Genomic DNA, 57,671 nt, shown 5'->3' with positions numbered 1-57,671 from the left:
TGCCGGCGCGTGCCGCCGAACACATCCGGGGCGTAGGACACGCTCAGCGACGCCGAACTCACCGTGAGAATCGGCGACTCCGGCAGGCCCGAGGTGACGCCCGATACTTTCTCGCGGGCCTTCTGCACGTTGCCGCTCACCGAGGGAAACAGCGACGCCTGGTCGGCATAGACCAGCTCGTTGGCCTGGCGCAATGCCGCCTGCGCGGCGGTGACATCCGGGTTGGCGCGCAAGGCTTCCTCCACCAGCGCGTTCAGTTCCGGTGAGCGGAACAGCGTCCACCATTGCCCGGGAATATCCATCCCGGCGATCAACCGCTGCGCCGCACCGCCGGTGTCGATATCGGCCTTGGCGGTGGAGGTGAGTTTTTCTCGTGAATAATCGGCGTTCGCCGGCACCTCAGGGCGCGCGAAATCGGGCCCGACGGTGCAGCCGGCGAGGGCGATGCACAGCAGGCTCAAGGGAGCCAGAAGGTGTGGTGGTCGAAAAAGGGCGCGGCTGTGCGCCACTGGTTGCGGTGCCGATGCAAGCTGCCGAGGCTGCTCTTTCATATTTACTCTGATTAATCAGTTGGTTAACTGCTTTATTTGTTGAGCAATGAGTGCGCGGGCATCGGGCCATACGGCTGAAAAAATGGCGCGAGAGTCGCCGAATTCAAATCAGTGTAGGTGGTGCAGGCGGGTACGCAATGTCCGTGCGCGCCGACCACCCCCAAAAATGCATTTAACGCATTAATATCGAATTAGGTTATGCGTTATAAGTATTTTACATGCAGCCGTCAGCCCCTCATCGTAGCCCTCCCTACGAACACTGCCGAGACCGCACGCGCGGATCGACTTTCAATGCTTGAGAAGGCATCTGGAGACGAACGTGCGTTACCTGACAAAACTGGCGGCCGGGTTGGCCGCCACGCTGCTGTGCCTGACCGCGAACGCGCAAACGCTGGTGGTCGGAGACCAAAGCTACAACGCCCAGGCCGTGATGGAAGCGGCGGGGGTGCTGGATGATCTGCCCTACACCCTTGAATGGAAGCAATTCACCGCCGGGTCTCCGGTGGCGGAAGCCCTCAATACCAACAGCCTCGACATCGGCCTGCTCGGCGATGCGCCCGTGCTGTTCCTCGGTGCACTCGGCGCACCGATCAAGGTGATTGCCATCAGCCGGCAAAACCTCGAGGGCGTGGCCATTCTGGTGAAAAAGGATTCCTCGATCCACAGCCTTGCGGACCTCAAAGGCAAGCGCGCCGCCATCTGGAAAGGCTCCTGGAGCCAGCAACTGCTGCTGACCGCACTGGATAAGGCCGGCGTGCCGAAAGACGCCCTGGAGTTGCGCTACCTCAGTGCACTGGATGCTTCCCACGCACTGGAAGGCGGTTCGGTCGACGTCATCGCCACCTGGGAACCCTACGTCACCCAACAGGAACGCCAGGGTGCACGGGTATTGGCGACCGCAGACGGGCTGATCCCGGCCCAGAGTTTCGTCGCCGCCAGCACCAGGGCCATCGATAACAAGCGTGCGCAAATCAGCGATTTTCTCCAACGCCTGAAGAACGCCCGTGACTGGACGCGCCAAAGCCCGGCCAACGCCGACGCGTATGCAGATGCGTGGGCCAAACGCACCCGCGCAGATGCCGACATTGCCCGCGCCTGGTTTGCCCGGGCACGCACGACGGTCGAACCGGTGACAGCCCAGTCGCCTGTAGAAGCACAAAAGACCGTGGACTTTTTCGCAAGCCAGGGACTGGTCAAGTCTTACCCGGCAGCCAAGCTGTTCGACGACTCCTTCGCGGCGTCCTTGCAACCAGCCGTCGCCAGAACCCAGCCCTGAACGTTTCCAGGAATACGTTGGACATGACTAAAAGACAGCTCAAACTCGGCGCCCTGACCATGGGCTGCGGCGGGCCCGGCCGCCACAATCTGTGGCTCGACCCGCAATTGCCGGCCGATGCCAGCGTCAACGTCGACTGGTACATCGACATTGCACGCCAGGCCGAGGCGGCATTGTTCGACTTGATGTTCATCGTCGACAGCCAATTCATCACACCGGGTTCGCCATCCCACTACCTGAACCGGCTGGAGCCGCTGACGCTGTTATCGGCACTTGCCGTAAGCACCCGACACCTGGGCCTGGTCGGTACGCTGACGACCTCTTACAACTCGCCCTATAACGTCGCGCGGCGCCTGGCCTCACTCGACCTGATCAGCAAAGGCCGCGCCGGCTGGAACGTGGTCACCAGCGGCGACGCCGGTACCGCCGGCAACTACAGCCGCGACGAACATTATGACTACGACACCCGCTATGGCCGGGCGGCCGAACACGTCCAGGTCGTGCAGGGCCTGTGGAACTCCTATGAGGAAGATGCCTTCGTGCGTGACCGCGCCACCGGCCGGTTTCTCGACCCCGCCAAACTCCACAGCCTGAATCACAAGGGCGAGCACTTTTCCGTGGTCGGGCCGCTGAATATCCAGCGCTCACTCCAGGGCCAACCGGTGATCTTCCAGGCTGGCGATTCGGAACAAGGCCGCGACCTCGGCGCGGCCACGGCCGATGTGATCTTTACCCATGCGGCCAGCATCGAGCAGGGCCAGGCTTTTTATCGGGATATCAAGGGCAGGGCGCTGCAACATGGCCGTGACCCGGAGCAATTGCTGGTGATGCCCGGCGCCGAGATTTATGTGGGCGATACCGATGAACAGGCGCGTGAAATCGAGCGGCACTACCATCAGGCCGACCACAGTTTCGAGCTGGCGCTGAAGGAGTTCGGACGCAATTTCGGCTGGCATGATTTCAGCCAGTACGACCTTGATGCGCCGTTCCCGCAGGAAAGCCTGGAGGCGGCACGCAGCAGCTTTTTTACCGCGGCCAAACGCATTGCCGATCAGGCACGGGAGAAAGGTTTTACATTGCGCCAGGCGGTGGAGTTCGGCCGGCAACTGCGCCCGGGGGCGTTTGTCGGATCGGCGGATACCGTCGCTCGGAAAATGGCTGACTGGCTTGAAGCCCGCGCGGTGGATGGTTTCAATATCTACATCGGCCATCCGGAGCAGTTCAAGCGCTTCACGCACGAGGTCATCCCGTTGTTGCAGGAGCGCGGCGTGTATCGCACGGCTTATGAAGGTACGACCTTGCGGGAAAGCCTGGGATTGAAGATTCCACGGTTTGCGCGCAACGGCGGCGGTTGACTCAAAACAACTGTCCAGATGAATAAATTGGTGAGCCGGGGATTTTTTTAGACATACTGAGGGTTCAAGCCACTCATTTGTCCCGAGACTTTCCTGATGCCATCCCATCCTGCGCAAGGGCCTTTCAATCAGGACGACCGGTATCGACTGCTCGTCGACGCAGTGGTCGACTATGCCATCTATATGCTTGATACGAACGGCTTGATTCGCAGTTGGAACTCCGGGGCGAGAAAGATCAAGCAGTACGAACAGAGTGAAGTGCTGGGCAGGCATTTTTCGCTGTTCTACACCCCGGAAGACCTGGCCTCGGACTTGCCGGGCCGGGCACTCAAGAGCGCCGAGCAGTCAGGGCGCTTCGAGGGCGAAGGTTGGCGCATCCGCAAGGATGGGACTCGTCTCTGGGCACTGGTGATCATCGACCCGATACGCGCCGACGACGGCACGTTGATTGGCTTCGCCAAGGTCATACGGGACCTGACCGAGCGTAAGGCCGCGGAGCAGGCGCTGCGCCAGAGCGAGCAGCAATTCAGCCTGCTGGTGCAAGGCGTCACCGACTACGCGCTGTATATGCTGGACCCCAACGGCGTGATCACCACCTGGAACGCCGGCGCCCAGCGCATCAAGGGTTATCAGCCGGCAGAAGTCATCGGCAGGCATTACTCCATGTTCTTCCAGCGTGAGGACGTAGACCACAACGTCCCGCAGCGCGCCCTTGAAACGGTGGTCAGGGAAGGTCGTTACGAAGGGCAGGGCTGGCGCCTGCGCAAGGACGGCACGGGATTCCTCGCCCATGTGGTTATCGACCCGATCAAGAATGAACTGGGTGAGCTGGTGGGGTTTGCGAAGATCACCCGGGACGTTACCGAAAGCGTGCAGGCTCAACAGGAGATCAAGGAAACCCGAGAGGCGTTATTCCAATCCCAGAAAATGGAGTCCCTGGGCCAGCTCACCGGCGGCATCGCCCATGACTTCAACAACCTCCTGATGGTGATTCTGGGGAGTCTTGAACTCGCCAAGAAGCGTGTCCCGCAGGACTCGAGAACCTGCGCCTTACTGAATAATGCCATCGCGGGCGCCCAGCGGGGCGCAACGCTGACTCAGCGGATGCTGGCCTTTGCCCGTCGCCAGGAGCTTGACCCTCAGCCTGTGGATGTGGGCGATCTGATCCGCAACATGTCAGACCTGCTGTCCCGCATGTTGGGCGCAGGCATCAACGTCGACACACAGTTCCCATTGATCCTGCGGCCGGTATTGGTCGACATGAGCCAACTGGAAATGGCTGTGATGAACCTGGTGATCAACGCCCGGGACGCAATGGAAGGTCGGGGCAGGATCCTGATTTCAGCGCGGGAGGATTCGTTTCCCGGCGGGGCGAATGACTCGCAAAGGCTGATTTGCATCTCTGTCACCGACACCGGCCCCGGGATGAATGACGCGACCTTGCAACGGGCCATGGAGCCGTTCTTCACCACCAAGGGCGCGGGAAAAGGCACCGGGCTTGGGCTTTCGATGGTGCATGGCCTGGCGGCACAGTCACAGGGCCACTTTGTGCTGAAGAGTCGGGTAGGAGAGGGCACAGCCGCAGAGCTCTGGTTACCGGTGGCGGTGACCGACACCACACAGTCTGCGGCGCTGGCATCAACTGCAGATACACCCGATGCAGCCCATCAGCAATGCCTCGAGATTCTGCTGGTAGATGACGACCCGCTGGTGCTGATCAGCACCGGGGCGATGCTTGAAGACCTGGGCCATCATGTTGTGTCGGCAGGAGACGGCCATGCTGCGTTGGCGTTCCTGGCGCAAGGCGCGTGCTTTGACCTGGTCGTGACAGACATGGCAATGCCGGACATGACCGGGATCGAGCTTGCCGGCAACATCGAGTCGTTGTATCCCAACCTTCCCATCATTCTTTCCTCGGGCTTTGCGGAAATCTCCCTGGACCTCAAGACCACATTGACGCGCTTACCCAAGCCATTCGATCAATCTGCACTGGCCAAGGTGATCGCCGAAACCATGCGCAGCCGGACCGACAAGCCGTGTTGAGCCAGGCGGCTGGCCGTCCGTTGTTTGTTTCCATGGATGGCCCCAAGGGTACTGGCAAAACCACATTGCTGGAGTCCGTAACAAAAGCGCTTAGGGCTGACAACAGAATGGTGATCCGGCTTTGCGAGAGAAAAAGCGATCCCTTCAGAAGTGAAACAATGACCCTCGTTAACAGACTCGCCAGGCATCCCGGCCTGGATCTGGAGTGGGAGGTTTGTGAACGCTTCGCTGATAGCCGCGCGTGGATTTCCCGGCACGTGCTGGCTAGACAGCCTCCAGGCAGCATCGTCCTGATCGACCGCTGGTACCCGTCTGATGCCGCGTTTCGCCGGGAAGTCCCGCTGGCAGAAATCCTGCAGTTGAACATTGATCGAAACGTGCAAGTGCCGGACCTGCATATCGGGGTCGTCACCGACCCTGATATTTCATGGGCACGGGCCGCGGCACGCCGGCGCGGACTGAGCAGTACCGTGATCCACACGCTGGCAGAACATGTCGCCTGTACCCGGGCGTTCGAGCGAGCGGTTGCGGATCACGGCTGGGTGTTATGCCGGAATGAAGGAACCATTGAGGGCGCAACACGGCAGGTGGTTGCCGAAATTTATAACGTCCTTGAGTCCTTCCAGTGTGATTGACCCCGCCGATACGGTCGGCTATCGAGCCCTGTTCAGGCACTTGCCCCGTTGAACATGCTGACCAGGCTATAGGGTGCATCGTCACCAAACAGCAACTCATGCAGTTCATTCCCCTCGGCAGCCATTTGCGCGCTGCGCGGGAACATGGCCTGTTCGTATTCGCCCAGGGCGGCTTCGACGTCATCAGGGTATGAGGCGATGGCCTTGCCGAGTTCGGCACCATCGTACATGGCCAGGTTCGCGCCTTCGCCATTCGGGGCCGCAAGGTGTGCGGCATCACCGATCAGCGTTACGCCCGGCACCCGGTCCCAGCGGTGCTCAACCGGCAGCATAAAGAGCGGGCGCCATACCAGTTCGGTGTCGCTGTCGGTGATCAATGCCGTGAGGGCAGGGGACCAGCCAGCGAATTCCTGCGCGATCCGTGCCGCCGCCGTTGCCGTGTCGGTGAAATCGATGGCGGCAAACCAGCTTTGGGATTCGGTGAGCACTACGTAGGTGTGCAGCGTGGCGCCCGTCTCACGGTGCGCCTGGATCCCTTTTCCCGGTTGAAGTGCGAACATCGCACCGCCACCTACCGCCCTGGAGGTGGCCGGGTGCCGGGCGTCGCTGTCATACAGGTAGGTTTCGATCAACGAGCGGCCCATGTACTCGGGGGCAGCGTCGCTGAGCAGCGGCCGGACCTTTGACCAGGCTCCGTCCGCGCCAACCAGCAGGTGGGTGGCAACGCAAGTACCGTCGGCGAAGGTCACTTCGTGGCGACCCTCGCCGAGGGCGCGCACGCCCTTGACCTTGTGGCCCCAACGCACAGTACCGGCGGGCAGTGAATCGAGGAGCATCTTGCGCAGTTCGCCACGCATGACCTCGGGACGGCCGCCTGTGCCGTCGTCGGGTTGATCCAACAGAGTGGCACCCTGCCAATCAAGCACCCGAGTCGCCTCGCGACCTTTCAGGATAAGCGCGCGGAACTCGTCCGTCAGGCCCGCTGCCTGCAAGGCCAGTTGGCCGTTGTAGTCGTGGATATCGAGCATCCCGCCTTGGGCGCGTGCGGTTGCCGACGGCTCTGCTTCATAGACGGTGGCGGCAATACCGTGGACGTACAGCACGCGGGCCAGGATGAGACCGCCCAGGCCAGCACCGATGATTGTGACGGGGGTGTGCATAGGGTACCTGTTGAATGTGAGAAATCTTCCGGACTGTTTTTACGCTATTTTGTGGAAAAAATGGCCTGGTTCAAGGGGTTTACTTTCCGCAGGCGATTGAATATAAAGTTTGCTTCGGCGCACAACCGTTGTTGCGCCCCATGATGTTGACAGGAGGAAGCTATGTCACCGTTAAACGTGATGAAGTTCTAAACGATCAAACCGTCACCCCCTCGCTTGAAAACCTCGAAACACGCTGGTCTCAGCATTGGCAGCTCGAAGGCACGTATGCCTTTGACCACAGCGCCCAACGCGACGCTGTATTCTCCATCGACACGCCGCCACCGACAGCCTCAGGTTCGTTGCACGTTGGCCATGTCTTCAGCTACACCCACACCGATATCATCGCCCGGTTCCAGCGGATGCGCGGCAAGGCTGTGTTCTACCCCATGGGTTGGGACGACAATGGCTTGCCGACGGAACGCAGGGTCGAAAATTTCTACGGCGTACGTTGCGACTCGTTGGCCGCTTACCAGCCTGGCTTCAAACCCTCCGAGTCAATTCCATTAAAACGGGCTGACTTTGCCGTCATCAGTCGGCGCAACTTTATCGAGTTGTGCCATGAGCTGACGGCCATCGATGAGCAAGCGTTCCGTGCACTGTTCGTGCAACTGGGCTTGTCCGTTGATTGGAGTCTTTCATACGCCACCATTGATGAACGCTCCCAACGAGCCAGTCAGCGCGCGTTACTGCGTAACTACCAGCGTGGCGAACTGTATAGCCAGGAGGCTCCGTGTCTCTGGGATGTGACGTTCCAGACGGCCGTAGCCCAGGCAGAGCTTGAGGAGCGCGAGGTTGCGGGTGCGTATCACGAGCTCGGCTTCGACGCGGCTGATGGTGCCGAACTGAAGATTGCTACGACTCGACCTGAGTTGCTGATGGCATGCGTGGCGCTGGTGGCTCACCCGGACGACGCTCGTTATCAGGCGAGGTTCGGGCAGACCGTGCGTGCGCCGATTTTTGACCTGGACGTTCCGCTGCTGGCCCACCCTTTGGGTGACCCCGGCAAGGGCACCGGGTTGGCGATGGTCTGCACCTTTGGCGATCTAACCGATGTGATTTGGTGGCGGGAGTTGCAGCTGCCCACACGGTCAGTCCTGGGAAAGGACGGGCGCCTGTTACTTGAGACGCCCTCCTGGTTGACGACTCCGCGCAGCCAACAGGCCTACGCAGGCCTGGCCGGCCGTACCCTGTCCCAGGTTCGTACGCAGCTCGTTTCGATGTTGCGTGACTGCGGCGCCATGCGAGATGAACCACGACCGATTAAACACGCGGTAAAGTTCTTCGAGAAAGGCGACCGGCCTTTGGAAATTCTCGCGACGCGGCAATGGTACTTGCGCAATGGCGGACGCGACGCGAACCTGAGGGACGTGTTGCTCGACGCTGGCCAGGCGTTGGACTGGCATCCGCCGCACATGCTCAGGCGTTACGAGCATTGGGTAGGGGGGTTGAATGGAGACTGGCTAATCAGTCGCCAACGTACGTTCGGCGTGCCGATTCCGTTCTGGTATCGCCTGGACGCGCAAGGCGAAGCCGAGCATGGCGCTCCGATTATCGCCAGTGAGGCAAGCCTGCCTGTCGATCCAGGCCTGGATACACCGCCTGGGTATCGACCCGAACAACGTGGTCAACCCAACGGGTTTATCGGTGAACAAGACATCATGGACACCTGGGCCACCAGTTCCCTGACGCCTCAGATTGCCGGCGGCTGGGGAGAGGACGATGGGTTGTTTGCCAAAATATACCCGATGGACCTCAGGCCCCAAGGTCACGACATAATCCGAACCTGGCTGTTCTCGACACTGGTACGCAGCCATTTTGAACACGGTTGCGCGCCATGGCGCAACGTCGCGCTTTCCGGGTGGATCCTTGATCCTGATCGCAAGAAAATGTCCAAGTCCAAGGGGAATGTGGTCACCCCTCAAGCCTTGCTCGACCAGTATGGAAGTGACGGCGTGCGCTATTGGGCGGCCTCGGCGCGGCTCGGCAGTGACACAGCCTTTGAAGAGCAGCAGATGAAAATCGGCCGCCGCCTGGCCGTCAAGCTGTTCAATCTTTCGAGGTTGGTTCAAGGCTTTGCGAAGGATGACACCGGGGATATCGACCAACCGCTGGATCAAGCCATGCTTGAACGCTTGGGTGGCGTAGTCCAGGACGCTACCGCCGCGCTGGAGGCCTATGACTACAGCGGGGCGTTGTCGCGTATCGAAGGATTCTTCTGGTGGTTTTGCGATGACTACGTCGAATTGGTCAAACGTCGTGCCTATCGACCCGACGGCTACTCGGCGCGTAATGCATTGGCACATGCGCTGAGCGTGCAGCAGCGACTGTTTGCGCCATTTCTGCCCTTTGTGTGTGAGGAGGTCTGGCAATCCTGGAATTGCAGCTCAGTGCACAAGGCGCCCTGGCCGCAAGGGGGCGCTTGCCCTGACGCGGCTGTTGAACAGTTATTGATGAGCCTGAGCAGCGTGCTGTCTGCGATTCGCAAAGCAAAGTCTGACGCCAGCCAATCCATGAAGGCTCCGGTAGCACGTGTTGAGCTGGTCGACAGCGCCGCGCAGCTTGAACTGATAAAAGGCGTCAGCCAAGACCTGATAGAGGCGGGGCAGGTCGAGGCCTTGGTGTTTATAGAGGGCGCGGAGCGGCAGGTCGATGTCTGGCTGACGTAACGTGGAGTGGTGCCGACCGCCTCAGTGACACCCACTGGGGCGGGCCGGACCACGCATCAGCCTGCGTCAATCGAGCCACATCGGGACAATTGAGCGTATGAGCAGAAGCGAATAGGAATAGGCAAGCCTCATAGATGATCCGGCATAGGTCGCCAGCGGTGGCTTGGCTACCATTAGCACTCAGTAACCGAGAGGAATTTCCATGAGCACTCGCAAAACCCTGTTCATCACCGGCATCAGCAGCGGCTTTGGCAAGGCCCTCGCGACCGAGGCACTGGCTGCAGGCCACCGTGTCATTGGTACCGTTCGAAACGAAGCCGCGCTGCAAACGTTCGAGGCATTATCAGCGGAGCGTGCTCATGGCGTGATCCTGGATGTCACCGACTTTGAGCGGATCGACAGCGTCGTTGCCGAGATCGAGACCCGCTACGGCCCGGTGGATGTCCTGGTGAACAACGCAGGTTACGGCCATGAGGGCATTTTCGAAGAGTCGCCGCTGGAAGAAATGCGTCGTCAGTTCGACGTCAACGTGTTCGGCGCCGTTGCCGTGACCAAGGCGTTCGTGCCGTACTTCCGCCAGCGCCGCAGCGGGCACATCATCAACATCACGTCCATGGGCGGCACCATCACGATGCCGGGTATCGCCTACTACTGCGCCAGCAAGTTCGCGCTGGAAGGCATCTCCGACACCCTGAGCAAAGAACTCAAGCCATTCAACATTTTTGTCACCGCTGTGGCGCCAGGCTCATTTCGCACCGATTGGGCCGGCCGCTCGATGCAGCGTACGCCCCGCAGCATCGCCGACTACGATGCCAGCTTTGATCCGGTACGCCAGGCGCGCGAAGCGAAAAGCGGCCACCAACTGGGGGACCCGCAAAAAGCTGCGCAAGCCATGCTGCAGTTGATCGCCAGCGACAACCCACCGGCCCACCTGCTGCTCGGCAGCGATGCCATAGGCTTTGTGCGCGAAAAGCTGACGCAATCCCTGCGTGACATCGACCAATGGGAAGCACTGACACGCTCTACGGATGGTCACGCTTCGTGAAACCGCAAGAGGGGCCTATGAATCATTTTGCAGCGCGAACCCGGCGCATGGTCCAACTGATGGAGCAGTTGGCCCCCCTGGAGGGCTACAACCTGAGCGCACTGGAAGACATACGCTTCCTGCGCTCCAATCGCCCGCTGACCCGCACGCCAGTGCTCTACGAGCCTGGCATCGTCATCCTGTGCCAGGGGCGCAAGCTCGGCTATCTGGGCGATGAGGTCTACCTTTACGACGCCCAGCACTACCTGGTGGTGTCTGTGCCAGTGCCTTTCACCATGGAAACCGACGCCAGCGAAGAGGAACCGATGCTGGCGGTATACATGCGCCTGGATTTCAAACTCGCTGGCGAACTGATCCTGGAAATTGACGAAAAATCCGGTCCGACCCACGAACGTCCCAAAGGCATGTATTCCTCGCCGATGGACGAGATGTTGCGCGAGTCCACACTGCGCTTTCTCGAAGCGATGAGCCATCCGGTCGACGGCCCGATCCTCGGCCCCTCGCTGGTGCGCGAGATTTACTACCGGATCATCGCAGGTGAACAAGGAGGGTCCATGCGGGCGGCCCTTGGCAAGCAAGGCCATTTCGCAAAGGTGACCCGCGCCATTCGCAAGATACACAGCTGTTACCAGGAGCGGCTGGACGTCGAGTGCCTGGCCCAGGAGGCGAGTATGAGTGTACCCAGCTTTCATCTGCACTTTCGAACAGTCACCGACTCCTCACCCATGCAGTACCTGAAATCGACTCGTCTGCACCAGGCAAGGTTGTTGATGCTCCGCGACGACATGTCGGCCTCATCTGCGGCTTTTAACGTGGGCTATGAAAGCGCATCGCAGTTCAGCCGAGAGTTCAAGCGCTACTTCGGCCGCACACCCCATGCTGAAGTCGAATGGATGAAAGCAACCTATTCGCTGCCAGCGCCGGCGCAGCCTTCTGTCTATGTGTCTTCGCACTGACCTGACAGCCAGAGCGCTGGCCCGTATCTGATTTTTCTGCATATGCCAATTTGACAGGCTATTGTTATTTTTTATTCTTTCCTAACCTATGCTCCCCTCATGCAAAGTCCGCCTCCAGCGATGGCTTTCCATTGCTCATCAACCGCCAGGCTGAATGGCCTTTATTCGCATGGAGCATGCAATGGGTGTGAATCAGAACCCACATTTCGGTCTGATTGGGCAGATGTTCAAAAGTGACTACAGTTGGCTTTGCACGCGGGTAAGCCGGGCGATGGGTTGCGCCCATGGGGCTCAGGACATTGCATCGGAGACCTTCCTGCGGGTACTGGCATTGCCCGACCCTTCGCAAATCCGCGAGCCGCGGGCGTTGCTGACCACCATCGCGCGGCGCCTGATGTATGAGGGCTGGCGTCGCCAGGACCTGGAACGTGCCTACCTGGAAGCATTGGCCCAGGCGCCGATGATGGTGCACCCGTCGCCCGAGGAGCGTTTGCTGTTGATCGAGACGCTGCTGGAAGTCGACCGCTTGCTCGACGGTTTGTCGGCCAAGGCCAAGGCGGCGTTTTTGTATCACCAGCTGGACGGTTTGACCTATGCGCAGATCGCCGAGCGCCTGCAGGTCTCGGTCAGCCGGGTTCAGCAGTACATGGCCGATGCGTTCAAGCGCTGCTACCTGGCGATGACACAGCCATGAGCCACAGCGCGCCGGATGAGGCGATCATCGACGAGGCAGCACAGTGGATGGCGTTGCTGCAATCCGGGCACGCCAGCGCTCAGGAGCACCAGGCGTTCCGTCGCTGGAGTGAGGGCGACCCACGGCGTGCCGAAATCTTCAACATGATGGGCGGCGTTCCGGCCGTGCTGAACAATGACGAACTGCGCCGCATGCCCCGCGACAGCCTGTTGCACACCCTCAACGCACCGTCGGGCCGCCGGCGCTTCTTGCGCAATACCCTGGCGCTGGTTGGCGTTGTGTCGTTTGGAAGTCTGATCACGCGGCTGTCCGACACCTGGTTGCCGTTGGGCGCTTTGCGCACCGGTACGGGCGAGCGCCTGAACCTCACGCTGGAGGATGGCAGTGCATTGACCCTGGATGCGCGCAGCAAGGTGCTGACGCATTTCGATGCTCGGCAACGGCTGTTGCAGTTGCTCGACGGCAAGCTGCTGGTGGACGTTTTCAAGGACAGTCTCAGACCGTTTATCGTCGAGACCGAACACGGCCGCATGCGCGCCTTGGGCACGCGGTTTCTGGTACAGCAGGGCGAGGATCGAACCCAAATCACGATGCTGCATTCCCAGGTGGAAATCACCACGCGCGACGGCGCTGTGCAGGTGATCAGTGCCGGCCAGAAAGCCACGTTCAATGCCCATGGCATCCTCGACCTGGAAACCGCCAGCGGCGGCGAGGCCTCGTGGACCCACGGCTTGCTGGAAGTGCGTGACCGCTCATTGGGTGAAGTGGTGCAAGCCCTGCGTGACTACCGGCGCGGCATCATCCGCGTCAGCCCCGAGGCGGCGAGCCTGAGGCTGAGCGGGATTTTCCCGCTGGACGACAGCCAGGGCGCCCTGCAATTGCTGGCCAAATCCCTGCCGGTGCAGATCGATTATCACAGCCCTTATTGGGTCAGTATCGAGCGCCGATAAAAATAATTTTCCCAGCCCTATAAAACCCCCGCCACTGTTGCACAACCCAATACAGGCCAGGGTGTATCTGCCTGGGAGTGTTGTTTCGAGGCGTTATAAACCCATGCTTTTTTAGCCTAACGGCCGCCTATAAAAAACCCCGATCTGTTGTTCAACCCATCAACGGCATATCAATGATGGGAACCTCAACCATGCAACTCAAACCTCTCAGTCGCGCATCTCTGGCGGCACTGTCTCTGACGATTGGCCTGACTTTGGCGGGACATGGCACGGCGGTGCTGGCACAGCCGCTGTCTGCGATATCGACCACCCAGACTTTTGATTTTGATATCGCCAGCGGCCCCCTCGACCAAGCGCTGTTGACCCTGTCACGCAGCAGCGGGCAGATCATTTCCTTCCAGCAAGACCTTGTGCAAGGCCTGACCAGCGCGCCGGTGCGGGGCACCTTCACCACCGAGCAAGCGCTGCGACAGGCACTGCGCGGTGCAGCCCTTGACGCCGTGCCCAGTGGCGACGGCGGTTGGACCCTGCGCCGGGCGGCCAAGCCACCTGCAGCGGCGGTCAAGGCTGCGCCCACGGCGGCGAAAGTCCCGGGTGATGTGGCGTTGGAAAAGGTCGTGGTCACGGGGTCACGCATTGCCCGTGCCCAGGTTGAAGGGCCGTCGCCGGTCACGGTCATCACCGCTGACGAAGTCACCCGCAGGGGCTACAAAAACGTCTACGACGCCATCGCCTCGCAAACCCAGAACACCGGCATGACCCAGGGCGAAGACTACGGCAACACCTTCCAACCGGCCGCCAGTGCCCTCAACCTGCGAGGGCTGGGGCCGAACCACACACTGGTGCTGATCAACGGCAGGCGCGTGGCCGACTACCCCACGGCGTACGACGGCGCGGTCAACTTCACCAACCTGGCGAACATCCCGGCGGTGATGATCGAGCGTATCGAGATCCTCAGCAGCGGCGCCTCGGCGGTGTATGGCTCCGACGCGATTGCCGGGGTGGTGAACATCATCCTCAAAGACAAAATCAGCGGCGTGGACGTCAATCTGCGTGGTGGCGCCGCCGAGCGTGGTGGCGGCGGCAACCAGCGCCTGCAGATCAGCGGCGGCGACACCTGGGGCGATTTTGACGGGGTATTCGGCCTGGAGCTGACCCAGCGCCAACCGATCTGGGCCAACCAGCGCGGCTTTATGAGCGACGGCCCGGCCAAGGATGTGGGCTACCGCCGTAACCTCGACAGCGGCGCCTACCTCGGCCCCGGCTGCGGCGCCTATGGCGGTATCTACAACGGCAAGCTCGGTGGCAGCAGCACCCGCTGCACCACCAACCAGTACTACAACGACTACTGGACCTTGCAGGCGCAAAAGGAAAACTATGACGGCTACACGCGCGGCACCTGGCACTTCAGCGACACCGGCAAAGTGTTCGCCGACTTGATGTTTGGCTTTGATCACACGCAGAACAACACGCGCGGCCCAAGCTTCACCTCGCCGGACTTTATCAACCGCAACACCGGTAACCTGGAGCGCTGGTCACGCAACTTTTCCAGCGAGGAAATCGGTGGCAAGACCAGCAACAACAGCAAATGGCGCGAAGTGTCCTGGACCGGCACCCTGGGCCTGGAAGACAAGTTCACCAACAGTGATTGGGGTTATCAGATTGCGGCGAACCGCTCCGAGTACACCAGCGACCGCACCACCCGCTACACGCCTTTGAGCGGCATCCGCGATTACTACCTCGGGCCGCAACTGGGCACGCAGGACGGGCACCCGGTCTTCGCGCCAGACCCTTCGCGGCTGGACCAGCCGCTGACTCCGGAGCAGTGGGATCAGTTTCGCGGCAACCTGGTGCAGAAGAGTAAATCGGTTTCCCAAACCTTCAGCGCCAACATCAACGGCGACCTGTTCGAGCTGCCCGCCGGGCCGGTGGGCTTTGCCGGTGTGACCGAAGTGGGGCGGCAATCCTACAGCGTCGATGTCGACGACCAACTCAATGACGGCACGTTTTACAACACCACGCCGGCCTCCAATTCAGGCGGTTCGCGTGACCGCTACGCCGCGGGTGGCGAGCTGAGCATTCCCGTTACCGACACCTTGCTCGCCTCGGCGGCCGGGCGCTGGGACCAATACAAATTCAGTGGCCGCACCGAGCAACAAAAAACCTACAACCTGGGCCTGGAATGGCGCCCGGTGACCAGCCTGCTGTTTCGTGGTAGCTACGGCACCAGCTTTCGCGCACCCGACCTCAACTACCTCTACCAGGCCGCGACCAATGGCTACACGCCTGACCAGATCGACTATTACGGTTGCAGCAAGGGCGTAGAAGGGGCGTGTGACCGAGGCCGCGTGGATTACACCCAGACCGGTAATTCGGACCTCGCCTCCGAGCGTGGCAAGTCCTGGACGTATGGCTTTGTCTGGTCGCCCTCGCATCAGTTTGATTTCTCCGCCGACTTCTGGCGCGTCGAAATCAAGGACCTGTTGACCACCGTCGACATCAACCGCTTGCTGCAACAGGAAAACCAGTGCCGCAACGGCCAGCTTGATGCGACCACTTGCGCCGACGTCCTGGCACGCATCCAGCGCAATGCCAGCACGGCGGCAGTGGACCCGAACGTGCTGCAACGGGTGCAGGTCAATGCGATCAACGCCGCCAGCGAGCGGGTCAGCGGCCTGGACCTCAAGAGTAATATTCGCTGGGGCGCAGGCCAGTACGGCGCGTTCAGTTCGGCGATTGGCTACAGCCTGGTGCTGTCCCACTACCTCAAGGAATCGGACGATGCGCAAACCCAGAACCTGCGCTCCAGCACCGACAACCACGACTGGCGCAGCAAGGTCAACGCGAGCCTGACCTGGGACTACCAGCACCTCACCACCACGCTGACCGGCATTCGCTACGGCAGCGTGACTAATGGCGCCGGAGATGGGCGCCTGTCGCCCTGGACCACCTTCAACGCCAGCGCCCGTTACCAGGTGAACGAGCAGGCGAGTGTCGGCCTGACCGTCAACAACCTGCTCAATCAGGTCAAGCACGATGACTCCGCCGGCTGGCCGTATTACCCCAGCGGCAACTACGACCCCTATGGCCGCCAGGTCTGGCTGGACGTGAGTTACCACTTCGGCAAGTAGTGCATAAGCACATGCGCTAACGGTCTAACCGGTGCTCTATAAAAACCCTGGCGTCGACGCACAACCCTGCATAAGTGAGCCTTCAGTGTTTTTGGAAAAGGAGTTGAGTTTGTGAGCCTGTTTCGCTTCATGGTGTGGGCACTGCTGACGGGCCTTTGGGCGCCGTCACTGCTCGCTCAACCGACGCACGCTTTGACGGTATACGGCGAAGCGCCCAAGTACCCGGCCAACTTCAAACACCTGGATTACGTCAACCCGAACGCGCCCAAGGGCGGCAGTTTTCGTCGCTCGTCCATGGAAGGCGGGGCGTTTGATCACCTGATCCCGTATGTCGACAAAGGCACCGGCATCACCCAGATCCAGGGTTGGCTCTACAGCCCGTTGGCGTACCGTTCGCAGGATGAGCCGTACACCGTGTACGGGTTGGTCGCGCAAGGCATGGAGCTGGCAGATGACCATTCATGGCTGCGTTTCTACCTCAATCCCAAGGCGCGGTTTGCCGATGGCACGCCCATCACCGCGCAGGACGTGGCCTACACCTTCAAGCTGTTCACCACCGAAGGCAGCCTGGCGTATCGCCAAAGCTTTGCCGATGTGGACCAGGTGCTGGTGGAATCGCCGACCCAAGTGCGGTTCACCTTCAAAAGCGCCGACAATCGCACCTTGCCCCTGGACCTCGCTTCACTGCCGGTGCTGCCGGAACATTGGTGGCAGGGGCGCAATTTCGCCAACGGCGGCGGCTTTGAACCGCCGGTGGGCAGCGGCCCGTACCGTATCAGCAGCGTGGACAACGGCCGCAGTGTCACCTTCGAACGGGTCAAGGACTGGTGGGGGCGAGACCTGCCGGTGACGCAGGGGCAGTACAACTTCGACACCCTGCGGCTTGAGTTTTTTGCCGACGGCGACGTGTCGCGCCAGATCCTGCAAGCCCAGGGTTACGACTTCAATCGCGAATTTTCCGCCACCAGTTATTCGGTGGGCTACGACGGCGAGGCCTTGCGCGACGGTCGTCTGCAACGTGAACAACTGGCACCGAATGCCGTGCAGGGCACCCAGGGTTTTGTGTTCAACCTGCAAAAACCGCAGTTCCAGGACCGCCGCGTGCGTGAGGCGCTGAGCCTGTTGTGGGATTTCGACTGGAGCAACCGGCAGATGATGCACAGCCTGTACCTGCGTCAGCGCAGCTTCTTTTCCCGCAGCGCATTGGCGGCCACCCAGCTGCCGGATGCCCAGGAGCTGGCCATTCTGGAACCCTGGCGCGGGCAAGTGCCGGAGGAGGTGTTCACCCAGGTCTACCAGCCGCCGCGCACCGATGGCAGCGGGCGCATTCGGCCGCAGCAGGCGCGAGCGCTGAAGTTACTGGCCGAGGCGGGCTGGACGCCGCGCGGCGACCAGTTGGTTAACGCCGAGGGCACGCCGTTGCAGTTCACCTTCCTGAATGCCCAGAAAGGCTTCGAGCGTTTGCTGCTGCCCTACAAACGCAACCTGGCGCAGATCGGCATCGGCTTCACGATCCGCATGATCGACTCGGCCCAATACGCCAACCGCGTGCGCGCACGGGACTACGACATGATCGTCAACGGCTACCCGGTCAGCCCATCGCCGGGCCGCGAGCTGACCAACTACTTCGGTTCCGAGAGTGCCGATGACCCTGGCTCCAACAATTACATGGCACTGCGCAACCCGGCGGTGGACGCCTTGATCGATGGCCTTGTCCGCGCCAACGACCGCCCGACCATGGTGCGCTACGCCCATGCCCTCGACCGCGTGTTGCAGTGGGGCTTCTACTGGATTCCCAACTATTACCCGCCGGGCTCGTCCTCGCTGTGGTGGAACCGTTTTGGTCGGCCCCGCACAGCGCCGCTCAATGACGTGGGCATCGACACCTGGTGGGAAGTGAGCCCGACACCGCTGACCACCGCACAGATGCGTCAACTGACTGAGGTCTCCCAACATGCTGGCCTATAGCGCGCGCCGTTTATTGCTGATCGTGCCGACGTTGGTGTGCATCCTGCTGGTCAACTTTTTTATCGTGCAAGCCGCCCCGGGTGGCCCGGTTGAGCAAGCCATCGCGCGCTTGCAAGGCATCGGCAGCCAAGCGTCGGTGGCCGGCACACGGGTGGAAACCGGCAGCAATGAATCGCGCACAACTCGTGGCCTGGACCCCGCGCTGGTGGCCGATATCGAGCGCCAATACGGCTTCGACAAGCCCCTTGGCGCGCGCCTGTGGTTAATGCTCAGCAGCTACGCGCGGCTGGATTTTGGCGATAGCTTCTTTCGCGGCGCCAAGGTCACCGACCTGATCCTGCAAAAACTGCCGGTGACTTTGTCCCTGGGCTTCTGGGCCACGCTGATCAGCTACCTGGTGTCAATCCCGCTGGGCATCCGCAAGGCCGTGCGCCATGGCAGCCGCTTCGATGTGTGGAGCAGTGCGGCGGTCATTATCGGCCACGCCATGCCGGCGTTCCTGTTCGCCTTGCTGCTGATCGTGGTATTCGGCGGCGGTAGCCTGTTGAACTGGTTTCCGGTGCGCGGCCTGGTCTCGGAGAACTTTGCCAGCCTGTCATGGGCGGGCAAGGTCGTGGACTACTTCTGGCACCTTGTCTTGCCGGTATCGGCGCTGGTGATTGGCGGCTTTGCCACACTGACCATCCTCACCAAAAACAGCTTCCTCGACGAGATCAGCCGCCAGTACGTAGTGACCGCGCGGGCCAAGGGTTTCAGCGAAAAACAGGTGCTGTACAAACACGTGTTTCGCAACGCCATGCTGCTGATCGTGGTTGGCCTGCCCCAGGCGCTCACCGCGATGTTGTTCGGCGGCTCGTTGCTGATTGAAGTGATTTTCTCCCTCGACGGCCTCGGTCGCCTGAGCTACGAAGCGGCAGTGGCACGGGACTATCCCGTGGTCTTCGGCACGCTGTTTATCTTTACCCTGGTCGGGTTGGTCATCAAGTTGCTGGGCGACCTGTGCTACCGCCTGCTGGACCCCCGGCTGGATTTTTCCGCGAGGTCGCATTGATGCCGGTTTTTACTCCGATTACTCGTCGCCGCTGGCTGCACTTCAAGCGCAATCGCCGCGGCTGGTGGTCGCTGTGGATGTTCCTGGCGCTGTTCGCCGTTTGCCTGGGTGCCGAACTGCTGGCCAACGACAAGCCACTGGTGATGGCGTACCAGGGCTCACTGTATTTCCCGGCCTTCGAGCGCTACACCGAGCAGGATTTCGGCGGCACGTTGCCGTTTCAGCCGGATTACCGTGACCCTTACGTGCATGAACTGATTGAAGGGCAGGGCGGCTGGATGCTGTTTGCGCCTATTCCGTTCAGCTACGACACGGTCAACTACGACCTCACGACCCCTTCGCCGGCGCCGCCCAGCGCGAGCAACTGGCTGGGCACCGATGATCAAGCCCGGGATGTATTGGCGCGGGTGATTTTCGGCACCCGGGTATCGCTGTTATTTGCCTTGGCGCTGACCGTGGTGAGCACTTTGATCGGGGTCGCCGCCGGCGCGCTGCAAGGCTATTACGCCGGTTGGGTCGACCTGTTGGGGCAGCGCCTGATCGAGATCTGGTCGGGGCTACCGGTCCTGTACTTGCTGATCATCTTGTCCGGATTTGTCGAACCGGGTTTCTGGTGGCTGCTGGGGATCATGGCGCTGTTTTCCTGGCTGACCCTGGTGGATGTGGTGCGCGCCGAGTTCCTGCGCGGGCGCAACCTGGAGTACGTGAAGGCCGCGCGGGCCCTGGGTGTGGGCGATGTTCAGGTGATGTTGCGGCACATTCTGCCCAACGCGCTGACTGCCACCTTGACCTACTTGCCGTTCATTTTGACCGGGGCCATTTCGACCCTCACCGCCCTGGATTTTCTTGGCTTCGGCATGCCCACGGGCAGTGCGTCCCTGGGTGAGTTGATCGGCCAGGGAAAAAACAACCTGCAAGCCCCGTGGCTGGCGCTGACCGCGTTTTTTACGTTGGCGTTGATCCTGTCCCTGTTGGTGTTTATCGGCGAAGCCTGCCGCGACGCCTTCGACCCCCGATCCTGATAAGCGAGCTGTGCCGTGACTGACACGTTGATTGAAATTCGTAACCTGAAAGTGGCGTTCGACGGGCACAAAGCGGTGCGTGGCATCGACCTGGATATTCACCCGGGCGAGTGCCTGGCGCTGGTGGGCGAGTCGGGCTCCGGCAAATCGGTGACCGCCCACTCGATCCTGCAATTGCTGCCGCCCCACACCACGCGTACCCAGGGCAGTATTCGCTACCAGGGCGAAGAGCTGCTCGGCGCGCGGCCGGAGCGTTTAAGGCAGATTCGCGGCGATCGCATCGCGATGATCTTTCAGGAGCCGATGACCTCGCTCAACCCGCTGTACAGCGTCGAACGGCAGTTGTCCGAAACCCTGCTGCTGCACAAAGGCCTGGGCGGTGCGGCGGCGCGTGAGCGCGTGTTGGAGTTGCTCGAACTGGTGGGCATCCAGCAGCCGCGCCAGCGCCTTGCGGCGTACCCGCATCAGCTCTCCGGGGGGCAGCGCCAGCGGGTGATGATCGCCATGGCCCTTGCTTGCGAACCGCTGCTGCTGATTGCCGACGAGCCCACCACGGCCCTGGACGTGACCGTGCAGCGACGCATTCTTGCGCTGCTAAAAGACCTGCAGCAACGCCTGGGCATGGCGCTGCTGTTGATCAGCCACGACCTCAACGTGGTGCGCAGCATCGCCCAGCGCGTGGCGGTGATGCGCGCCGGCCAGATCGTCGAACAGGCCGACTGCCAGGCACTGTTTGCCGCGCCGCAGCACGCCTACAGCCGGCAGTTGCTCGAAGCCGAGCCCGAGGGCAGGGCGGTGGTGCGTGAGACGGCAGACAACCTGCTGGAAGTGGACAGCCTCAAGGTCTGGTTCCCGCAAGGCGGCCTGCTGCGGCGCAAACCGCCGATCAAGGCGGTGGACGGCATCGACCTGCGCCTGCAACGTGGCAAAACCTTGGGCATTGTTGGCGAATCCGGCTCGGGCAAATCCACCCTTGGCCAGGCGATCCTGCGGTTGATCGACGCCCAAGGCAGCATTCGCTTCCAGGGCCAGGCCCTCGACGCACTCAAAGGCAAGGCCCTGCGTCCCTGGCGGCGCAAACTACAGGTGGTGTTTCAAGACCCGTTCGGCAGCCTCAGTCCGCGCATGAGCGTGCAGCAAATCATCGAAGAAGGCCTGCGCGTACACACGGACCTCAATGCTTGCGCGCGCGAAGCTCAAGTGATTGCCGTGCTGCGCGACGTCGGACTCGACCCCGATACGCGCCATCGCTTCCCCCACGAATTCTCCGGCGGCCAGCGCCAACGCATCGCGATCGCCCGCGCACTGGTGATCAAGCCGGATTTGATATTGCTCGACGAACCCACCTCAGCCCTCGACCGCACCGTGCAAAAGCAGGTGGTGAGCTTGCTGCGCAGGTTGCAGGAGGAGCACGGGCTGACCTACTTGTTTATCAGCCACGACCTGGCGGTGGTAAGGGCGTTGGCTCACGACTTGATCGTGGTGAAGGATGGCGTGGTCGTGGAGGCGGGGAGTACCGAGCAATTGTTCGACGCACCGGAGCATGCCTATACGCGGGATTTGCTGGTAGCGTCGTCGTTGAGGAATCGCGAGTAGTACAGCCTAGTGGGCGCTGATCTCACGCTTTACCGTCTGCTGTGCTTCTGCCAACAACCAGTCCCGGAACGTCGTCAGTTTGGGCAGGCTGGCGCACTCAGGCCGATAAATGACGTAGTAGGCCAGATCCGAGTGTTCGGCGTAATGGCGGTCGGGGTTTTTTCGTCGGGTGGGCTGCTGTCGGCTTATGGCTGGAACACAGTGCTGTAGGTTTCGCTTTTACCGCTGGTGTTGGCTGTCGTCGCGCTGGCACTGACTGTCCCCAAGTACATGGCCGGTCGGTTTGATCTGAAAGGGCAAGGTGCGTTAGCCACTCGAGCGCATTTCCTGCTCAAGCAAATCCCGGGCGCTATACGTCATTTAACAAGTGGGCGATGCCAGATGTTCACAAGCTGCTCGTAAGCCCACTCCGCTGGGCTCAATGCGCTCAAAATGAATGTGCTTGTTCATCGATTAATGTTCATGGACGAGGTTTTCCGCTCGTCTGGTCGATCCGACCTTTGTCAGCTACTTAAGCGGTGGCTGGCGGCGAGGGCCTGAACGGCGGCCCTTTTGTCTAACGTGTGAATCGCCCCGGGTTTCATAGACACCTCTTTGCCTTAAACTGAGGCCAATTAGGAGGTGCCATGAGCAACCCGCGTTACTCCGAAGAATTCAAAATCCAAGCAGTCAATCAAGTGACCGAAAAGAAGCTGCCTGTCGCTGAGGTAGCCGCCCGTCTCGGCGTGTCGACGCATAGCCTCTATGCCTGGATAAAGCGCTACAGCAAACCCCAAGAAGAACGGCAGCAGGATGATGATCAGCACGCTGAACTGCGTCGCCTGAGAGCGGAACTTAAGCGCGTCACTGAAGAGCGAGACATATTAAAAAGGCCGCCGCGTACTTTGCCAAGGAGTGCGGTTGAAGTACGCCTTTATCAAGCAGCGAGCGGGCGACTATTCGATTCGACGGCTTTGCCTGACGCTGAAAGTCCATCCCAGTGGTTATTACGCTTGGTTGTCTGAACCGCAATCTGCACGTGCTAAAGACGATCAACGATCACTGGGTTTGATCAAGCATTCGTGGCTGGAAAGCGGTGGCGTTTATGGCTATCGAAAAATCCATGACGATCTGCGCGAGGTCGGTGAGGATTGTGGTCGGCATCGTGTGGCGAGGCTGATGCGTCTTGAAGGTCTGCGCTCTCAGACAGGGTACCGACTCCGCCCTGGCAAGTACGGCGATAAGCCAGCGGTCGCTTCACCCAATTTACTGAAGCGCCAGTTCGATGTCGTAGAATCCAACAAAGTTTGGGTCACCGATATCACCTACATTCGCACGTATGAAGGCTGGCTGTATTTGGCGGTGGTGCTGGATCTGTTTTCTCGTCAGGTCGTCGGCTGGTCAATGAAGTCGCAGATGACCAGTGATTTGGCCATTGATGCGTTATTGATGGCGGTTTGGAGGCGTAAACCGAACCAGGAGGTGATGGTTCACTACGACCAAGGTAGCCAGTACAGCAGCTATGATTGGCGCAGCTTTTTGAAGGCAAACAATTTGGTTGCCAGCATGAGTCGCCGAGGCAACTGTCATGACAACGCCGTGGCCGAGAGCTTTTTCCAGCTTCTGAAACGGAACGGATCAAGCGGAGAATCTACACCACGCAGGAAGACGCTCGTAGTGATGTGTTCGATTACATCGAGATGTTCTACAACGTAAAACGCCGCCATGGTTTCAACAATCAGCTGTCACCGGTAGAGTTTAAAAAGCGTTACGCAATGAGCTTGCAAGGTGTCTAGAGAATCCGGGGCGATTCACAGTGCCTCATATTCTCGCGTGGCCATTTCCTTTGAAAGTTCGCGCAAAAATTCCGCCTCGCTTTGCAGCAGCGTGACGATATTTAGGACATTACTGGCTTCGGCCGCGGTCAACTTGCGCAATAGACTCAGCAAGTCAACGGCGCAGGCTTCGTTAACGGAGGCTGACTCTATCAGCCTTAGTTGCCGTTTTTGAATCTCGTGCAAAGGATCCATCATTCAAACCTTGGGAGCGGTTGAGTTAGTCTTTAGCTGACAAGACCGATTTTCATGGGGGCAGGGCGGTGAATCACATCAGACTGCTCTTAATTCACAGACCCGAATCTCAATCTGCCGCGGGAGGGACGGGCGGGTCGAAAACGGGATGGCTGAAGCTCGTGGAGCGAAACCCATGAAGCAGTGCCTGTAAGGTCGTGGCGCAGGTTGGGTCGCTCCATGGCGTGGCAGTCCTGAGAAGGGCCTCCAGCTGTCCCGCTTGGCGGGCCACATCTGGCCATTCGATACTGAGTGCTGCGCCGTGTAGACGGTGGGCTGCGTGGAGGGCCGGTTCCAGGTTGCGCAGAACCATCCCTTCAAGTAGCGCCAGTAGGTCCCGTTCCAATGCTTCAAGGATCTGCTGGTGACCCACAGGTTGCCGTAGGGCGAAGGGGTGTGGCAGTAAAGTCAGGGTCACGCCGCACCATAACTCGATTGCATCCTGCAACTTGCCAAGGCTGATCGGCTTGCTGAGGATGCCATCCATGCCGGCATCAAAGCATCGGGCGACATGCTGGTTGCCCGTAGAGGCGGAGATCGCAATGATGGGGCAGCGCGTTTGCGCGGCATCCTGTTCGATCATGCGGAACAGGCGCGTCAGCGAATAGCCGTCCTGGTCCGGTAGGTCACAGTCCATCAAGATCAGGTCATATGTGCCTTGTTCGAAGCAATCCACGGCCTGGGCGCCGTCCCTGGCGATCACCGGTGTGCAGCCGAACCCCTCGATCTGTGCCTGCAATACCGCTTGGTTGGCGACGGTGTCCTCCACAACCAGAATGCGCAATGCCTTTGGTGCGGATGTCGCTGACCAGTTCGTGGCGGGGAGCACGGTTTCGGCCTCTGTCGAGTCGGGCGGTGCCAACTCCGCGGTCAATGACAATTCAACACGCGTTCCCTTGCCCGGCGAACTGTCCAGTGTGAGGGTGCCGCCCATTAGTTTGAGCAGGTCGCGACAGATGACTAGCCCCAGGCCGGTGCCACCTGAGCGCTTATAGGATTGTGCTGCTTGGCTGTAAGGCTGGAAAAGGCGCGCCTGGCTTTCCTGGCTCAGGCCGATCCCGGTATCGGTGACGGTCAATCGCAGCTCCTTGTTGCGCGACGAAGCCAGGTCACTGATCGCATAGGTAACTTCCACTCCGCCGATTTCGGTGAACTTGATGGCATTGGACAGCAGGTTGTGCAGCACCTGCCCAATACGTGTGCTGTCGAGCATCAACAGTGGCAGGTGGGATTCGCCATTGACGCAGATCGATAAATGCTTCTCCCGGGCCCGCAAGCGATGCAGATCAACGACGTTATGCACCAGGGTGCTGATGCTCACCGGCTCGTATTCGAGCTTGACCTGCCCCGCATCGAGCTTGGATATATCCAGCACGTCATTGAGCAGCCTCAACAATGATTGCGCGCCGTGATTGGCCAGGTCGGCAAAGTGCTGTTGCTGCTTGTCCAGCGGTGTGTTACGCAACAGTTCGACGGCCGCCACCACCGCATTCATCGGCGAGCGGATTTCATGGCTCATGACCGCCAGGAACATCGCCTTTTCCCGCTCGTTGCGCTCGGCACGCTGGCGCATGCGCTGGGTTTGGTAAATCGTGATGAGCAATAGCACTACCACCAGGACAATTAACGCGATCTCATGAGGGTAGTGGGACACAACTTCCCTTATCGTCAGGTCCTGGGTGGCATGTTCGCGCAGCCAATTGGCGTGCAGGACGCGAACTTCGTCAGGGGTGACCGAATCGAGCGTCTTCTGGATGATTGAGTGCAATAAAGGCTCGTTTTTCCGAGTGCCCATGCCAATTTGCGACGCCATACCGGTGAGCACCCCGGATATCTGCAATTGGCCCTGGAACTGGCGATAGAGGAACGGCAGCAGATAGGCTTCAGTGGCCACCGCAGCATCGGCGGTGCCTTCGGCAACTTGCTGCAGCATCGTCAGGGCGCTGCCGCCGATGATCAATTTCGCCCCAGGTGCCTTCGTCGCGAGGAAATCTTTGTATCGATCGAAGGAGGGCAGGGTCACGGTCAGCTGGTCCAGCTGTTCAGCCTCGAAAAGAGGCGGGCGTCCGATGCGGGTGATGATGACCGTAGTGGTATTCAAATAGGCTGAAGTTAGCAGGAGTCGGGGGTCTTTAACACCGGGCCCATTAAGCCTGAAGGTGGAGATAAGGTCTGCTTGTCCAGTTGTCAGGAGCTCTATGCGCTCTTGAATCGAGTGAGCTGCAACATAGTCGATCTTCATGCCGGTCTTGTCTGCAATCAGCTGCAAATACTCAGCCGACAGCCCTTTGAGGCGACCGTTCTCCACGTATTCGATAGGGGAAAGACTGCCCACTACGGCGACACGCAATACCGGATGATGTTCGATCCAGACTCTTTCCTCGACGCTTAAATCAGGTTCGGGAAATCGCGTGCCGGCATTAGCCCATGTCGCGGCCATCAACAGGCACAGGCTGGCGCCCCAACGAACGCAGTTCCTGGTCATCATGTCTAGTCCAGGGTTTTCATGATCTTGAACAAGCCGTTGTTAGAGGTGACCCCAAGCTTGCGAAAAGCGGTGGCCTTCTGCGTACTGATGGTCTTGATGCTGCGATTGAACTTCTCGGCGATCTCCGTCACGGTCATGCCTTCCAGATAACAGCGGATCACTTCCTGCTCCCGCGCCGACAAGGCGGCGCGCTGCAAGGCGTTATCACTGATCGACATTTGTGTCGATTCGTCTGGCCTGACCGCATCGGCCACTTGGTAAGACATGTCGACACTCAGGTAAATAGCGCCCGAGGCAACGGTACGAATCGCCTTCAGCAGGCTTCCCAAGCCCTCATCCTTTCCTACAAACCCTCGCGCCCCAACACGCAAGGCAAGCGACACCGTGGCCGACTCATGATGGCTCGATAGTACCAGGATACGACAGTCAGGGAAGCGGCTCCGCAAGGCGCGAATCAGGGAGACACCGTCCAGTTCATCCCGACCCAGAGCAAAGTCCAGCAGCAAGACGTTGGCAGGCATCGTCGCCATGCCGCGTATCAGTTCACGGCTGGTCTCATAGACGCCAACAATCTCGATGGACGACTCTTCGGCGAGGTGACTGACAAGGCCGTGGCGTACCACTGCATGATCATCAAGGATCGCTATGCGTATGGTTTTCATGGTTGCCGATGGACACTCGAAAGTAGCCGGTTAACCAGTTGATTAAAGACCATCTATCAATTTGGCTCCAGCAGGGGTTGTAAATATCATTTAGCAGCGCCTTGATTACTTCCGGCGCGCGTGAGATCACATTTGTAGGTTCGATGCGCATGAACGCATCACTACGCAGTGATCATGCTCAGGAAGACATCACTCTCCATCGGCCGGGCCAGGGCGAAACCCTGCCCAACGTTGCAACCCAGCTTGCTCAGCAACTCGATACTCTCGGTATCTTCAATACCCTCGGTGACCAGGTTGATATTAAATAGCTGGGCTAGACCGACGATGCCCGAGATGATTTCTGAAGAGTGTGCGGACTGCCCCAGCGCACGTACCAGGGCACCGTCAATCTTCATCTCGTCGAACGGCATGCGCGCCAGCAGCGACAACGTTGCAGCACCTGCACCGAAGTCGTCCAGGGAGACCCGAAAGCCTTTGGCGCGCAAAGCGGTGATCGAGGCTGAAAGGGCGAGTTCGCTGTCGGGCGCCAGGTCTTCGGTTAGCTCGATTTTGAGGCGTTTGCAAGGCAATCCCGCCCGGTGCATCTTTTGCGCGAGTCGCGTGGCCAGGCCATAGGCGCAGAGCGTTCGCGCTGAAGCGTTGATGGCGATGGGGATCTCAATGCCTGCACGGTTTAACTTGCCCAGAGTGTCGATCACGGTCTTTTCGATAAAGCTGAACAGCAATAGATCCAGTCCAAGCTGATTGACCATCGGGATCAGGATCGAGGGTGGCACATCTCCATGCTGCGGGTGGTGCCAGCGAATCAGAGCCTCCGCCCCGACGACTGCTCGTGTCACCAGGTCGTATTGAGGCTGGTAGACCACTCTTAATCCATCTCCTGTGGAGAGGGCCGCAATCACTTCATCGTCATTTAGCAATTGCTCCAGTTTTTCCTCGTTTGGGCTGCGCGGCGCCGGATGGGCGGTGTTTGCCAACTGACTGATAATTGCTAGGAGCTGTTCGGGTTGTTGTTCAACAGCGATCTCGACCTGGATACCTGAAGCCCTGGCCAGGCGTGCATGGGAAGCCAGGGCTGCCGTCGAGACGCCATTGAGAGTGTGCGTCCAGCCCTGCTCAAGGCCTGCGGTCAGTACGCCGGGGGGCAGCGCATGCTCGGATTGTGGCTGTGCGGTCCAGACGATATGCGGAATGCTGTGTAGCAGCCCGGAAGCATTCAGGTCGCTGACACAGCACGGCAACATCAAGCTGTCGACATGGTCGGCATGAATCTGCGCGACGATGATGTCGACAGATTGCTTGCGCAAGCGGGTCATCAACTCGCTCAACGAATCGATGTGTTCGATATGAAAAAGGGGGCTCCCGTTGAGCTGCGTGGCTACGCGGTGGGCGTACTGCTCGTCACTGGCCAGGATGACCAGGCTTTGCAGGGCGTGCTCGGAGGGAACGATGACGTGGGCTGCCATCAGCTGATGCTCGGTGGTTGTGGTGAGGTCACATTTGAGCAAAGGCGATGTGAGAGAAATATAAGACTGGGACTAAATCGCGGCTGGACCCTGTCTGGGGCCCGGCTTGTGCTGATCCGAAAATTTAAGAGCAGTCCGATATCGGATTTGGCGAGCGCTCTACAGAATTCACCCCGATTCATGGCGGCTCGCAGCATGTGCGGGCATTACAGAACGAGTGCACGCACGCTGTCGCCAACAGCTGTTGCTTCTGCGCTTCAATGCCACTTCGTGAGGCCTCATACCTGACGATGTGTGTGCTACAGGGTGAGTTATTGTGAAAGTCACGTCGCGTTCAGTCTTGCCGTTTGCGTTCCTGCTATCAGCCCCGTTAAATCCGATTCGCTACTGGGTTCGCATGCGTTATTGCCATGCACCTGGTTCTTGTCAGTCCCCACGGCCTCAACTGGATTGGGCGATATGGGGGGTGATGACCCTGACCGGCATAACGGCATTGCTGAGTGCATCTGCCCATGCCGGCAATGGTGTGCACATCAACGCGAATGCGGACGGCCAGTGCGTAAGTTTAAATGACCCGCAGAACAACGATGGCAATGCCGCGACGTATCTTGCGCAAAACCTGATCTTCAAGGATCAGGCCTCGGGCAAGTGCAATTCCGCGACTAAAGGTTCGCAGACCGATTCGGTACTGTTTTACCGTCCAGGGGGCGTTTCTGGCGTAGGGGCGACCTCTCTGACCCTGGGCGGCGAACTGTTCGTCAACAGCGGCCGGGTGATCCTCGGGCAGCCCGGCGGCAATATGGCGATTGGTAACGAGAGTACTCAAGCCAGCGCCGACGGGGCTGCCATTGGTCATGGGGCCCAAGGCCTCGGCCGCTGGGGCATGGCGGCGGGGTTCCAGGCCAAGTCCCTGGCTGACTATGCCCACGCATTTGGCTATAACGCCCAGGCCTCGAATCAGTACGCCACGGCTATCGGCGCAAATACGACGGCGGCGGGAGAACGGGCCACGGCTGTGGGCGCCGGTGCATCGGCCAGTGGCGGCGGGGCTTTTGCCGCGAGTCGCGACGCCAGGGCGGACGGCACCCACAGCGTTGCGGTGGGCTCTGAGGCCAGCGTGACGGCCAGCAGTAATGAAGGGGTTGCCTTGGGCAACAAGGCCAGCGCGCAACACAACTACGGCGTTGCACTGGGCAGTGGCTCAACGACGCAAAACCTGAAGGCGGTTGCGCCGGTGACGATCAATGGCACTGCCTACAGTGTCGATAGTACGTCGGCCATGGGCGTAGTCAGCCTGGGTAATGCCAGCCAGACTCGCCAACTGATCAACATGGCCCCCGGGGCGGTAAGCAACAACAGCACCGATGGCGTCAATGGCGCCCAGTTATTCGTTGCCTACGATGCGATCCAGAAGCTCGGGGATCGGGAGTTGGTGGCCACTCAGTCGGTGGCGGATGCCCTCGGTGAGGGTACTGCGGTCAAGGACGGCAAGGTGGTGCTGCCGGCCTTTTCCCTGACCAGCCTGGGTACTGGCGTGGAACAGCCCACATCGGTGGTGGGGGCGATCAAGGCCTTGGATCAGGCCCATAAAGGTACGCAGGAAGCCTTGAATGATGTTGATCAACTGGCCAACGCAACGGCAGGGCAAGTTCGTTTGGCGATGGCTGAGAAATACCTGCGTTGGAGCGAGGACCAGCAGGCCTACACGGCCAGCGAAGGCGCCCACCCTGAGAGCCGGATTGCCAATGTAGCCGCAGGTGTGGCTGCTACCGACGCGGTGAACAAGGGCCAGTTGGACGCCGTGGAAAGTACGGCCAATAACGCGAACAGCCTTGCTGCCAGCGCGCTGTCCGGTGCCAACGCAGCGATGGCCACCGCTGACGATGCCCGCAAAACGGCAAGCGCGGCGCAAGAGGGTGCCGACGCTGCCCTGCAAACGGCGGCGGGAGCACGGGCAACGGCAGATAATGCGCAGAGCACCGCCAAGGACGCCTCCAGCTCGGCCGAAACCGCACAGAAAGCTGCAGAAGCCGCGCAAGGTTCCGCCACTGCCGCGATGGGGGTGGCATCAACCGCGCAGGCGACAGCTGATGCCGCCCAAGGCACCGCCAGCTCGGCACTGGGGTCGGCAAGCGGCGCGCAGCAACTGGCACAGGCTGCACAGGAGGCTGCGGACGTGGCGGCGAATTCCGCAACGACGGCGCAGCGAACTGCAGAGGCTGCAGAAGGCAAGGCGAGCTCGGCGTTGGCCGGTGCCGATGATGCCCGTAAGGCGGCAGACGGTGTGCGAGCTGCTGCCGATGCCGCTTTGGCCAAGGCCGACAGCGCCGAAAAGAGCGCAGGCGCGGCGCAAGGGACGGCCAGTACCGCGCTGGACTCCGCGGCTGACGCCCAGAAAACTGCCGAATCCGCCCGGGGAATCGCCGAACGGGCGCAAGGGGCCGTTGCGACTGCACAACAGACGGCCGAAACCGCACAGGGTGTCGCCAACACGGCCCTGGGCTCGGCAGCCACTGCCCAGAAGACGGCCGAAGCCGCACAAGGGGCAGCCACCACAGCACTGAGTACGGCGTCTGAAGCGCAAAAAAGCGCCGCGACAGCCCAAGGCACTGCCGATACCGCGCTGACCACGGCCTCCAGCGCCCAACAAGCCGCGAATGCTGCGCAGGGCTCTGCCGATAAGGCGTTGGACACGGCTGTTCGGGCCGGCGAAACCGCTACGGCCGCCCAGGGCTCCGCCGATGCCGCCTTGGCTGCAGCCGCCAGCTCTCACAAGGCTGCCGACGTGGCCCAAGGCACCGCTAATACGGCGCTGGACAAGGCCGCCGTGGTGCAGAAAAGCGCCGATGCCGCGCAGCTTACAGCCAATCAGGCGCTCAGCGCCTCCGAGGGTGCCGGGCAATCCGCCAACGCGGCCCAAAGCGTGGCGGATTCGGCATTGGCAACGGCGACAGGGGCGCAGACTGCCGCTCAATCGGCTCAGGATCGCGCGGATGCCGCCGTCAGTTCGGCGGCTGGTGCACAACAGGCCGCAAATGCCGCGCAAGGCACGGCGGATACCGCCCTTGGTGCTGCCTCCACGGCACAGCGCACGGCCGACGCCGCCAATTCCACCGCAGACCAGGCACTGAGCACGGCCTCCACGGCGCATCAGGCGGTCGAGAGGGCCCAAGGCACGGCCGATGCAGCGCTGATCGCTGCAGCCAGCGCGCAAAGCGCGGCGGGCAACGCCCAGAGTACAGCTGACAGCGCATTGGCCTCGTCGGCCCGGGCACAGCACGCCGCAGATGCTGCCCAAGGCACGGCTGACACGGCATTGAGCTCGGCTTCCGGCGCGCAGAAAACCGCTGAAACCGCGCAGAGGTCCGCCGATACCGCCCTGGCTTCGGCCTCGTCTGCGCGCAACGCGGCAGACAAGGCCCAGGGCACCGCGGACGCCGCCGGGCGCTCGGCAAGCGATGCGTTGCAGGCTGCATCAACGTCACAGGCCAGCGCCGACAACGCGTTGGGCGCAGCAAACAATGCCCAGCAAGGAGCGGACGCGGCTCAACGCACCGCCGATGGGGCCAAGGCCACAGCCGACATTGCTGCTGGTCAGCTCAAGGGCCTGGACGACGGTCAGACTGTCATCCAGCGCATTGACGCGGCTATTCGAGGCGCCGCAGGTGCGGCCAGTGAATTCGTCGCCAAGGCATTGGGAGGAGGCTCCACCGTGGGCGCCGATGGACAGCCGACGGCGCCGGCCTATGCAATCAGTCAGATCAACGCCGATGGCAGCGTTCAGCCCGCTCCTCAAACCCTGGACAACGTGGGCGATGCGCTGACTGCTTTGAACCGCAATGCCGGCGCGGTCAACACCGCTGTGAACCGCCAAGGCGCGGCACTCGGTGCCTTGGATGAGGATGTCCGGGCGCTGCGTGACGACAGCGTTGTGTGGGACGAGTCTAGCGGTGCTTATACCGCGGGTCGTGGCGCTGATCGCGGTGAGCCGGCACGTATCGGTAACCTGGCGGCCGGTGTTGCGCAAACCGATGCCGTCAACAAGGGACAGCTCGATACCGTCGCGACCACCGCATCGCAGGCCGGCAGCGCCGCTGACGCAGCCCGGGCGGCAGCGGTTCGGGCCCAGGGGACGGCGGATGGCGCGATGGATGCTGCTGCCTTCGCCCAGACCGCCGCTGATGCCGCGCAATATGCTGCCGATACCGCTGGCGGCACTGCTGCTGACGCACGTGAGGCCGCAAACGCTGCTCACACATTCGCTAGTCAGGTTGGCCAGGTGGCGGAGCGCGCAGCAGCACAATTGCAGGGGCTGGAGGATGGTGAAACCGTGCTTGATCGCATACAGTCAGCGAACCACGCAGGCCGACAGGCATTGGCTGATGCGCTGGGCGGTGGCGCTGCCGTCAACGCGGATGGTTCGTTGAAAGCACCGGCCTACGCTGTGACCCGGATCGACTCTGAGGGTGGCCCCGTTGGCCAGGTCCAGGCCGGCAACGTCGGGCAGGCTATCGAAACACTCGACGCGTCGCTGAATGCAGTCAACGGCAAGGCCGACAAGGCCACAGCGAACATGGCCAGCTTGCGCGAGCAGGTGAACAACGGACAGGTCGGCCTGGTTCGCCAGGACTCCCTCAACCGGAACATCCAGGTGGCGCGGGACACTGACGGCGTTCGTGTCGATCTCACGGGTACGCAGGGACCTCGTGTTCTGACGGGTGTGAAGGAGGGTGCCTTGAGCGTCGACAGCACCGATGTCGTCAATGGCCGACAGCTCCACGCCGTCGACCGGCAGGTCAAGCAGTTGATGCAACGAGCCTCCGGCATCGCCGTTGACACCCAAGGCAATGAAAAGGCAACGGTGTCGCCGGGTAGCAAGGCCGTGGCTATCGGGGCCAACGCCCAGGCCGGCAGTGAGCGCAGCGTTGCGGTGGGGGCAGGTGCTGTGGCCCAAGCGCCTCGCAGCACTGCACTGGGGGCTGGTGCCAAGGCCGATGCGCCGAGCAGCGTCGCGCTTGGCGCCGGCTCCCAGGCCCAGCGGGCGAATACCGTCTCAGTGGGTGCGCCGGGTGCGGAGCGGCAAATCACCAACGTAGCAGCCGCCAGCGAGGCGACCGATGTCGTCAATCTCGGCCAGGCCACGCAGATCTCCAACCAGGCCGCTGACCGTACCCTACGACAGGCCAATGCCTATACCGACAGCCAGATCAGTGCAGTGCGTCAGGATGCCTACGCCGGCATCGCGTCAGCGATGGCCATGGCAGCCTTACCTGTGGCGTCGACACCGGGCAGGAGCATGGTGGCCATGGGAACGTCGGTCTACGAGGGGCAATCAGCCTTGGCCGTCGGCCTCTCGGGGCGCACCGAGGATGGTCGTTGGGCGTACAAGGCCAATGGTTCGGGCAGTGCCCAAGGAAGTGTCGGGCTGGCGGTTGGCGTGGGTTACGAATGGTAGGTCCTGATATCGGCAGGTCGAGGGTCTGACCCTCCCTGCCGATTTAGGAGCAGTCCGATGTTCTCCACCAGCCTCACTGTCCACAATAACCCTCAGTAATCATTGCCCGCTGTCGTAGCGGCTACCACTCGTGGAACCCGTCTCAGCCATCGGATTGCCGTGGTGCCTTGTTTCGGTTCGACGCATCCGTCAATGTCTCAGGTAAGTCATCGTGAAAGTCACATTGCGTTTCGATTCGCAGGTCGCTTGTCCGCATGCTGTTCCTCTCAACTCACTTCGCTCCCTCATTCGCGGCTTCTACTGCCCCGAGTTTGCGGTCACATCACCCGGTTGGCCGACTCTCGGCCTGCTGACCCTTACCGGAGTTTCGGCGCTGCTGGGCGTGTCTGATGCCCGTGCAGGCAACGGTGTACACATCAATGCGAATGACAGCGGCGAATGCGTCAGTCTCAATGACCCCCAAAATACTTATACTGCAGGCACCGGGGCCGACAGAGCCTATTTGAACGAAAACTTGAATTTCAAGGATGGTCAGTCGGGGCAGTGTGACTCGAACGCCAAGGATGGCCAAACCGAGAGCGTGATGTTCTATCGGCCGTTAGGAACACCGGGTGTTGGTGCAACCTCGCTTTCCTTGGGCGGGGAGCTGTATATCAACGGTGGGCGGCTGATGTTGGGAGGTGTCAACGGCAGCATCGCGATTGGCCATTCCGGCATTGAGGTTGGCGCCCCGCTTGCCACTGATAACGGCTTTGCCTTCGGCCGCGGTGCCCAGAGTACAGCCGCCTGGACCATGGCCTTAGGTCTTACCGCCAGGGCCCGGAACCCCTATGCACTGTCGTTCGGGAATACCGCTACGGCCTCCAATACATTCAGTACTGCATTCGGTTCGGCATCCACTGCTTCAGGTGAGTATGCCACTACACTCGGCGCGAGCGCGCAGGCGGGCGGTGCGAGTTCGTTCGCCGGCGGGCGATTCGCAGTATCACGAGGGGACAACTCGGTAGCGATCGGCAGGAACGCGAGCGCATCGAACTTGGAAAGCCTGGCACTTGGTTACAGCGCCCAGGCCCCCCAGAGGGCGAGTGTCGCGCTCGGCAGCTTCTCGGCCACTGACGATCTGCGCGAAGTTACGCCCGTGACCCTCAATGGACGCGTCTACTCCTTCGAGCGCAACAGCGCGGTCGGCACGGTCAGCGGCGGCAGTGCGGCGCGATTGCGCCAATGGATTTTTGTAGCTCCAGGGGCGGTGAACGCCACAAGTACCGATGCCATTAACGGTGCCCAGTTATTCTCGGGATATGAGGCGATCCGCCGTCTTGGAACACGTGAGACCACGGCCGGTGAATCGATGGCACAGGCCTTGGGAACCGGCCCGCTCGCCCAGGGCAATCGGATAGTACCGATACCACTTGTACTGACCAGCCTTGCCCCGGAAACACCGTCGCCCACCACGCTGCTGGGGGCTCTGTCGGCCTTGGACAAAGCGCACAACGTCACTGATGACCGCATGGGTGAAGTGTTCGATTCCGTCATGGATATCTCGGAAAAATCCCAGGTGTTGAGGGCGACCAGGAGGTTCTACTGGAACCCCCAGACGGGTGCGTATGACGCCGACAGGGACGCTGGCGTGCCCATGTCGATTATCAATATGGCTGCCGGCGTGGCGGTAACGGATGCTGTCAACAAAGGTCAGTTGGACAGCGTTGAAAGCAGTGCCTTGCGTGCACAACAGGCGGCCGGCACCGCCACTGCTGCTGTGGACAAGGCTCATCAGGTGTCGTTGGCGGCAAAGGATGCCGCCGACTCATCGTTGGCACAGGCCAACAATGCCTCCCAGGAGGCAGCGGGTGCCCTTGCCGCCGCCAATCAAGCCCAGGGCAGCGCCAGCGCGGCGGCAAGCGCCGCCAGCAAGGCCGGTACGACCGCCGCCAACGCGCAAGCGGTAGCTGAGCGTGCCGACGTTGCTGCCGCAAGCGCTCAGCATTCGGCGCAGACCGCCCAAGGCGCCGCCACGCAGGCACACGCCAGCGCTACGACGGCGCAGGCTCTGGCCAGCGCGGCGCAAACCCGTGTCAAGGAAGTGGGAGATGTCGTGGACAAGGCTGCAGCTGCCGCGACAGCTGCCCTGCGCTCGGCTGATGCCGTCTCGGATGCGGTCACTTCGGCGCAGGCTGCTGTAGCGGATGCACAAGACCGGACGGACCAGGCTGCCACTGCGGCTTCAAGTGCACAGGAGAGGGCCGATGGTGCACAGCGCGCTGCGGATGCGGCCTTGCTTGTGGGCAGGGAGGCCGACGTGGCCGCTGAAACCGCGCAAGCCACTGCCGGCCAGACCCTGAACGCGGCGAACGCGGTACAGGATGCAGCGGCTGCCGCTCGTGAAATCGCCGATCGGGCTGCGGGGGTCGCGTCGACCGCCCAGGGTGCCGGTGGGGTCGCCAAGGACATGGCTGACAGAGCCCAGGACACGGCTGCGGGCGCACACAGCGCGGTCGACTCGGCGCAGGTTTCAGCCAACGCCGCACTGAACGCGGCGACCGCCGCCCAGACAACGGCAGCCACCGCCCGGCAAACAGCTGACACGGCAGGTGCAGCGGCCGTCACAGCGCAAACCGATGCGCAGAATGCCCAAGGGACCGCAAAAAACGCTCACGAAACCGCCGCTTCTGCTCAAGACCTGGCCGATGTCGCCCAGCGTGGTGCAGACAGCGCGTTGGACGCGCTGGAAAACGCTCAGGCCACCACGGACGGGGCCCAAGGCACTGCCGACCTCGCGTTGTCTTCAGCCTTGCAGGCGCAGCGGTCTGCGGATGCCGCGCAAAACACTGCAGGCGCTGCGCAGGGCTCGGCTGCCAGTGCGAATATCACTGCCATGGCCGCACGCAACAGCGCCGATACCGCATTGGGCGTCGCGTCGACAGCACGAGAAGCAGCCAGCGCTGCCGACACTACCGCCAGCCGGGCGCTGAACCTCGCCACCGTCGCGCATGCTTCTGCGCAGGCGGCTCAAAGCCGTGCCGACACCGCTTCCGACGCGGCGTCCGGCACACAGCATGCCGTACTGGAGACTCAAGCCAACGCTGAAGCTGCGTTGGGTGCGGCATCCACCGCTCAGACGGCTGCGCAGACCGCGCAGAGCGCCGCCGACCATGCGTTGCTGAGCGCCTCGCAGGTCAATCAGAAGGCCCTGGCTGCCCAGAGCCGCGCCAATGCGTCTCTGGATGCGGCAAACACGGCACAGCGTTCGGCCGACACGGCCCACACCACAGCACAGCAAGCGAACAGCGCCAGCATCGATGCGATGAGTGTCGCCGTCGTAGCGCAGTCCGACGCCGACCAGGCGCAAGGCGTAGCGACGCAGGCAAGTCATCGAGCCGCTGCAGCACAAACGACAGCCGGCACGGCGTTAAGCGTCGCGTCGGTCGCTCAGCGAACGGCCGATAATGCCCAGGGCACTGCCAACGCCGCCCGGTCCACCGCTGATGTGGCTGCGATTCAGCTCGGCGGCCTGGACGGCGGGCAAACGGTGGTAGAGCGCCTGGACTCGGCGGTAAAAGCCGCTGCGGGCGTGGGTCGCGAGACCATCACTCGGCTGCTCGGAGGTGGCGCTGCCGTGGACGCTGAAGGCCAGCCCACGGCACCTGGCTATAACATCCCCCTGATCGCAGCCGCTGGCAGTGCTCAGCCTGCAACCAGCCACGACAATGCAGGTGAGGCGCTGCACGCGGTGGCGGGCAATCTCTCCACGCTCAACGATGCCGTGCGTACCCAGGCCACTGAGCTAGACGCGCTGGTGGATAACATCCAGGGCCTGCGCGATGACACGTTGCAGTGGAGTGGTATCGACGGGGTCTACAACGCAGGCCGCGGTTCAGCCAGCGAGCCGGCCCGCATCGCCCGGTTGGCTTCCGGTAGCGCACAGGCTGATGCGGTGAACAAGGGTCAGTTGGATGACGTTGATCGCGCGGCGGTGGCAGCCCAGAGTGTTGCCCTGGCTGGGAAAACCATGGCTGACCAGGCGCAAAGCGTAGCCGTCGGTGCGACAGGCGTCGCTGCCATTGCACAGAGCCGCGCGGAGGCGGCCAAGGGCAGTGCCGAGGCCGCACAATCCGCTGCTGCTACTGCCCGTGATGGCGCCAGCGCAGCGCACGCCAGTGCAACTCTTGCCGGCCAGGTCGCGGACCAGTCAGCCGCCAGGCTGCAAGGTATCGCCCAAGGCGAAACGGTTCTCGGGCACATCCAGGTCTCCGCTAAAGCACATGACCAGTTCCTGGCTACCGCCATGGGCGGCGGCGCGAACGTGAACGCCGACGGTTCGACGAGCCCTTCCACCTATGCAGTGACGCAGTCTGGCCAGAACGGTGCCGAGGCTCAGTTGATCAAGGTCGACTCCATCGGGCAGGCATTCGGTCTACTCGATGACCGTATGGTGGCTACCGACGACCAATCGAATGCCATCAATGCGCAAGCCGAGACACTGCGCAAACAGATGGACAACGGTGAGGTGGGGCATGTCCGCCAGGATCCGGTCAGTCGTGACATACAGTTGGCCGGCATTGCTGATGGGGCCCAGGTCGACATCAGTGGCAGCCAAGGCTCGCGCACGGTGGGTGGCGTTGAGGACGGCGAGGTCAGTTCTACCAGCCTCGATGCCGTCAACGGGCGCCAACTGGAGGCAGTGAATCAGCAGGCCAGGCAATTGGGCCAGCAGTCTTCCGGTATTGCCGTGGATGCGAGCGAAGCCGGCGACAACGTATCCACGCGTCCGGATAGCCAATCGGTTGCGCTCGGGGCACAGACTCAGGCCGAAGGCGAGCGCAGTGTCGCCACCGGTGCTGGTGCCACTGCTCAGGCGAAACAGAGTACTGCGCTGGGTTCGCAAGCAGGCGCCAACGCGAAAAATAGCGTGGCGCTGGGGGCGGGGTCCCAAGCCACACGTGCCAGTAGCGTGGCAGTCGGTGCGTATGGCGCCGAGCGTCAGATCAGCCATGCAGCCGAGGCTGTGCAAGGCACGGACGCTGTCAATTTCCGCCAGGCAACTCGGCTTTCGAACCAAGCCGCCAATCGGTCGCTAACGGAGGCCAACGACTATACCGACCGCCGCGTCGGCAGCCTGCGGCAGGACGTGTACGCCGGTATTGCGGCGGTGATGGCCACCGCCGGGTTACCGGTTGCGTCCTCGCCGGGCAAGTCGATGGTGGCAATGGCAACGGCTGTGTACGAGGGTGAGCCCGCTTTGGCCATCGGGTTGACGGCGCGCTCCAGGGGTGGGAAGTGGACCTATCGCGCGACAGGTGCGGGCACCGCGCAAGGAGATTTCGGACTTACGTTGGGGCTTGGTTATCATTGGTAGTGCACTAGCTGCCGATAGGGCACAGCGGTAGCTTCCAGTCAGTAGCTACCCGTCACGACGGGTGCTATCGACCCAACGCAGCCATCCGCTCCTGACTATTGGGTTAATGCACCCACGTCATTCACCAGTGTGCGCCAGCCATCCTTTGCCTCCTGCTCCGAGGTAAAGACTTGCACTTTGGGATGCCAGAACGCCCCCTCGATTACGATGCATTCCAAGGTAGAGTCCTGAAACGTAAAGACATAGTGGATAGCATCTTTCATGAACCGCTGTTTGTCGTGTCGAGGATGAATGGCGTTCCTTTGCTCAAGCTCTGCTAACCAAGGCGAATTATCTATTCGATGAATTTGGTAATGCTTTAGGCCAAGTCCAATGAGCGGATGGCCGCCCAAAGCTTCGTCGTTTGGCGAACCGAATTGGATTTTCTTTACTAGCGGAAAATGAACCACAGCTATTTCTTCTCCGGTGGTGTAATACCGTAAACATAGTTGCGTGTCCGTGGCGAACACCACTGGTTCAGGCGACGTACTTGGCTGTGGCCAGGAGTCGAGCAGCACTACGGTCGCTAATGACATGCGGGAACCTGATGAATGAATGGGTTATAAACAGAGTGCGAGAGCGACTCGTTGTCGTCAAACCTTTCTGATCGCGACCGACTGCTTCTGGCCGATTTCTGCCTTTCACATTGGGCAGAAAAAATCGGCCAAAAGCGGCCGTCAGGTGTTTACGAAACTAGGGATGATTCATTTACGTGCGCCGTGCGAGTTACCTAATGTGCTAATTCTGATATCGAAAACCGAGCATGACCTCACATCAGATTCTCGCTATTTGCTCCTTATCGATCTTGTTGAGCGAAGCTAAGGCATCATAGTGACTCATTTACAGCGCTATAATTTGAACCAATGAACTCCAGGCAACTGATGGGACGTCGGCCGATCAAGTGCTCCAGATCACCGGTAATCTCCTCGAATTCACCTGTATTCACCGCAGCGATCCACTCGTGCAAAAAGTCAGCAACAGGAGCGGGGATGCCATCACCGACTAGCCTTGCGGCGAGCACTTCCTTCGACACGGTCTGATAAGGGACTTTCCTACCAACGACCTCTGATAATGCCGCTGCTATTTCTCGGAATGAAATCGCTTCACTGGCACCAAGGGTATAGGTCTTGCCCTCGTGGCCTGTTTGGGTAAGGATCAATGCGTTGGCGTACGCTAGATCTGCTCGTGAAACTAGCGTTGCACGGCCATCACCTGCGGTAACTTGAACACCGTTGGAGGCCCAGTGTGCTCCCAAAAAGTATGGCACTGAGTCCTGGTACACACTATTGCGTACAACGGTGTAAGCCAGCCCGCTGTCTACCAACGCCTGCTCAGTGGCAAGGTCCGATTCGGTCACCATCGAGATCAGGTTGACTGACCCGGTTTTGCGCTGGATCGACGTATAGACTAGGTGGCTGACACCGGCATATTTTGCCGCCTGGATGATGTTAAGGTGCTGTGGCAAACGGTCCGTGAACGCAACTGCCGAAACCATCAGCACCTTCTCGATGCCCTCAAATGCTGCAATCAGGGACGATTGATCCAGATAGTCGCCGCGCCGAACTTCCACACCTTGCGCCGACAGTGCCTGAACCTTGCTAGGATCTCGGACCATCGCAACCAATTGGTTCGCTTCCGTGATTTGCAGCAGTGCTTTCAGGGTTTGAGAGCCCAATTCGCCAGAGGCGCCTGTCACCAATATCTTGCCCATGATTGACCTTCTGTTAGTGAGTAAAAGGGATCACACCTGTGCCCAGCCGCCATCAACTGGGATTTCAGCGCCGTTGATGTAGCTGGCACCGTCGGATGCCAGGAAAACGGCTACTTTGGCAATCTCATCGGGTTGTCCGACGCGCCCAACCGGGATCAGTTCGGCGAAGAGGCCAAGCATGGCATCTGCAGCTTCCTTGTCCGGCGCCGCACCCTTGAGGCCGGGGGTTTCAATGGCTCCCGGGCTGATAACGTTCACTCGAATGTTGCGATGCTTAAGGTCGAGCATCCAGCCGCGGGCGAAACTGCGGATAGCTGCCTTGGTGGCGGCATAGATGCTGTTGCCGGGCATGCCTTTGCTGCCGACCAGTGAAGAGACCAATACAATGCTGGCCCCATCACTTAGTAGTGGCAGCAGCTTCTGAACGGTAAACACCATCCCTTTTACATTCACTGCGAACAGACGGTCGAAGGACTCTCCGGTGATCTCGCCAAGAGGTGCGCGCTCAAGAATTCCAGCATTGGCAAACAGGATGTCCAGTCGCCCCGCCTGCTTGCCGACAACCTGCGATACGCGCTCCAAATCAGTATCGTTGGAGACATCCCCCTGAATCGCCACAGCCTGTTCGCCGATCAAGGCAACGGCATCATCAAGAGCAGCCTGGTTTCTACCGGTAATGAATACCCGAGCACCTTCGCGTGCGAAGCGCTTTGCCGTGGCCAGGCCCAGGCCGGAGCTACCTCCGGTAACCAACGCTATTTTTCCAACAAGTGTCTGCGCCATGTTTTCACCTCACTAGTAATTTAGTGATCACTACATTACGAGTGCTAGCGAGGCAGGTCAAGCTCATAATAGAATGATCGCTAAATTATTAGGAGGGCAGGCGATGGCACGTCCAAGAAAGTTTAACGAGGACGCCGTTCTGGACAAGGCCACAGATATTTTCTGGAGCAAAGGCTACGACGGCACCTCTGTGGCGGAATTAACCAAGGCGATGGGTATCAGCGCCCCTAGCCTTTACTTCGCCTTTGGCAGCAAGCGCGGGTTGTTTGATGCCGTGCTTGAACGCTACGACCAACGCAGGCTCGCCCACCGTGACTGGATCCTGGCTGCACCTACAGGCCGCGAGGCCGCCAGGCGAATGCTGATAGGTGCCGTTGAGTGGCTCACCACTGCAGACGAGCCTTTGGGTTGCCTACTGGTTCAGTCGGGGCTTGCGAACGGCTTGGCTGAATGTGATGTGGCTACAGAACTCAGTCGTCGACGTAACCGTATAAGAGCAATGCTGCGCGAGCGTTTCGAGCTGGCGCAGCAGCAGGGTGACCTGGCCAGCACACAAGATGCCGACGCACTGGCGCTTTACATTCAGACTGTGTTCGACGGTCTGTGCCTGCAAGCCGCTGCGGGAACTGTGCGACAGCAACTGGAGACTGTTGTGGCTCGCGCATTGATGAGCTGGCCTGTGTAAGTAACCTGGTGCGCCTTGAAGCAGAGTGGCAGGTATGAAGCCGCCAGCTGTGCTGGCGGCCAACCCTCTTACTCTGTCTCGACCATACTGACGATGCGTTAACGAATGCCGTCGTTGCGCAAGGCGGTTGGTGTGTATTCTGCCGCGACGGCCTTGAAGCCGATGTCCATGCTGTCCTTCTCTTCGTTACGCATCCCGGAGACTAGGTAGCGGCCGTTGATGAGGTCATACAGGGCTTCGACACCCATCCACGGAATCTTCTTGTCGTACAGCGGCGTCATGAAGCCCTCGGCAGTGCGCCACAAGGTATTGCGTGCATCGTAGTGGTCGGCAAGGGCGATTTGCCAGCTGTCCTCATCAAAGTACAAGACGCGTTTTGCATAGACATGACGCTGGTCAGCCTTGAGGTCGGCCTCAACCACCCATACTCGGTGCAGCTCATAGCGGGTGATATCGGAGTTAATGTGCCCCGGCTTGATCACGTCGGTGTACTTCAGTGCGGGCGACTCCAACTGAAAACTGTTGTAGGGGATGTAGATTTCCTTTTTGCCGAGCAGCTTCCAGTCGTAGCGATCCGGTGCGCCGTTGAACATGTCCAAGTTATCTGCCACCCGTTGGCCGTCCGAGGCTGGGTACGGGCCGTCGTAGGCGATCTGTGGTGCACGTCGTACGCGACGTTGCCCGGCGCTGTAGATCCAGGCCATGCGCGGTTCCTTCACCTGGTCTAGGGTTTCATGGACCAGAACCACATCGCCGGCCAAACGGGCGGGCGCAGTGACCAATTGCTTGTAGTAGAACAACACATTGCCCGGATTCTGCGGATCGAAGTCTTTCAACTGGTCGCGATAAGTAAACTGCTGCTTGAAGTACACCGGGTTGAAGGTGCCGTCTGCCAGTGGCGTGGCCTGGACGTGGGTACGCCGCACGCTGCCGCCGCGATAGCGGGTGATATGATTCCACACCACCTCTAGCCCATTTTGGGGAATAGGAAAGGGCGTGGCGATTTCAAAGTCCGACAGGCCGTTGCCGCCAGATATAAGTGTCGACTTTACTGCGTTCCTAGCGATGGCCTGGTTTACGTTCTCGGGCAGGGCCGCGCTTCGATGGCTGGGGAACACCCGCATGTGGAAGCTGTCGGGGTAGCGCTTGAACAGGGCCAACTGACCCGGCGTCAGTTTGTCTTGGTACTGGGCGACATTTTGCGGAGTGATGGTGAACAGCGGTTTTTCGGCCGCGAAGGGGTCACTGAGCGCACCATTGGGCCCTGCGCTGCCCGCGTTCTCGGGCAGCCCGCCGGTCCATGGGGGAATGCTCCCGTCGGCGTTGCCGGCTTTTTCTGCACCGACGGGCGTCAGGCTGTTGCCCAGCTTCGCCGCTTCACTTGCTGGTACTGCAGCGTGGGTCAGCGTGGCTGTAGCAAGTAGGGTGAGTGTAGTGGCAAATAAGGTCAGAGTTTTCATTGTGTTGGCTCCACTCAAAAGGACACGCCAAAGCTCAGGGCGATGAAGTCGCGGTCGATGTTTACGTTGTAGGCGCCGCCGAAAAAGTCGGTATAGGACAGGCTTGCGGTGTAGGTATTCAGGTAATTGGCATCGATGCCCAGGCTCAATGCCTTGGAGCCTTCGTTGAAGCCAGGCTCGGGGCCGTAGCCTTTCACGTCATGGGACCAGGCAATATTCGGGTGCAATTCAACGCCCGGAATCACCCCGTTGTAGTCCCAGATAGCGCGCACGCGATAACCCCAAGAGGTGCTGGTGGCGAAACCATCGTTGTTGCAGTTGGAAGGCGTCTGTACATTGGTGGTGTTGGTGCATAGGCTGTTGTTGGGGTACAACTCTCCTTGACCGTAGGCGGTACTGCGGCCATAGCGCAGCCCCCCTTTGCCCTCCAGGCCGCCGATATGGGTGAGCCCCACTTCACCGATCAGGGTCAGGCGTTCGGCATTCATGACCTGGTCGAAGAAGTGCGTGGCGGTGACCTGTGCCTGCGTTACTTCCTTGCGTCGATAACCGGAGACGTCCTGGCCATTGGCCAATGGCGCCGCCCCGGATGACAGCACCGGCGTCAGGGCCGGTACGCCGATACCGGCGCTGATCAAGTCCACGGGGCTGATCTGCAGCGGCATGTTGGGCCGGTAGCTGATCTCGCCTGCCAGAGTGGTGCCAGTGGGGAGACTGGTACTGAAGCTCAGGCCGTACAGGCGGATGTCTTCCGGGTAATCGACATAATACTGCGAGGTGCCTAGGCGGTAGGCCTGTGCCAGGCTCTGGCCAGTGGGGCTGGCGAGGAAACCGCCACAGGCACCTGCCGGTACCCCGACGTTGCCACACAGTTGCGGGGCAAAACCCAGGTCGGCGGCATGCGCACTGCTGATGGCGCTGACGTAGGGTTGGCGGCTGTGATAGTTGATGAAGTACCCGGCGAACTCACTGTTCAGTTCCGGTGCGAACCAGCGCAGTGCAGCGCCCCACTGGCCGCCGTCGCGAGCATCACGGTCGCGGCCGCGGGGAATCACGATGCCTTCGTTCGACAGCTGCACGCCAAACGGCGAAAGGGCCGCTCGTGCCGCCGGATTCTGGTCGAGTATCGGCCCCACCGGCAGCCCATTGCAGCCATCGGCGATCACGTCGGTCTGCGAGAAGAAAGTGCCACAGTTATCGATCGCGGTTTTTTGCCATTCCAACTGGTAGAAACCCTCCGCCGATATGCTGTCGGTGAGATTCTGCGACAGGTAGAACATGTTGACCGGAATCAAGCCCTCCTTGATCTCCGAGCCGGGGCGGCGAAAAGAGGTCACGTCCACCGGATTGATGGTGTTGATGCCGCCCTGGATAAAAGTGCTTTCGCCCCAGCTCACCACCTGCTTGCCAAGACGCACGGTGCCGGGCAAGTCTCGGATCAGGTAGTTGTGGTAAATGAAGGCGTCGAGAATCTCGGCGCCGGAAGCTTTCGCACCTTCCTGTCGGCCGTGGTCATCGATGTCCTTGAAGCGCTGATGTTCATCCTTGAGTACGAAGTCATACCAGTACTTGCCGCGTACAAATACGCCACTGTCCCCGTATTTTAGTTCAAGGTCGTGGACGCCTTTGAATACCCTGCTGAAGGCGTCGCCTTTCTTGAAGTTGAGTCGGCCGTCGTCGGCACTATGGCTACTTAGCAGCTCCTGCTTCGGGTTCTCTAGGGACCAACTGGAGCCTACCGAGAGGCTGGAGTCGAACTGTCCCTGGATCTCGCCGATATCGAAGTTGATTGCCGATGCGGGCGCACTGGCCAATGCGGCCATGCCGAAAGCGAGCGGCAGGCGAACCTGTTGCCATGGGGGTTGTTTACGAGTCATTGCGTTCACTACCTCTTGTTGTTTTTGTTGTGCGTTACGCGTCCCTGCATGGTTTTCGAGGCGCAGCAGGTCTCGCAGACCATGGCAAACGCCATAGCTGGTTCTCGGTGCTTAGTTGATGAAGCTCAATGGTCAGGTTGCGGGTGGCAGTGGTTGCCTCCTCAACTCAGCGGGCAGCGCTAAGCGCTGTTTAGCCGAGCCATTCAATTTGGAAGCTGTAGCGCCCGAGCAGGGGAACGAGTTGCTCACGATGGGCGCCGGCGCCAATGTGGGCGACCAGCCCGCGACGCGGGTCTTGCAACACGTTTACGCTGATATCCTGCGCGCCCGCGTTGGCTGCCTCCTGGCGTACGACGTTGGCGATTTCCAGTTGCTGCAGGGCCGGCTTGAAGATCTTGCCGACCGGTGTCACCGGCAGGGCGTCGAGGATCTCGATGCGCTTGGGCACGGCCGAGCGTTCGGAAATGGCCTGGCTGGCAAATGCCAGTAATGTTGACGCTGCGCACTTGTGCCCGGGCTTGAGCTGGACATACGCCACGGGCACCTCACCGGCGTGGGCGTCGGGACAACCGATGGCGGCAACCAGCGCGACGGCCGGATGCGCCTGCAACGCTTCTTCGATCTGTTTGGGGTCGATGTTATGGCCGCCGCGAATAATCAGTTCCTTCTTGCGCCCGGTGAGCCAAAAATAACCATCGGCATCCTGGCGTCCCAAGTCGCCGGTATTCAGCCAGCGATGGCCGTCAATATCGATCCATAGGCCTTGATTGTGTTCGGATTGCAGGTAGCCAATAAATACGTTAGGGCCGTGAATACCTATCACCCCTACCTCGTCGATCATCGCATCGCGCAGGTAACTGCCGTGTTCATCCAGAATCACCGCACGCATTTCCTGATAAGGAAGACGCAGGCCAATGGAACCGATTTTGCGTTCGCCACCCGCAGGGTTGCATGACGAAACGCAGGCACCTTCAGTGAGGCCGTACCCTTCGAGAATAGGAACGCCGATTTGCGCTTCGAAGTCCTTGAACAGCTCTATCGGCATGGGTGCAGCACCACAAAGAGCGCTTTGGAGACTGCTAAGGTCGTGCTCCTTTATCGATTGTTGCAGCAGCGCGGAATATACGGTGGGCACACCAGAGAAAAAATTGATCTTGAAATGCTCGACCATCGCCCAGAAATTCTGTATGACCCCGGCCCCGCGGTACCCCTGAGGCGTGCCGATCACCACTTGGTCGCCCTTGGTCCACGGCATCAGGCCGGTGACCAATTGGCCGTTCACATGGAATAGCGGCAAGCCGCAGAAAATCACCAGGCCGGGTTCCCTAGGCTCCATGTTGCGAGCCATGGCCCACGCATTGAAAACCTCGGAGCCATGGCTGCGCACGGCAATCTTCGGCAACCCCGTGGTGCCGCCTGTGCAGAAGTAGGAAGACGGATCTTCGGCGCGAATATGCCTGGCGCTGTTCAGGTACTGATGACGCTGCTTCTTCATCAGGTCCCGCAGGTCGGCAATTGCCAGATGCCGGTAGCGTGCTTTTTCCCGTTTGGCCATCCAGCGCAATGCCAACCCTTTAAACGTGCTGACATAGGGCGCCATGTTCACCCAGATCACGTGCTTGATGCTAGGTAACTGGTCCAGTTGCGCAGCGAGTCGTGGCCACAGATCGCTACCAGGCGTCGGGGCCAGCGTGACCACGACTTTGGCGTTGGCGGCCCGCAGCAGGTCGGCCATCTGAGACGCCTCCAACAACGGATTGACCGCCATTACGATGCCTGTCGCCTCGCCGCCCCAGATGGTGAAATGGGTTTCCGGCAAATTCGGCAAAATAAACGCGATGACGTCGTCCGCGCCCAGGCCGAGCTCGTGGAACGCGTTAGCAGCGCGGGTGATGTCGATCAGCAGCTCGGAGTAGGTCCAATCGTGGGTCTTGCGAAAATTCTGCCCGTCGAGAAAAAAGCGCAGGGCGGGCGCATTCGGGCGCTCTTTCGCACAATTTGCCAAAGCATCATAGGTGCTCGCCGACAGTCCCTGACGACTGAGCGGGGTGCGTTCCAGCGCCTGAATATCGGCCAGGTTTGTGATCGCCATCAGGCTTGCTCCACCACAAGATTACGCTGGGTGCCAAGATCAATCTTGCCATCGGCGCTGCGAATACTGGCTTCGACAACATCGCCTGCTTTGAGGTACTGCGTGCGGCTCTCCTGGGTTTTCAGAAAGATCTTCCACTTCACCGCATCCGGCAGCAAGGCGCCGATTCGTTGCTTCGCGGGGGAAGGCACGGTGAGCGCGCACCCGGCTGGCGTGCCCGTGGCGATCAGGTCGCCGGAGTTGAAATTCTGTACACCGGACAGCTCGGTCAAGGTTTCTGCCGGGCCGTACACCAGGTTGGCGGTGCTATCGTTTTGTCGGACTTGCCCATTGACCGTCAGCCGCAGTTGCAGGTTCTTCAAGTAGTTCATGTCGGGCGCTTCGAGCAGGCACAGGTAAGGGCCGACAGGGCCGAAGGTGCGATAGCTTTTACCCTTGTAGAACTGCATTTGCGGAATCTGGATATCGCGGGCTGAATAATCATTGACCACGACGATTCCAGCGATGAATTCGTGCAGGGTCTTGTCGGTGACAGTCACCTGGCCAGTGATGTTGCGTTTGAGCACCAGGCCCAACTCGATTTCATAATCGAGGAAGCGCACGTTACCGGGTTTGATGAGCTCACTGTCGGCGGCCACTATGCAACTGGTGGCTTTGGTGAAGATCATGTTGAAGTGCTTGGCGTCAGGGTCCATGCCCGACTCGATCATGTGCTGACGGTAGTTGGCGCCCTGGCAGACGAACTGTTGGTCACGGGTGACGGGCGAAAGCAACTTGACCGCAGTCAGGGGGAGATCACCGTCATTCATCCGGGCCAGCTCAGTGACGCTGGTGTTATTGATGAATTCGCCGGTGCTGGCATAGTCACCGGGAATCACCGTGATTCTGCCGGCGTTTATCACGCCCCATTGGGTACGATTCAGATGTTCGAAGCGGACTACATGCACTGCCATGACAGGAGCTCCCGAGGAGTCGATCGGCTGATGCTGCGTGGCATCAGGTTGTTGTTGTACTGCATTTGCGAGCGTTGCCGACGGACTCAGCCGAACAGCCGCGCCAAGGTCACCAACTTGCGAAAGGTCAGGTCCGGGCTGTGTCTGAGGTTGTGGATCAAGGCTCGGATGGCGCGCACGCTGAGCTTCGGTTTGGTGAAGCTCCTTGGCATGCGCTCCCCCCACTGCGCCATGGCCTGAGCACTGACGCTATGCAGTTCGGTGGGCTGACCTTGGGTGAATAGATCGCCATCGCAATAGTGTTCATGTTTGTCGCCCCAAGGATCCTGCCAGTAGTCGAAGATCTGACTGCCGAGAATATGCCGACCTATGCCCCAGGCATGAACCCATCCACGCTCGCGCAAGACGCGCTGCCCCATGCCTACTGCATCCGCATCTACTACCTCAAAAGCACTGTGGCTGTAGGTGGGCATGAAGCCTTGCGCGAGGGCCAGGGTGTGGTGGTCTGCCGGGACGTCACCCAGGTCCAAGCGCATGAACGTCACGGCGGGTGAACCGTCAGGCAGTACTTGTACATCGCTAGGGATCAATCCGAAATGCTCGGTGTACCAAGCGCAGGTTGCCTGGTAGTCCGCCACTTCCAGAACCACATGCCCAAGCTTGAGGATCTCCGGGGCACTGGCTGGCGTACGTTGGGTGGCATTGATGCGCGGGATCTGCTCTGCCAGATTGAGGGGCAAAGGCGCGCGATGCTGCAACGGTTTGACCGCCGCTTGTCCGTAGATAGCCTCCACCACGAACCCCGACGGGTCGCGCAGGCGAACCCGCTCGCCACCACCCGGTTGGAATTGGTTTTCTACTGCTGACGCGCCCGGCAAACGCGCAAGCTTGAGAAGATCTTCGCGTGTAGCGACGGTGAGTGCGAAACCGACGAAGCGTGCCTCGTCTGCCTTCTCGATGCGGTAGCAATAGGCTGAACTGTCAGTGCCGCGCAGATACAGCGCATTTGTAGCACGATGGCAAACGGTGAGCCCGAAGTCGCGTAGAAACTGTTCCGCCTTGGCCAGGTCCGGACGCTGAAAAATCAGATAGGCAAGCCGCTGGGCTTTCACCGTAGGGTGCGGGTGGCGAGCCGGCTGCGGCGTAGCCAGGGTCAAGATTTGGCATTTGCTCATTATTATTCTCCAACACTTTTTTCAGGCAAAAGCTGCCCGTCACCCCGGAAACCGGGGTTGGGCTATCAGTATTCAGTCGTGAATCAGTCGGAAGGCGGCAGCGGCGGCAACTCCACAGTGGCTAGCACACGAGCGTCTTCAATGCTCACTCCCAACGCCCGCAGTATCAGCTCGGCGGTATCGGTGCCGGCTTCACGCCAGGTCTTCAAGCCTTCCAATACCAAAAACATCGAGCCCAGTACGCTGCTGGCGATAAACGAAATCACCGTGACCATTTGTTCCTGGCGGAACTGGTAGCGGCCGAGACTCAACCCATGGATGAGGTCCGGTACGGCCTGGCTAGAGAACATCTCCCGCAGGGCTAGGTTGCTCAGCGCAAAGCGACTCATAAACGCGCCCCAGTGCGGTTCTTCGTGGGTGCGGCGGATAAACAGACGAATACCATTGGCCAAGCGCTGTGCGGGGTCTCCAAAGCTGTCGATGCTCTTTTTTACGCGCTGATGCATGTCCGCGCTGAGCTGACTGGCTACCTGTTCAAACAGTTTGTCCATCGTCTCGACGTTGTTGTAAATGGTGCCGCGGGCCACACCCGCTTCTTGGGCAAGGTCGCTGATGTTGACCTGGCTGACGCCTTTCTCGGCAAACAAGCGCAAAGCGGCCTGATGGATGCGTCGCTGCACCGGATTCATTGACTCCACAAATGTTCTCCACCGTTCGAATCTGACCTGATTGAACGCCACTGTTCAATTTTCGTCAATCAAGTATTTTCAGATTCAAGATTATTTTTTTGAGAGGTGTTCTGTAACACCATTTCTAGAGGGATTTTCGGTGTTATTTAATTTTGTTGAAGAGGCATTGGTGTCGAACGCAGTTGACTGATGTGAACACAAATGTTCAATATTGATCGCAGGTGTGTTTTTGTCGTGGGCTTCCACGGCCAGGTCGCGACTGTTCTCGCCAGGAATAACAACAATGACCCTCAAGCAAGGCCTTATTGACGTCCATCACCACATCGTTCCACCTGTATTCCGCGACGCAATTTACGAGCGGGGCATGGAGCGCCATGCGGGTGCACTCTTACCAAAATGGACGCCAGAGCAGTCGATTGATGTGATGGACATGAATGGCATTCAACGTGCCATTACCTCCATCTCCACGCCCGGCGTGCATTTGGGCGACGGTGTGGCGCAGGCACGGCAACTGGCGCGAGATTGCAACGAATACGCGGCGAAGATGCGTGATGATTTTCCGGGCCGTTTTGGCAACTTCGCGGTACTACCCATGCCGTTTACCGAAACTGCTTGTAGCGAAGCCATTTATGCCTTGGACGTGCTGAAGGCCGAGGGAATCGTGCTGTTTGGCAGCACCGATGGGGTATTTCTGGGCGACCCGCGTTTTGACGAACTGATGAACGAATTGGATCGTCGTGGCACAGTGGTGTTCGTTCACCCAAACCTGCACAAAAGCAGCGAACAGTTGGGCTTCAAGACTCCTGGCTTTTTGATCGAGTTTCTCTGCGACACCACTCGCGCTGCCGTCAATCTGATCCTGACCGGGACGATGGAGAAATACCCACGCATTCGCTGGATCCTTGCCCACGGCGGTGGTTTTCTTCCCTATGTGGCGTGGCGTGTTTCCCTGGCCAATGCGATGCCGCAATTCCAGCAGCTGGCGCCTCAAGGAATTCTCACTTACATCCGGCGTTTTTATTTCGACACAGCTCTCTCTCCCTCGCGCTATTCGATGGCAGCGCTCAAGGAGTTAGTTGACTCGGATCACATCCTTTTCGGCAGTGATTTTCCGTTCGCCCCGGCTCCCGCTACGAGCCTGCAATGTCAAACCCTAGAGCAAAATACTCTGTGGTCCAGCGATGAGCACTACGGGATCAATCGTGGCTACGCGCTACGTTTGTTTCCTCAATACCAGCAGCCGGGCGAGGTCGTGCAGCCAGCGCCAATCTATGAAGGCGAGTCTTTTTCCGGCCGCGTGAAGCGCAGCCTGACGAAGCCGCTTGGCGCACTAGCTGAACGTATGCGTAATCGTTGACACGACGCTCCTATTCAGTAACCCACTCTAATAACAAGATAAACACGGAGGTGTTATGAATCGCCGAGAATTTGTCGCCCGTACGAGCCTGCTGGCTGGGGCGACGGTGTTGGGCGCAGGCGTCGTCGGGGGCTCCTTGCCAAGGACTGCTGCGGCGCAGTCAGAAGTGCGAAGTGAGTCCGCTGCCACCAAGGAAGAGCTCAAGGCCGAATGCATTGATGTGCATCACAACATTCTGCCACCTGTATTTGTCGACGCCCTGCAGCGTCGAGGGCTGGGTGCTCTGACGGGCACGGCGCTTCCAAGCTGGTCTGTGCAACAGTCAGTGGCACTCATGGACGCACAAGGCATCCAGACAGCGATCACCTCATTACCAGCGCCTGGTGTTTGTTTTGGCGAGGGTCGGGCCGCAGCCGATCTGGCGCGTAGCTGCAATGAGTTTGCCGCCGATATGGCGGTCACATATCCAGGCCGCTTCGGCTCCTTCGCCGTACTGCCGTTGCCAGCAACCGATCTTGCCTGCGCCGAGGCTATTTATGCCCTGGACACTTTGCAGGCTGATGGCGTGCTGTTGATGGGCAGCAGTAATGGTGTGTTTCTAGGTGACCCGCAATTCGAAGAGTTGATGAGCGAGTTAAATCAACGCCAGGCCACAGTTTTTTTACAGGCTAATCTGCACCCCAGCAGCGCGCAATTAGGGCTGGGTACACCACCATACGCATTGGAGATGGTCTGTGACATCACGCGCGCGGCGATCAATCTGATCTTCACTGGCACGATGGAGCGATACCCACGCATTCGGTGGATTCTGGCGGATGGTGGCGGTTTTCTACCTTATGCGGCATGGCGTATTTCCCTGGCCAACGCCTTGCCGGAATTCGCTGATGACGTTCCTCTCGGGGTGATGAGCTATTTGCGGCGCTTTTACTTCGATACAGCCGTGTCTACTTCACCTGCGTCCATGGCGGTGATCAAGGAACTAGTGGAGCCTGCTCAGGTGGTTTTCGGCAGTGGTTATCCGATCGCACCAGCCGCGTCAGTCGGTGCCGAAATCCAAACGCTACGCCAATCTCCTGTCTGGGGGGCAAAAGAACTCCGGGGTATCACCCGCGGTCATGCGTTGTCGCTATTTCCCCACTATGCGGAGAAAGGCGAGTGGCTGACTCTGGCGCCTGTGCATGAATCCGAATCGTCGCTGCAATGGTGGGGACGCACGTTGAAAAAACCCCTTGGCGCCTTGGCGCAACATTTGAAGGATCAGTGATATGTCGGGATTGCCCCTGTTTCAGCCATTGCTGTTGCCCAATGGAACACGCATCGTAAACCGCCTTGCAAAAGCCGCTATGGAGGAGAATTTGGCAGATGAAAATCACGCCCCTGGTCCTGAATTGCTTCGCTTGTATCAGACATGGGCAGACGGAGGGGCTGGGCTCATCATTACTGGTAATGTAATGCCCGACTGCCGTGCTCTGACCGGTCCGGCAGGGGTCATTCTGGAGAATGATCGTTATCTTGAGCAGTTTAAGAACTGGGCCGTCGTATGCCGTAGTCAAGGCGCCCAGGCTTGGTTACAGATCAATCATCCCGGCCGGCAAATGATGGCCAATCTCGGCCAGGAGGCGGTGGCACCCTCAGCCATTGCGGTGAACATTCCCGGTGTCGCCAAGCTGTTCGCTCAGCCTCGGTCACTGAGCGAGGTTGAAATTCATGGCTTGATTAATCGTTACGCACGAACAGCTGTTCTGGCCGAGCGCGCCGGTTTTACGGGCGTACAGATTCATGCTGCGCACGGTTATCTATTCAGCCAATTTCTTTCCCCACTGACCAATAAGCGGACTGACAAATGGGGCGGTAGCTTGGAAAACCGCGCGCGGATTCTCATTCGTACCATCGAGGCTGTTCGGGCGCGTGTGGCACCGCAGTTTTGCGTGTCAGTGAAACTCAATTCAGCAGACTTTCAGCGAGGTGGTTTTGAGGAGGGGGACGCGATTGAGGTCGTTAAACGGCTCAATGAACTGCCCGTGGATTTGGTCGAGATTTCTGGCGGCAGCTATGAAAGTCCTGCTATGCAAGGCCATACACGCGACGGCCAAACACTCGCTCGAGAGGCGTACTTTTTGGAGTTTGCTGAACGCATTGGTCGTGTGGCACGTATGCCTGTAATGGTCACAGGTGGGATCCGCCGTAGGGAAATTGCTGAAATAGTTATCAACAGCCCATCTGTGGCAATGGTAGGAATGGCCACCGCTTTGGCATTTGAACCCAATTTGCCAAGTCAATGGTTGACCGGGGACGGCGCCCAGATAAAGTCGGTACAGATATCTTGGAAGAATAAGGCCTTTGTTGCCGTTGCCATCACGGCGATCATCAAGAAGCAGCTCGGTTTGCTTAGTCTGGGCAAAGCCACCAAGCCTGGCATCTCGCCGCTAATGACGCTGATTACCAGTCAGCTTAAAACCAAGCGCCAAGCTCGGCGCTATCGTAAATGGGTAGCTGAACAAGGCATTTAGAGTGGATCGGTTATTCGTTAGGTTGCGGCAACGGAAGGCTGGCGAGCTTTTTAGCCTTCACCGGGCTCGCACCCAAGCCTTTAAGCACCATCTCGGCGACTTTCTCATCATGTTGCTCAACCGTGCGGCCCTCAACCGCACTGCGCATGCCGGCTGTTGCACAGGCTATAACCAGGTCCAGTGCGATGCTTTCATCGATAAACGACAGATGCCCCTGCTCTGCGCCGGTGCGAAGGTCCGCCTGGACGTGCATGGCGAGCGTTGACCGCAGCCCCTTGTCAAAATGTACGATTCGCACCAGTGCGCTGGCCCAGTTCGGGTCGGCAATCGCGCGAAGGATAAATAGACGCACACCAATTGCAATGCGCTGGGCACCGTTTTCAACTCCTGCACTTAACCCGGAAATACTCTCAGAAAACTCGCTGGCCATAGCGATACCCACGGCCTCCACTACCTCCTCGCGGGTGCGAAAGTAGTTGTAGATGGTGCCGGTAGAGACCTCTGCCTCTTCCGCCAACTCCAACAAACCCGTTTCAAATACATCCTTACGGGCGAACAGCCGCAGCGCGGCATCTAATAAGCCCTGACGCGTGCGCTGTTTTTTTTTGTGGCCGCGGGTCAGAGGTTCCAGAGTGTGAGTGGCCTGTTCTGTGTCGGTTTTTACGCTCATGGAAATGCCTGATGATGTAAGACGCGGCGGGATGAAAGACAAAGATAGTAATCAAATTACCGTCAATATCGCTGATCGATTCAATTATCCAGCAAGGCCATGCATGCATTTGCCAGCTCATTTGCATGATCGGCGCCACCGCTGTGCATCACAATGCGGTCAGGTCGAACGATCAGTAACGTATTTTTCGGCAGACATTTGAGCAGTTCACCACTCAGGTCTTCGACCCAATGGGTGTCTGGATTACCCCGTTGGCCTCGCTGGACGATCTGCAAATACCCACCACCATGGACCTGCCATCGCTCCTGGGTTGCAGTTTCCAGCAGTTGGCGAGGGTCGTTACCAAACCCTATAAGGGTCATTTGATCACCCAGCACATCGTCACTCAAGACGATGCCATGAATAGGATCCCGCACCAGACATTGGTTCAGTAGGCCGCCAACAGGGAGCGACTTCGTTTTGCGTTGCGTGCTGAACAAGCCTTTCTTGAAGCGATTCTTTGGCTTGATGTCCAGCTCTTCAAACAGCCGGCGGGCGGGCGGGAACAGGGTCAGCGATTTCATCAGTCCGTGGATCAGCAAGGCAACGACGGCATTGCGCGGCATCACTGCGCGGCCCATCAGTTTGGCCAGGTCGATCATTTCTTTAGCGTGAGGGCGGCGTTCTTGGTCGTAGCTGCCGAGTATCCTGGGTGCGGCGCGGCCATCGAGTACCCAGGCCAGCTTCCAGCCTAAGTTGCATGCATCCCGAAGACCGGCAACCAGTCCCTGTCCGACGAAGGGTGGCGTAATGTGCGCCGCGTCGCCGATCAAAAATACCCGTCCCTTCTGAAAACTGTCGCAGCAACGTGCGTGGAAGCGATACACCGCCGTGCGCTCGATACTCAAGTCGGCAGCTTTTACCCACGGAGCCAGCAGTTGCGCAATGCGATGCGGCTGCTCCATTTCCTCTCGCGTTTCACCGGGATGCAGCATGAACTCCCAACGTTCCCGGCCACCGGGGGCCGGCATATGGGGGGTAGGCCGGCGGTGATCACACAGGAACTCAACATGGTCGATTGCCTGCCCCTGGCGTCCATTGGCATCCACGATCAACCAGTCTTCAGCATAGGTCTGGCCGGTGAAATCCTGGCCAATCAACGTACGCACCCGCGACCCTGCGCCGTCCGCGCCAATCAGGTATTTGGCATTGACGGTAAACGTCATGCCATCTTCGTCCAGCAGAAAAGCCTCCACGTGATCGCCATGTTGCTGAACATCCTGCAACTCGTAACCCGTGCAAGTGGTGATGCAAGGATATTGCAGTAACCGGCTGCGCAGGGCGTTCTCCAGATCGGGCTGGTAAAAAGTTACCAGTTTGGGGTGGCCGTCGATGCAGCCGCTGGTATTGGCGCGACTGAATTGGCCTACCAGTGGGCAGTGCATTTTGACTTCTGGGATCACCAGCTTATCGAATGCGTCCTCGGGCAGGCCGATCAACTGCAACATACGCAAGGCTTCGTTATCCAGGGCAATGGCACGTGGCATGCGCAGTATCTCGTGCTGCTTGTCGATCACCACGGCGTTTACGTGGTATCGACCGAGCAGGGCTGCCAATGCCGCGCCGACTGGGCCAAAGCCGACGATCAGTACGTCAACCGAAGGGGGCAGCGGGGTACTTTTATTATTGTTTTCCATGGGAGTTCCGGGTGGTTTCAGCGTCGAGGTGCGATCTGCCGCTTTGGCTCGTCGCTTTTTATGAGACATTATTCAATATTGCAAAATATATCAATATTGAAAATATTCCCATAAGTACCAGATCGCATGGATCGCACATAGCAGCAATGATCAGCGCCGTACCAAAGGAGTCATCATGAGCTTTCCTGTGTTTCCGACACGCGTATTGACGGATAAATGAAATTCGTAAGGCCGGTTTTGTGATTCAAACTGGATGGCATTGAATAAAGGCGGGATCGAGGCGCGAGCTAATAGCACTCTGGTGGGCAGGTTCATATCGCGTAAGGTTGAGGTATATGCGTTGCCGTATTTCCGCGCTCCCGCTCCTAAGAGGACCTG

The 57,671-nt window shown here is 59.8% G+C and carries 38 protein-coding genes and 1 pseudogene (1 of these 39 running past the window's edge); 21 read left to right on the top strand and 18 right to left on the bottom strand.

Going from position 1 to position 57,671, the window contains the following annotated elements; genetic code table 11:
• Positions 1-461 carry the 5' end (the start) of an efflux transporter outer membrane subunit gene (locus tag HX873_RS26840; RefSeq protein ID WP_256349006.1) on the bottom strand. It extends 1,075 nt beyond the left edge of the window, so the window shows 461 of its 1,536 coding nt (coding positions 1-461); its start codon is at positions 459-461; the stop codon falls past the left edge of the window.
• 409 nt (positions 462-870) lie between these two features.
• Between HX873_RS26840 and HX873_RS26835 the strand changes: the two genes are divergently transcribed.
• From HX873_RS26835 to HX873_RS26820, 4 genes are all read left to right on the top strand, one after another.
• Positions 871-1,827 carry an ABC transporter substrate-binding protein gene (locus HX873_RS26835; protein WP_177123459.1) on the top strand — a complete coding sequence of 319 codons (957 nt, stop codon included), beginning with the start codon at positions 871-873 and terminating at the stop codon, positions 1,825-1,827.
• Positions 1,828-1,850: 23 nt separating this feature from the next.
• Complete coding sequence (locus HX873_RS26830; RefSeq protein ID WP_177123458.1) at positions 1,851-3,182, top strand: LLM class flavin-dependent oxidoreductase; 1,332 nt, start codon at positions 1,851-1,853, stop codon at positions 3,180-3,182.
• Between the two features lie 96 nt (positions 3,183-3,278).
• Complete coding sequence (locus HX873_RS26825) at positions 3,279-5,225, top strand: PAS domain-containing sensor histidine kinase (RefSeq protein ID WP_177123457.1); 1,947 nt, start codon at positions 3,279-3,281, stop codon at positions 5,223-5,225.
• A 32-nt stretch (positions 5,226-5,257) separates the two neighbouring features.
• Positions 5,258-5,860, top strand: a complete 603-nt coding sequence (locus HX873_RS26820; protein ID WP_087693827.1) for a dTMP kinase — start codon at positions 5,258-5,260, stop codon at positions 5,858-5,860.
• Positions 5,861-5,892: 32 nt separating this feature from the next.
• On the opposite strand, the gene HX873_RS26815 is transcribed toward HX873_RS26820, so the two are convergent.
• Complete coding sequence (locus tag HX873_RS26815) at positions 5,893-7,020, bottom strand: NAD(P)/FAD-dependent oxidoreductase (protein WP_177123456.1); 1,128 nt, start codon at positions 7,018-7,020, stop codon at positions 5,893-5,895.
• A 140-nt stretch (positions 7,021-7,160) separates the two neighbouring features.
• Between HX873_RS26815 and valS the strand changes: the two genes are divergently transcribed.
• From valS to HX873_RS26760, 11 genes and pseudogenes are all read left to right on the top strand, one after another.
• On the top strand, positions 7,161-9,728 hold the full coding sequence (gene valS / locus HX873_RS26810) for a valine--tRNA ligase (RefSeq protein WP_177123455.1): 2,568 nt from the start codon (positions 7,161-7,163) through the stop codon (positions 9,726-9,728).
• Between the two features lie 202 nt (positions 9,729-9,930).
• Positions 9,931-10,773 (top strand): oxidoreductase, encoded by an 843-nt coding sequence (locus HX873_RS26805; RefSeq protein ID WP_003217687.1) that lies wholly within the window; start codon positions 9,931-9,933, stop codon positions 10,771-10,773.
• 17 nt (positions 10,774-10,790) lie between these two features.
• The gene (locus tag HX873_RS26800) at positions 10,791-11,729 is read left to right on the top strand and encodes an AraC family transcriptional regulator (RefSeq protein WP_003217685.1); all 939 of its coding nucleotides are present in this window, start codon (positions 10,791-10,793) and stop codon (positions 11,727-11,729) included.
• Between the two features lie 181 nt (positions 11,730-11,910).
• Complete coding sequence (locus HX873_RS26795; RefSeq protein WP_003217684.1) at positions 11,911-12,423, top strand: sigma-70 family RNA polymerase sigma factor; 513 nt, start codon at positions 11,911-11,913, stop codon at positions 12,421-12,423.
• Positions 12,420-13,373, top strand: a complete 954-nt coding sequence (locus HX873_RS26790) for a FecR domain-containing protein (protein WP_177123454.1) — start codon at positions 12,420-12,422, stop codon at positions 13,371-13,373. The genes HX873_RS26795 and HX873_RS26790 overlap by 4 nt, the downstream gene beginning before the upstream one ends.
• 191 nt (positions 13,374-13,564) lie before the next feature.
• Positions 13,565-16,504 carry a TonB-dependent receptor gene (locus tag HX873_RS26785; RefSeq protein WP_177123453.1) on the top strand — a complete coding sequence of 980 codons (2,940 nt, stop codon included), beginning with the start codon at positions 13,565-13,567 and terminating at the stop codon, positions 16,502-16,504.
• A gap of 129 nt (positions 16,505-16,633) precedes the next feature.
• The gene (locus HX873_RS26780) at positions 16,634-18,472 is read left to right on the top strand and encodes an extracellular solute-binding protein (protein ID WP_177123463.1); all 1,839 of its coding nucleotides are present in this window, start codon (positions 16,634-16,636) and stop codon (positions 18,470-18,472) included.
• Positions 18,459-19,523, top strand: coding sequence for a microcin C ABC transporter permease YejB (locus HX873_RS26775; RefSeq protein WP_008433386.1), 1,065 nt, complete (start codon positions 18,459-18,461; stop codon positions 19,521-19,523). Before HX873_RS26780 ends, HX873_RS26775 begins: the two co-directional genes overlap by 14 nt.
• A complete protein-coding gene (locus HX873_RS26770) occupies positions 19,523-20,545 on the top strand; it encodes an ABC transporter permease (RefSeq protein WP_166742170.1) in 1,023 nt (340 codons plus the stop codon). The genes HX873_RS26775 and HX873_RS26770 overlap by 1 nt, the downstream gene beginning before the upstream one ends.
• Positions 20,546-20,560: 15 nt before the next feature.
• A complete protein-coding gene (locus HX873_RS26765) occupies positions 20,561-22,141 on the top strand; it encodes an ABC transporter ATP-binding protein (RefSeq protein ID WP_177123452.1) in 1,581 nt (526 codons plus the stop codon).
• 626 nt (positions 22,142-22,767) lie between these two features.
• Positions 22,768-23,916 (top strand): annotated as a pseudogene (locus HX873_RS26760) (IS3 family transposase).
• Positions 23,917-23,931: 15 nt separating this feature from the next.
• Here HX873_RS26760 and HX873_RS26755 read toward each other — a convergent pair.
• The 4 genes from HX873_RS26755 to HX873_RS26740 form a co-directional block, all read right to left on the bottom strand.
• Positions 23,932-24,150 carry a hypothetical protein gene (locus tag HX873_RS26755; protein ID WP_087693821.1) on the bottom strand — a complete coding sequence of 73 codons (219 nt, stop codon included), beginning with the start codon at positions 24,148-24,150 and terminating at the stop codon, positions 23,932-23,934.
• Between the two features lie 109 nt (positions 24,151-24,259).
• Positions 24,260-26,677, bottom strand: coding sequence for an ATP-binding protein (locus tag HX873_RS26750; protein WP_177123451.1), 2,418 nt, complete (start codon positions 26,675-26,677; stop codon positions 24,260-24,262).
• 2 nt (positions 26,678-26,679) lie between these two features.
• Positions 26,680-27,339 carry a response regulator transcription factor gene (locus HX873_RS26745; RefSeq protein WP_177123450.1) on the bottom strand — a complete coding sequence of 220 codons (660 nt, stop codon included), beginning with the start codon at positions 27,337-27,339 and terminating at the stop codon, positions 26,680-26,682.
• A gap of 161 nt (positions 27,340-27,500) precedes the next feature.
• On the bottom strand, positions 27,501-28,805 hold the full coding sequence (locus HX873_RS26740; RefSeq protein WP_177123449.1) for an EAL domain-containing protein: 1,305 nt from the start codon (positions 28,803-28,805) through the stop codon (positions 27,501-27,503).
• Between the two features lie 469 nt (positions 28,806-29,274).
• On the opposite strand from HX873_RS26740, the gene HX873_RS26735 reads away from it, so the two are divergent.
• Entirely contained in the window at positions 29,275-34,260 is a 4,986-nt protein-coding gene (locus HX873_RS26735; protein ID WP_177123448.1) for a YadA-like family protein, read from the top strand.
• A gap of 211 nt (positions 34,261-34,471) precedes the next feature.
• Positions 34,472-39,616, top strand: coding sequence for a YadA-like family protein (locus HX873_RS26730; RefSeq protein WP_177123447.1), 5,145 nt, complete (start codon positions 34,472-34,474; stop codon positions 39,614-39,616).
• Between the two features lie 95 nt (positions 39,617-39,711).
• Here the strand turns inward: HX873_RS26730 and HX873_RS26725 are convergent, their stop codons facing one another.
• The 3 genes from HX873_RS26725 to HX873_RS26715 form a co-directional block, all read right to left on the bottom strand.
• Entirely contained in the window at positions 39,712-40,191 is a 480-nt protein-coding gene (locus tag HX873_RS26725; protein WP_023659022.1) for a hypothetical protein, read from the bottom strand.
• 290 nt (positions 40,192-40,481) lie between these two features.
• A complete protein-coding gene (locus HX873_RS26720) occupies positions 40,482-41,366 on the bottom strand; it encodes an SDR family oxidoreductase (RefSeq protein WP_087692966.1) in 885 nt (294 codons plus the stop codon).
• Positions 41,367-41,396: 30 nt separating this feature from the next.
• Positions 41,397-42,149, bottom strand: a complete 753-nt coding sequence (locus tag HX873_RS26715) for an SDR family NAD(P)-dependent oxidoreductase (protein ID WP_177123446.1) — start codon at positions 42,147-42,149, stop codon at positions 41,397-41,399.
• 103 nt (positions 42,150-42,252) lie between these two features.
• Between HX873_RS26715 and HX873_RS26710 the strand changes: the two genes are divergently transcribed.
• Positions 42,253-42,834 (top strand): TetR/AcrR family transcriptional regulator, encoded by a 582-nt coding sequence (locus HX873_RS26710; protein WP_158213533.1) that lies wholly within the window; start codon positions 42,253-42,255, stop codon positions 42,832-42,834.
• Between the two features lie 98 nt (positions 42,835-42,932).
• Here HX873_RS26710 and HX873_RS26705 read toward each other — a convergent pair whose 3' ends face one another.
• From HX873_RS26705 to HX873_RS26680, 6 genes are all read right to left on the bottom strand, one after another.
• Positions 42,933-44,294 carry a DUF1329 domain-containing protein gene (locus HX873_RS26705; RefSeq protein ID WP_087692969.1) on the bottom strand — a complete coding sequence of 454 codons (1,362 nt, stop codon included), beginning with the start codon at positions 44,292-44,294 and terminating at the stop codon, positions 42,933-42,935.
• 14 nt (positions 44,295-44,308) lie between these two features.
• Positions 44,309-46,171 carry a DUF1302 domain-containing protein gene (locus HX873_RS26700; protein WP_177123445.1) on the bottom strand — a complete coding sequence of 621 codons (1,863 nt, stop codon included), beginning with the start codon at positions 46,169-46,171 and terminating at the stop codon, positions 44,309-44,311.
• Between the two features lie 190 nt (positions 46,172-46,361).
• Positions 46,362-48,263 carry an acyl-CoA synthetase gene (locus HX873_RS26695; RefSeq protein WP_177123444.1) on the bottom strand — a complete coding sequence of 634 codons (1,902 nt, stop codon included), beginning with the start codon at positions 48,261-48,263 and terminating at the stop codon, positions 46,362-46,364.
• A complete protein-coding gene (locus HX873_RS26690; RefSeq protein ID WP_177123443.1) occupies positions 48,263-49,216 on the bottom strand; it encodes a fumarylacetoacetate hydrolase family protein in 954 nt (317 codons plus the stop codon). The genes HX873_RS26695 and HX873_RS26690 overlap by 1 nt, the downstream gene beginning before the upstream one ends.
• 86 nt (positions 49,217-49,302) lie before the next feature.
• On the bottom strand, positions 49,303-50,391 hold the full coding sequence (locus HX873_RS26685; RefSeq protein WP_218170427.1) for a VOC family protein: 1,089 nt from the start codon (positions 50,389-50,391) through the stop codon (positions 49,303-49,305).
• An 83-nt stretch (positions 50,392-50,474) separates the two neighbouring features.
• Positions 50,475-51,089: a TetR/AcrR family transcriptional regulator gene (locus HX873_RS26680; RefSeq protein WP_087692974.1), complete on the bottom strand. Its 615-nt coding sequence runs from the start codon at positions 51,087-51,089 to the stop codon at positions 50,475-50,477.
• A 274-nt stretch (positions 51,090-51,363) separates the two neighbouring features.
• Between HX873_RS26680 and HX873_RS26675 the strand changes: the two genes are divergently transcribed.
• Genes HX873_RS26675 through HX873_RS26665 form a run of 3 tightly spaced genes read left to right on the top strand, consistent with a single transcriptional unit; the run spans position 51,364 to position 54,947 of the window.
• A complete protein-coding gene (locus tag HX873_RS26675; protein ID WP_177123442.1) occupies positions 51,364-52,437 on the top strand; it encodes an amidohydrolase family protein in 1,074 nt (357 codons plus the stop codon).
• A gap of 55 nt (positions 52,438-52,492) precedes the next feature.
• Positions 52,493-53,701 carry an amidohydrolase family protein gene (locus HX873_RS26670; protein WP_087692976.1) on the top strand — a complete coding sequence of 403 codons (1,209 nt, stop codon included), beginning with the start codon at positions 52,493-52,495 and terminating at the stop codon, positions 53,699-53,701.
• A gap of 1 nt (position 53,702) precedes the next feature.
• Entirely contained in the window at positions 53,703-54,947 is a 1,245-nt protein-coding gene (locus HX873_RS26665) for an NADH:flavin oxidoreductase/NADH oxidase family protein (RefSeq protein ID WP_177123441.1), read from the top strand.
• Positions 54,948-54,957: 10 nt separating this feature from the next.
• Here HX873_RS26665 and HX873_RS26660 read toward each other — a convergent pair whose 3' ends face one another.
• The 3 genes from HX873_RS26660 to HX873_RS31650 all read right to left on the bottom strand — a co-directional run.
• On the bottom strand, positions 54,958-55,617 hold the full coding sequence (locus HX873_RS26660; RefSeq protein ID WP_177044221.1) for a TetR/AcrR family transcriptional regulator: 660 nt from the start codon (positions 55,615-55,617) through the stop codon (positions 54,958-54,960).
• Positions 55,618-55,697: 80 nt separating this feature from the next.
• On the bottom strand, positions 55,698-57,293 hold the full coding sequence (locus tag HX873_RS26655; protein ID WP_177123440.1) for a bifunctional 3-(3-hydroxy-phenyl)propionate/3-hydroxycinnamic acid hydroxylase: 1,596 nt from the start codon (positions 57,291-57,293) through the stop codon (positions 55,698-55,700).
• 150 nt (positions 57,294-57,443) lie between these two features.
• The coding region (locus HX873_RS31650; RefSeq protein ID WP_218170424.1) for a hypothetical protein at positions 57,444-57,671 on the bottom strand (228 nt) is incomplete at its 5' end.

The sequence above is a fragment of the Pseudomonas sp. P7758 genome, from assembly GCF_013386485.1.
Classification (GTDB): Bacteria; Pseudomonadota; Gammaproteobacteria; order Pseudomonadales; family Pseudomonadaceae; genus Aquipseudomonas.
The sequence above is the reverse complement of the archived record's forward strand: the minus strand, read 5'-3'. Positions and strand labels throughout refer to the sequence as shown.

Bases quoted from the DNA above. Each gene is read 5' to 3' on its own strand.
- valS (WP_177123455.1), top strand. From the start codon at position 7,161: ATGATGTTGACAGGAGGAAGCTATGTCACCGTTAAACGTGATGAAGTT.
- HX873_RS26725 (WP_023659022.1), bottom strand. From the start codon at position 40,191: ATGTCATTAGCGACCGTAGTGCTGCTCGACTCCTGGCCACAGCCAAGT.
- HX873_RS26800 (WP_003217685.1), top strand. From the start codon at position 10,791: ATGAATCATTTTGCAGCGCGAACCCGGCGCATGGTCCAACTGATGGAG.
- HX873_RS26690 (WP_177123443.1), bottom strand. From the start codon at position 49,216: ATGGCAGTGCATGTAGTCCGCTTCGAACATCTGAATCGTACCCAATGG.
- HX873_RS26685 (WP_218170427.1), bottom strand. From the start codon at position 50,391: ATGAGCAAATGCCAAATCTTGACCCTGGCTACGCCGCAGCCGGCTCGC.
- HX873_RS26770 (WP_166742170.1), top strand. From the start codon at position 19,523: ATGCCGGTTTTTACTCCGATTACTCGTCGCCGCTGGCTGCACTTCAAG.
- HX873_RS26675 (WP_177123442.1), top strand. From the start codon at position 51,364: ATGACCCTCAAGCAAGGCCTTATTGACGTCCATCACCACATCGTTCCA.
- HX873_RS26780 (WP_177123463.1), top strand. From the start codon at position 16,634: ATGGTGTGGGCACTGCTGACGGGCCTTTGGGCGCCGTCACTGCTCGCT.
- HX873_RS26735 (WP_177123448.1), top strand. From the start codon at position 29,275: ATGACCCTGACCGGCATAACGGCATTGCTGAGTGCATCTGCCCATGCC.
- HX873_RS26655 (WP_177123440.1), bottom strand. From the start codon at position 57,293: ATGGAAAACAATAATAAAAGTACCCCGCTGCCCCCTTCGGTTGACGTA.
- HX873_RS26710 (WP_158213533.1), top strand. From the start codon at position 42,253: ATGGCACGTCCAAGAAAGTTTAACGAGGACGCCGTTCTGGACAAGGCC.
- HX873_RS26815 (WP_177123456.1), bottom strand. From the start codon at position 7,020: ATGCACACCCCCGTCACAATCATCGGTGCTGGCCTGGGCGGTCTCATC.
- HX873_RS26695 (WP_177123444.1), bottom strand. From the start codon at position 48,263: ATGGCGATCACAAACCTGGCCGATATTCAGGCGCTGGAACGCACCCCG.
- HX873_RS26670 (WP_087692976.1), top strand. From the start codon at position 52,493: ATGAATCGCCGAGAATTTGTCGCCCGTACGAGCCTGCTGGCTGGGGCG.
- HX873_RS26720 (WP_087692966.1), bottom strand. From the start codon at position 41,366: ATGGGCAAGATATTGGTGACAGGCGCCTCTGGCGAATTGGGCTCTCAA.
- HX873_RS26790 (WP_177123454.1), top strand. From the start codon at position 12,420: ATGAGCCACAGCGCGCCGGATGAGGCGATCATCGACGAGGCAGCACAG.
- HX873_RS26825 (WP_177123457.1), top strand. From the start codon at position 3,279: ATGCCATCCCATCCTGCGCAAGGGCCTTTCAATCAGGACGACCGGTAT.
- HX873_RS26795 (WP_003217684.1), top strand. From the start codon at position 11,911: ATGGGTGTGAATCAGAACCCACATTTCGGTCTGATTGGGCAGATGTTC.
- HX873_RS26775 (WP_008433386.1), top strand. From the start codon at position 18,459: ATGCTGGCCTATAGCGCGCGCCGTTTATTGCTGATCGTGCCGACGTTG.
- HX873_RS26750 (WP_177123451.1), bottom strand. From the start codon at position 26,677: ATGATGACCAGGAACTGCGTTCGTTGGGGCGCCAGCCTGTGCCTGTTG.
- HX873_RS26830 (WP_177123458.1), top strand. From the start codon at position 1,851: ATGACTAAAAGACAGCTCAAACTCGGCGCCCTGACCATGGGCTGCGGC.
- HX873_RS26660 (WP_177044221.1), bottom strand. From the start codon at position 55,617: ATGAGCGTAAAAACCGACACAGAACAGGCCACTCACACTCTGGAACCT.
- HX873_RS26700 (WP_177123445.1), bottom strand. From the start codon at position 46,171: ATGACTCGTAAACAACCCCCATGGCAACAGGTTCGCCTGCCGCTCGCT.
- HX873_RS26665 (WP_177123441.1), top strand. From the start codon at position 53,703: ATGTCGGGATTGCCCCTGTTTCAGCCATTGCTGTTGCCCAATGGAACA.
- HX873_RS26745 (WP_177123450.1), bottom strand. From the start codon at position 27,339: ATGAAAACCATACGCATAGCGATCCTTGATGATCATGCAGTGGTACGC.
- HX873_RS26715 (WP_177123446.1), bottom strand. From the start codon at position 42,149: ATGGCGCAGACACTTGTTGGAAAAATAGCGTTGGTTACCGGAGGTAGC.
- HX873_RS26755 (WP_087693821.1), bottom strand. From the start codon at position 24,150: ATGGATCCTTTGCACGAGATTCAAAAACGGCAACTAAGGCTGATAGAG.
- HX873_RS26785 (WP_177123453.1), top strand. From the start codon at position 13,565: ATGCAACTCAAACCTCTCAGTCGCGCATCTCTGGCGGCACTGTCTCTG.
- HX873_RS26805 (WP_003217687.1), top strand. From the start codon at position 9,931: ATGAGCACTCGCAAAACCCTGTTCATCACCGGCATCAGCAGCGGCTTT.
- HX873_RS26740 (WP_177123449.1), bottom strand. From the start codon at position 28,805: ATGGCAGCCCACGTCATCGTTCCCTCCGAGCACGCCCTGCAAAGCCTG.
- HX873_RS26705 (WP_087692969.1), bottom strand. From the start codon at position 44,294: ATGAAAACTCTGACCTTATTTGCCACTACACTCACCCTACTTGCTACA.
- HX873_RS26820 (WP_087693827.1), top strand. From the start codon at position 5,258: ATGGATGGCCCCAAGGGTACTGGCAAAACCACATTGCTGGAGTCCGTA.